This is a genomic window from Pseudomonas syringae (assembly GCF_001698815.1).
GTDB lineage: Bacteria > Pseudomonadota > Gammaproteobacteria > Pseudomonadales > Pseudomonadaceae > Aquipseudomonas > Aquipseudomonas syringae_A.
In genome coordinates this window covers 1-57,671 of record NZ_LGSI01000040.1, presented here as the reverse complement: position 1 = coordinate 57,671, position 57,671 = coordinate 1, and the positions used below count along the sequence as shown (strand labels likewise).

At 59.7% G+C, this 57,671-nt stretch carries 49 protein-coding genes (1 of these 49 running past the window's edge); 18 read left to right on the top strand and 31 right to left on the bottom strand.

Features of this window, described 5'->3' with window-relative positions:
- The 4 genes from fabD to AFK24_RS11655 form a co-directional block, all read right to left on the bottom strand.
- On the bottom strand, positions 1-839 hold the 5' portion of the coding sequence (fabD, locus tag AFK24_RS11670; protein ID WP_065833390.1) for an ACP S-malonyltransferase. 100 nt of this gene lie to the left of the window's left edge; only the first 839 of its 939 coding nucleotides appear in the window; the start codon lies at positions 837-839; the stop codon falls past the left edge of the window.
- Between the two features lie 144 nt (positions 840-983).
- Positions 984-1,991 (bottom strand): phosphate acyltransferase PlsX, encoded by a 1,008-nt coding sequence (plsX, locus tag AFK24_RS11665; RefSeq protein WP_065833389.1) that lies wholly within the window; start codon positions 1,989-1,991, stop codon positions 984-986.
- 4 nt (positions 1,992-1,995) lie between these two features.
- On the bottom strand, positions 1,996-2,178 hold the full coding sequence (rpmF, locus tag AFK24_RS11660) for a 50S ribosomal protein L32 (RefSeq protein WP_002552688.1): 183 nt from the start codon (positions 2,176-2,178) through the stop codon (positions 1,996-1,998).
- 13 nt (positions 2,179-2,191) lie between these two features.
- Positions 2,192-2,719 (bottom strand): YceD family protein, encoded by a 528-nt coding sequence (locus AFK24_RS11655; protein WP_065833388.1) that lies wholly within the window; start codon positions 2,717-2,719, stop codon positions 2,192-2,194.
- 105 nt (positions 2,720-2,824) lie between these two features.
- Here AFK24_RS11655 and AFK24_RS11650 point away from each other — a divergent pair, with 105 nt between their 5' ends.
- On the top strand, positions 2,825-3,403 hold the full coding sequence (locus AFK24_RS11650; RefSeq protein WP_065833387.1) for a Maf family protein: 579 nt from the start codon (positions 2,825-2,827) through the stop codon (positions 3,401-3,403).
- 53 nt (positions 3,404-3,456) lie between these two features.
- On the opposite strand, the gene AFK24_RS11645 is transcribed toward AFK24_RS11650, so the two are convergent.
- Genes AFK24_RS11645 through rluC form a run of 3 tightly spaced genes read right to left on the bottom strand, consistent with a single transcriptional unit; the run spans position 3,457 to position 6,113 of the window.
- Positions 3,457-4,461: a S49 family peptidase gene (locus AFK24_RS11645; protein ID WP_065833386.1), complete on the bottom strand. Its 1,005-nt coding sequence runs from the start codon at positions 4,459-4,461 to the stop codon at positions 3,457-3,459.
- Between the two features lie 7 nt (positions 4,462-4,468).
- Positions 4,469-5,167: an HAD-IA family hydrolase gene (locus tag AFK24_RS11640; protein ID WP_065833385.1), complete on the bottom strand. Its 699-nt coding sequence runs from the start codon at positions 5,165-5,167 to the stop codon at positions 4,469-4,471.
- On the bottom strand, positions 5,157-6,113 hold the full coding sequence (gene rluC, locus AFK24_RS11635; RefSeq protein WP_065833384.1) for a 23S rRNA pseudouridine(955/2504/2580) synthase RluC: 957 nt from the start codon (positions 6,111-6,113) through the stop codon (positions 5,157-5,159). Before rluC ends, AFK24_RS11640 begins: the two co-directional genes overlap by 11 nt.
- Positions 6,114-6,826: 713 nt before the next feature.
- Here rluC and rne point away from each other — a divergent pair.
- Entirely contained in the window at positions 6,827-10,156 is a 3,330-nt protein-coding gene (rne, locus tag AFK24_RS11630; RefSeq protein WP_430962157.1) for a ribonuclease E, read from the top strand.
- Between the two features lie 83 nt (positions 10,157-10,239).
- Here the strand turns inward: rne and AFK24_RS11625 are convergent, their stop codons facing one another.
- From AFK24_RS11625 to AFK24_RS11585, 9 genes are all read right to left on the bottom strand, one after another.
- A complete protein-coding gene (locus tag AFK24_RS11625; RefSeq protein ID WP_065833382.1) occupies positions 10,240-10,833 on the bottom strand; it encodes a nucleotidyltransferase family protein in 594 nt (197 codons plus the stop codon).
- Complete coding sequence (locus AFK24_RS11620; protein ID WP_065833381.1) at positions 10,830-11,819, bottom strand: XdhC family protein; 990 nt, start codon at positions 11,817-11,819, stop codon at positions 10,830-10,832. Before AFK24_RS11620 ends, AFK24_RS11625 begins: the two co-directional genes overlap by 4 nt.
- Before the next feature lie 56 nt (positions 11,820-11,875).
- Positions 11,876-12,895, bottom strand: a complete 1,020-nt coding sequence (gene murB / locus AFK24_RS11615) for a UDP-N-acetylmuramate dehydrogenase (RefSeq protein ID WP_065833380.1) — start codon at positions 12,893-12,895, stop codon at positions 11,876-11,878.
- Positions 12,892-13,656 (bottom strand): 3-deoxy-manno-octulosonate cytidylyltransferase, encoded by a 765-nt coding sequence (gene kdsB, locus AFK24_RS11610; RefSeq protein ID WP_065833379.1) that lies wholly within the window; start codon positions 13,654-13,656, stop codon positions 12,892-12,894. Before kdsB ends, murB begins: the two co-directional genes overlap by 4 nt.
- A complete protein-coding gene (locus AFK24_RS11605; RefSeq protein ID WP_003174668.1) occupies positions 13,653-13,838 on the bottom strand; it encodes a Trm112 family protein in 186 nt (61 codons plus the stop codon). The genes kdsB and AFK24_RS11605 overlap by 4 nt, the downstream gene beginning before the upstream one ends.
- Before the next feature lie 17 nt (positions 13,839-13,855).
- Positions 13,856-14,851 (bottom strand): tetraacyldisaccharide 4'-kinase, encoded by a 996-nt coding sequence (lpxK, locus tag AFK24_RS11600; RefSeq protein ID WP_065833378.1) that lies wholly within the window; start codon positions 14,849-14,851, stop codon positions 13,856-13,858.
- Entirely contained in the window at positions 14,851-15,282 is a 432-nt protein-coding gene (locus AFK24_RS11595; RefSeq protein WP_020290396.1) for an ExbD/TolR family protein, read from the bottom strand. Before AFK24_RS11595 ends, lpxK begins: the two co-directional genes overlap by 1 nt.
- The gene (locus tag AFK24_RS11590) at positions 15,279-15,953 is read right to left on the bottom strand and encodes a MotA/TolQ/ExbB proton channel family protein (RefSeq protein ID WP_170826323.1); all 675 of its coding nucleotides are present in this window, start codon (positions 15,951-15,953) and stop codon (positions 15,279-15,281) included. Before AFK24_RS11590 ends, AFK24_RS11595 begins: the two co-directional genes overlap by 4 nt.
- Positions 15,954-16,020: 67 nt before the next feature.
- On the bottom strand, positions 16,021-18,252 hold the full coding sequence (locus tag AFK24_RS11585; protein WP_065833376.1) for a DNA internalization-related competence protein ComEC/Rec2: 2,232 nt from the start codon (positions 18,250-18,252) through the stop codon (positions 16,021-16,023).
- Between the two features lie 455 nt (positions 18,253-18,707).
- On the opposite strand from AFK24_RS11585, the gene AFK24_RS11580 reads away from it, so the two are divergent.
- On the top strand, positions 18,708-19,403 hold the full coding sequence (locus AFK24_RS11580; protein ID WP_065833375.1) for a hypothetical protein: 696 nt from the start codon (positions 18,708-18,710) through the stop codon (positions 19,401-19,403).
- Positions 19,404-19,463: 60 nt separating this feature from the next.
- Positions 19,464-19,784: a DUF2845 domain-containing protein gene (locus AFK24_RS29895; protein WP_080482132.1), complete on the top strand. Its 321-nt coding sequence runs from the start codon at positions 19,464-19,466 to the stop codon at positions 19,782-19,784.
- 257 nt (positions 19,785-20,041) lie between these two features.
- Here the strand turns inward: AFK24_RS29895 and rluB are convergent, their stop codons facing one another.
- The 6 genes from rluB to AFK24_RS11550 form a co-directional block, all read right to left on the bottom strand.
- Positions 20,042-21,322, bottom strand: coding sequence for a 23S rRNA pseudouridine(2605) synthase RluB (gene rluB / locus AFK24_RS11575; protein ID WP_065833374.1), 1,281 nt, complete (start codon positions 21,320-21,322; stop codon positions 20,042-20,044).
- Positions 21,323-21,507: 185 nt separating this feature from the next.
- Positions 21,508-21,696: a DUF1289 domain-containing protein gene (locus AFK24_RS11570; protein WP_065833373.1), complete on the bottom strand. Its 189-nt coding sequence runs from the start codon at positions 21,694-21,696 to the stop codon at positions 21,508-21,510.
- A gap of 148 nt (positions 21,697-21,844) precedes the next feature.
- Positions 21,845-22,633 carry an SMC-Scp complex subunit ScpB gene (scpB, locus tag AFK24_RS11565; protein ID WP_065833372.1) on the bottom strand — a complete coding sequence of 263 codons (789 nt, stop codon included), beginning with the start codon at positions 22,631-22,633 and terminating at the stop codon, positions 21,845-21,847.
- A 10-nt stretch (positions 22,634-22,643) separates the two neighbouring features.
- Positions 22,644-23,402: a segregation and condensation protein A gene (locus tag AFK24_RS11560; RefSeq protein ID WP_170826322.1), complete on the bottom strand. Its 759-nt coding sequence runs from the start codon at positions 23,400-23,402 to the stop codon at positions 22,644-22,646.
- Positions 23,403-23,461: 59 nt separating this feature from the next.
- Positions 23,462-24,091 (bottom strand): L-threonylcarbamoyladenylate synthase, encoded by a 630-nt coding sequence (locus AFK24_RS11555; RefSeq protein WP_139110496.1) that lies wholly within the window; start codon positions 24,089-24,091, stop codon positions 23,462-23,464.
- Positions 24,092-24,104: 13 nt separating this feature from the next.
- A complete protein-coding gene (locus AFK24_RS11550; protein WP_065833369.1) occupies positions 24,105-24,968 on the bottom strand; it encodes a PHP domain-containing protein in 864 nt (287 codons plus the stop codon).
- A 66-nt stretch (positions 24,969-25,034) separates the two neighbouring features.
- Between AFK24_RS11550 and AFK24_RS11545 the strand changes: the two genes are divergently transcribed.
- The 6 genes from AFK24_RS11545 to AFK24_RS11520 all read left to right on the top strand — a co-directional run bounded on the left by AFK24_RS11545 (position 25,035) and on the right by AFK24_RS11520 (position 29,230).
- Positions 25,035-25,637, top strand: coding sequence for a septation protein A (locus tag AFK24_RS11545; protein ID WP_065833368.1), 603 nt, complete (start codon positions 25,035-25,037; stop codon positions 25,635-25,637).
- Between the two features lies 1 nt (position 25,638).
- Entirely contained in the window at positions 25,639-25,938 is a 300-nt protein-coding gene (locus tag AFK24_RS11540) for a YciI family protein (RefSeq protein WP_065833367.1), read from the top strand.
- Between the two features lie 138 nt (positions 25,939-26,076).
- Positions 26,077-26,490 (top strand): translation initiation factor 2, encoded by a 414-nt coding sequence (locus AFK24_RS11535; RefSeq protein WP_065833366.1) that lies wholly within the window; start codon positions 26,077-26,079, stop codon positions 26,488-26,490.
- 7 nt (positions 26,491-26,497) lie between these two features.
- Positions 26,498-27,175, top strand: coding sequence for a response regulator transcription factor (locus tag AFK24_RS11530; protein ID WP_020290408.1), 678 nt, complete (start codon positions 26,498-26,500; stop codon positions 27,173-27,175).
- 207 nt (positions 27,176-27,382) lie between these two features.
- Positions 27,383-27,829, top strand: coding sequence for a Spy/CpxP family protein refolding chaperone (locus AFK24_RS11525; protein WP_065833365.1), 447 nt, complete (start codon positions 27,383-27,385; stop codon positions 27,827-27,829).
- A 66-nt stretch (positions 27,830-27,895) separates the two neighbouring features.
- Positions 27,896-29,230 carry a sensor histidine kinase gene (locus tag AFK24_RS11520; protein ID WP_065833364.1) on the top strand — a complete coding sequence of 445 codons (1,335 nt, stop codon included), beginning with the start codon at positions 27,896-27,898 and terminating at the stop codon, positions 29,228-29,230.
- Positions 29,231-29,357: 127 nt separating this feature from the next.
- Here the strand turns inward: AFK24_RS11520 and AFK24_RS11515 are convergent, their stop codons facing one another.
- A complete protein-coding gene (locus AFK24_RS11515; protein WP_065833363.1) occupies positions 29,358-29,918 on the bottom strand; it encodes a nitroreductase family protein in 561 nt (186 codons plus the stop codon).
- A gap of 153 nt (positions 29,919-30,071) precedes the next feature.
- On the opposite strand from AFK24_RS11515, the gene AFK24_RS11510 reads away from it, so the two are divergent.
- The gene (locus AFK24_RS11510) at positions 30,072-31,526 is read left to right on the top strand and encodes a TrkH family potassium uptake protein (RefSeq protein ID WP_065833362.1); all 1,455 of its coding nucleotides are present in this window, start codon (positions 30,072-30,074) and stop codon (positions 31,524-31,526) included.
- A gap of 179 nt (positions 31,527-31,705) precedes the next feature.
- A complete protein-coding gene (locus tag AFK24_RS11505) occupies positions 31,706-32,017 on the top strand; it encodes a DUF962 domain-containing protein (protein ID WP_065833361.1) in 312 nt (103 codons plus the stop codon).
- 27 nt (positions 32,018-32,044) lie between these two features.
- On the opposite strand, the gene AFK24_RS11500 is transcribed toward AFK24_RS11505, so the two are convergent.
- The 5 genes from AFK24_RS11500 to recQ form a co-directional block, all read right to left on the bottom strand.
- The gene (locus AFK24_RS11500; protein ID WP_065833360.1) at positions 32,045-32,872 is read right to left on the bottom strand and encodes a UDP-2,3-diacylglucosamine diphosphatase; all 828 of its coding nucleotides are present in this window, start codon (positions 32,870-32,872) and stop codon (positions 32,045-32,047) included.
- Positions 32,873-32,987: 115 nt separating this feature from the next.
- Positions 32,988-33,290, bottom strand: coding sequence for a SelT/SelW/SelH family protein (locus AFK24_RS11495; protein WP_065833359.1), 303 nt, complete (start codon positions 33,288-33,290; stop codon positions 32,988-32,990).
- A gap of 72 nt (positions 33,291-33,362) precedes the next feature.
- A complete protein-coding gene (locus AFK24_RS11490) occupies positions 33,363-35,522 on the bottom strand; it encodes a FimV/HubP family polar landmark protein (RefSeq protein ID WP_065833358.1) in 2,160 nt (719 codons plus the stop codon).
- A gap of 105 nt (positions 35,523-35,627) precedes the next feature.
- Entirely contained in the window at positions 35,628-36,062 is a 435-nt protein-coding gene (locus tag AFK24_RS11485) for a MarR family transcriptional regulator (RefSeq protein ID WP_065833357.1), read from the bottom strand.
- A 117-nt stretch (positions 36,063-36,179) separates the two neighbouring features.
- Positions 36,180-38,306 (bottom strand): DNA helicase RecQ, encoded by a 2,127-nt coding sequence (gene recQ, locus AFK24_RS11480; protein ID WP_020290418.1) that lies wholly within the window; start codon positions 38,304-38,306, stop codon positions 36,180-36,182.
- A 177-nt stretch (positions 38,307-38,483) separates the two neighbouring features.
- On the opposite strand from recQ, the gene AFK24_RS11475 reads away from it, so the two are divergent.
- Positions 38,484-39,071: a YecA family protein gene (locus tag AFK24_RS11475; protein ID WP_020290419.1), complete on the top strand. Its 588-nt coding sequence runs from the start codon at positions 38,484-38,486 to the stop codon at positions 39,069-39,071.
- Positions 39,072-39,081: 10 nt separating this feature from the next.
- Positions 39,082-39,477, top strand: a complete 396-nt coding sequence (locus AFK24_RS11470; RefSeq protein ID WP_065833356.1) for a YbaN family protein — start codon at positions 39,082-39,084, stop codon at positions 39,475-39,477.
- Between the two features lie 172 nt (positions 39,478-39,649).
- Here AFK24_RS11470 and AFK24_RS11465 read toward each other — a convergent pair whose 3' ends face one another.
- Entirely contained in the window at positions 39,650-43,249 is a 3,600-nt protein-coding gene (locus tag AFK24_RS11465) for a retention module-containing protein (protein WP_065833355.1), read from the bottom strand.
- A 418-nt stretch (positions 43,250-43,667) separates the two neighbouring features.
- Here AFK24_RS11465 and AFK24_RS11460 point away from each other — a divergent pair, with 418 nt between their 5' ends.
- From AFK24_RS11460 to AFK24_RS11450, 3 genes are read left to right on the top strand one after another with little or no spacing between them, the layout of a single operon-like run.
- Positions 43,668-45,023, top strand: coding sequence for a TolC family outer membrane protein (locus tag AFK24_RS11460; protein WP_065833354.1), 1,356 nt, complete (start codon positions 43,668-43,670; stop codon positions 45,021-45,023).
- 24 nt (positions 45,024-45,047) lie between these two features.
- A complete protein-coding gene (locus AFK24_RS11455) occupies positions 45,048-47,204 on the top strand; it encodes a type I secretion system permease/ATPase (protein ID WP_065833353.1) in 2,157 nt (718 codons plus the stop codon).
- 12 nt (positions 47,205-47,216) lie between these two features.
- Positions 47,217-48,566 carry an HlyD family type I secretion periplasmic adaptor subunit gene (locus AFK24_RS11450; RefSeq protein ID WP_065833352.1) on the top strand — a complete coding sequence of 450 codons (1,350 nt, stop codon included), beginning with the start codon at positions 47,217-47,219 and terminating at the stop codon, positions 48,564-48,566.
- Positions 48,567-49,043: 477 nt separating this feature from the next.
- Here the strand turns inward: AFK24_RS11450 and pap are convergent, their stop codons facing one another.
- The gene (gene pap / locus AFK24_RS11445) at positions 49,044-50,540 is read right to left on the bottom strand and encodes a polyphosphate:AMP phosphotransferase (RefSeq protein WP_065833351.1); all 1,497 of its coding nucleotides are present in this window, start codon (positions 50,538-50,540) and stop codon (positions 49,044-49,046) included.
- Positions 50,541-50,673: 133 nt separating this feature from the next.
- On the bottom strand, positions 50,674-55,425 hold the full coding sequence (locus AFK24_RS11440) for a dermonecrotic toxin domain-containing protein (RefSeq protein ID WP_065833350.1): 4,752 nt from the start codon (positions 55,423-55,425) through the stop codon (positions 50,674-50,676).
- Between the two features lie 117 nt (positions 55,426-55,542).
- On the opposite strand from AFK24_RS11440, the gene mnmC reads away from it, so the two are divergent.
- Positions 55,543-57,519 carry a bifunctional tRNA (5-methylaminomethyl-2-thiouridine)(34)-methyltransferase MnmD/FAD-dependent 5-carboxymethylaminomethyl-2-thiouridine(34) oxidoreductase MnmC gene (mnmC, locus tag AFK24_RS11435; RefSeq protein WP_065833525.1) on the top strand — a complete coding sequence of 659 codons (1,977 nt, stop codon included), beginning with the start codon at positions 55,543-55,545 and terminating at the stop codon, positions 57,517-57,519.
- Positions 57,520-57,671: the final 152 nt, after the last annotated feature.

The following is a 57,671-nucleotide window of genomic DNA, read 5'->3' as shown; positions in this document are numbered from 1 at the left end:
TTACCCGGCCCGCATTCGACCAGCTCGACAGCTCCATTGGCGGCCAGCGCCTGGATCGACTCGACCCAACGGACCGGCTTGTAGAGCTGCTGCAACAGATCGGACTTCAGCGTATCGAGGTCGGATACAACGGCAGCGCTGACATTCTGCACCAGAGGAATCTGCGGAGCCTGCCAATTGATCGCTTCAACCGACTCGGCAAAGCGCTCGGCAGCCGGACGCATCAATTCGCAATGCGACGGCACGCTCACCGGCAACGGCAGGGCGCGCTTGGCGCCACGCGCCTTGCACAGCTCCATGGCGCGTTGCACCGCAGCGGTCGAACCAGCAATGACAACCTGGCCTGGCGAGTTGAAATTCACCGCACTGACCACATCGCCTTGAGCTGCTTCGGAGCAGGCCGCCAACACGTCAGCGTCTTCCAGGCCAAGAATCGCCGCCATGGCGCCCTGCCCGGCAGGAACCGCTTCCTGCATCAACTGGCCGCGGCGCTCCACAAGTTTCACCGCATCGCCCAGCGACAGACTGCCAGCGGCAACCAGCGCACTGTACTCACCAAGGCTGTGCCCGGCGACGAAAGCAGGTCGAGCACCGCCTTCAGCCAGCCAGAGACGCCACAACGCGATGGAAGCGGTCAGGATGGCGGGCTGGGTTTTGTCGGTTTGATTAAGTTCGGTTTCCGGCCCTTGCTGGGTCAGGACCCAAAGGTCGTAGCCCAGCGCCTGGGACGCTTCTGCGAAAGTTTCCTGGATCAACGGGTATTGCGCAGCCAGCTCGGCAAGCATGCCCAGCGACTGCGAACCTTGACCCGGAAAGACGAATGCGAGGGATGCAAACATTTAACAAGCCTCTGAATTGTTGTCGCCGAAATTGACGCCCGGCCGTTTTGCCGTGCGCGAGAAGTCGAATGTTAAAGACTGATCGTTTGGATGACTGCACGGTCAGCAGCGTCACATTTTCGGGAATTCCGTCCCGACGGCATACTAAAGCAACTCTTCAAGACGTCCATGCAAGCGTTGCGGAAGATTTTCGTGGATCTCGATCAACGCCCGCTGAATCGCACTTTGAAAGCCCTGAACACCCGCCGAACCGTGGCTTTTCACAACAATCCCCTGCAAACCCAGAAAGCTTGCACCGTTATGCCTGGCCGGCGCCAGATCCGCCTGCATGCGCTTCATTAGAGGCAACGCCAAGACTCCAACGGCTTTGGTGAGCAGATTCTGACTGAACAACGCCTGCACCCGGGCCGAAATCATCGTAGCCAGGCCTTCGCTGGACTTGAGCAGGATATTGCCGACAAAACCATCACAGACCACCACGTCAGCTTCACCGCGATACAGACCGTCGCCTTCGATGAAGCCGGAATAATTAAGCCCTGGAGCCGCCTGCAAGAGACTGGCAGCCAGCTTGACCTGCTGATTGCCCTTGATATCTTCGGTGCCCACATTGAGCAACGCCACTTTGGGGCGAGAAACACCCAACGCTTCGGCGGCAACCGAGCCCATCACGGCAAACTGATACAGATTCTCGGCACTGCAATCGACATTCGCCCCCAAGTCCAGCAACTGACAATAGCCGCGCTGGGTCGGGATCGCCGCAACCATCGCCGGACGGTCGATACCCGGCAAGGTCTTGAGCACAAATCGTGACAACGCCATCAGCGCGCCAGTATTACCCGCACTGACACAGGCCTGTGCCTGCCCCCCGGCGACCAAACCTAAAGCCACTCGCATGGACGAGTCAGGCTTGCCGCGCAGCGCCTGGGATGGGCGTTCATCCATAGCGATCACTTCGGTAGCGTTTACAATGTGCAGGCGAGAGCGATCCACACCGGATTGGCGGGCAACGAGGGCTTCAATAAGGGGGGCTTGACCCACAAGGATCAGATGCAGCGAGGGCGTAGCAATCAGGCACGCGAGGCTTGCCTGAACAATGTTGCGGGGACCGAAGTCCCCGCCCATTGCGTCGATCGCGATGATCGGAGCGGACAAGAAATTACTCGTCAGCGCCCTTGTCGATCACTTTACGACCACGGTAAACACCTTCCGGCGAAACGTGGTGACGCAGGTGAATTTCACCAGTTGTCTTTTCTACCGACAGAGTGCTTGCCTCAAGCGCGTCGTGGGAACGACGCATGTCACGGGCAGAGCGGGATTTTTTGTTCTGCTGAACAGCCATAATTGATTAACTCCTAAACGTTTGGGTCACGCTTTAACTGCGCCAATACACTGAACGGGTTGGACCGCGTTACCTCGTCCACGCTCGGTTCGGGCTCATCGAGACCCGCCGGCTGCTGGCATTCTTCCGGATGATGAGCCGGCACAATGGGCAAGGCGAGCAGAAGCTCTTCCTCGATCAAAGCCAGCAGATCCAATGGATCTTCGCCCAGTTCCAGCACGTCATAACCTTTCGGTAACGACTGGGTATTCGCACCCTCCTTCATCACCGCGTAACTGCATTCGCTGTGAATCGGCAGGGTGACCAGCTCAAGACAACGCTGGCAAACCATTTTGACTTCGACGTCGATAGAGCTGTGAATTACCACAGATCTGCGTTCGTCACGCTCAAAAACGAATTTCGCCTGCACCGTACCGAGGTTATCGGAAAGCGGGTCGCAGAGTCTCTCCAAATTGGCCAGCAGCACTTCACCTTGAAGGGTAGTGCCACGATCAGCCAATTTGCGCGGGTCAACGTGAGGTGGAATCGGGTCATTCAACATAGGCGCAGCATTCTAGGGACGACCCCCAGGCATGTCAAAGGAAATTCAGGCCTGTTATCCACTAGCAGACTGATTAGAATCAACTTTCACCTGATGGAGAACCGCATGTTGCCCTTGTTGCTTGCTTCCAGCTCACCTTATCGCCGGGAATTGCTGGCCCGATTGCGCCTGCCGTTCGTCTGCAGCTCGCCTGAAATCGACGAGAGCCATCGTGCCGATGAAAGCGCCATCGAGCTGGTGCAAAGGCTGGCCGAGGAGAAAGCCAGGGCCTTGGCCAACGATTATCCCGACCACCTGATCATCGGTTCGGATCAGGTCGCGGTACTCGACGGCAGGATCCTCGGCAAACCCCACACCTTCGAACGCGCCCTGGAACAGCTGACTGCTGCCAGCGGCCGCAGCGTGAGCTTCCTGACAGGCCTGGCACTGCTGAACAGTGCAACGGGCGAGTGCCAGGTCGACCACGTGGCGTTCACCGTGCATATGCGCATCCTGGACCCGGCTCGTATCGAGCGTTACCTGCGCGCAGAGGAGCCCTACGACTGCGCTGGCAGCTTTAAGGCCGAAGGGTTGGGGGTAAGTCTGTTTCGCGCCACCGAAGGCAGCGACGCCACCAGTCTGATCGGCCTGCCGCTGATTCGACTGGTCGACATGCTCAGCAACGAGGGCGTCATCGTACCCTGAGGCCACAAACAAAAAACCCGACCAACGGTCGGGCTTCTTTATAAGCAGAACGATCAGCGCAACGACGGTCCGTTAAAACCCGCCCACATGGCTATCTGCTGAGCGACGCTGGCGCCGAGCTTCTTCGAGAACCGATCGAAAGGCGACTCCTTGACGGTGTAGTCAACCATCTCCTTCTCGCCGATAACGTCACGCGCAACGTAACTGGCACTGCCCAGCCCATCGATCAAGCCCAACGGCAAAGCCTGCTCACCGGTCCAGACCAGCCCCGAGAACAGCTCAGGATGTTCTTTATCCTTGAGGCGGTCGCCACGGCCAAGCTTGACGCTGGCGATGAACTGCCGATGCGTGGTATCCAGAACGCCCTGCCAGAAAGCCGTTTCATCAGCTTTTTGCGGCTGGAACGGATCAAGAAAGGCCTTGTGCTCGCCCGACGTGTAAGTCCGTCGATCGACGCCCAGCTTGTCCATGATGCCGACGAAACCGAAGCCTGCAGCCGTGACACCAATCGAGCCCACCAGACTGGCCTTGTCGGCATAGATCTGGTCAGCGGCGCTGGCGATGTAATAGGCACCCGAAGCGCCCAGGTCGGTAATGACGGCATACACCTTGATCGCAGGCTTCTCAGCGCGCAGGCGGCGTATTTCGTCGGCGATATAGCCGGACTGCACCGGACTGCCACCCGGGCTGTTGATCCGCAGGATCACCCCCTTGGTCTTGCTGTCCTCGAAGGCCGCACGCAGGCTGCCGACGATGTTATCGGCACTCGCCGGCTCGTTGTCGGCAATCATGCCCTGCACTTCGATCAGCGCAGTATGGTTCTCGCTGCGCGACGCGCCTTTGTCAAAGCTCATCAGTGGCGTGAACAGGAACAACGCAGTAATCAGGTACAAAAAAGTCAGGGATTTGAAGAAGATCCCCCAGCGCCGCGAGCGCCGCTGCTCCTGAACGCCAGCCAGCAGGGTTTTTTCCAGCAACTTCCAGCTCTTGGCGTCAGCCTTGCTGTCTGCGACTTCGTCTGCATCTCTGGAGACTGGCGCTTTCCATTCGTCCGACATTTCTCAATCACCCCAACAACGAAGATTCAGCACTGGGCGCACCCAACCAGGTGCGCAGCTCGGAAAAACTGTCGACGGCCAAACGCGGTTCGTATTCAAGCAACGAGGACAGCGACTGCGCGCCATACCCCACCGCGACCGAATCCATGCCAGCGTTACGCGCCATCAACAGATCAAAAGACGAATCACCGACCATCAGCGCCCGCTCGGGCGCAACGCCGCAATGCTCAAGGATCTCGTTGAGCATCAGCGGATCCGGCTTGCTGGCAGTTTCGTCAGCAGCGCGAGTGATGTCGAAGAAATCCAGCCAGTCGTGCGCCTTGAGCACTCGATCCAGGCCGCGACGGGCCTTGCCGGTGGCCACTGCCAACTGATAACCATCTGCGCGAAAGGCTTCGATCACGTCCCGCACCCCGGCGAACAGTGGCGAAGGGACAGTGTTATCCAGAGCCATATAACTGTCGGCATAGCGTTGGCGGAAGTCGATCAGATCGTTGGCGCTGATGTCCGGATAAAGCGTGCGAATGGCTTCCGGCAAACCCAGGCCAATGATGCCCTTGATAGCAAAATCATCACGCACCTCACGGTCGCTCAGGGCCGCAGCGACCTGCATTGCCTCGACAATGCGACCGATGGAGTCAGCCAGGGTGCCATCCCAATCGAAAATCAACAGCTCATAGCTTGACGGTTTAAAATCAGGGCGCACTCAATCGCTCCACGGTCTTGGCCCACATGTCATCCACGGGAGCCTGTAACTTCAACTCGCCACCATCGGGCAGCGGCACGGTCAACATATAGGCATGCAGAAACAGACGCTTGCCGCCCAGATCACGAATTTCGCGACTGAAATCTTCGTCGCCGTACTTGGTGTCGCCGGCGATGGCGTGCCCGGCATGTAATGTATGCACGCGAATCTGGTGCGTGCGGCCGGTCACCGGTTTGGCCTCGACCATAGTGGCGAAGTCACCGAAGCGACGCAGTACCTTGAAGATCGTCAGTGCTTCCTTGCCTTCGTCATTAACCTCGACCATGCGCTCGCCGGAACGCAAGTTGCTCTTGAGCAATGGCGCATTGACGCGTTTCTGCGAAGTGTCCCAATGCCCGCGAACCAGGGCCATGTAACGTTTGTCGACACCATCGCCGCGCAAGGCTTCGTGCAGGTGCCGCAGCATGCTGCGTTTCTTGGCGATCATCAGCAGACCGGAGGTGTCGCGATCAAGGCGATGCACCAGCTCCAGCTCCTTGGCGTCCGGGCGCATCTGACGGAAGGCTTCGATCACACCGAAGTTCAGGCCGCTGCCGCCATGCACGGCGATACCGGCGGGCTTGTTCAGCACGATCAGCGCCTTGTCTTCGAAGACAATGGCGGCCTCAAGGCGCTGCAACAGGCCCTGCGCCACAGGCACGGGTGCATCCCGCTCAGGCACGCGCACAGGCGGAACACGAATGATGTCGCCCGCCTGTAACTTATACTCGGGCTTGATTCGACCCTTGTTCACTCGCACTTCGCCTTTGCGCAAAATGCGGTAGATCAAGGTCTTAGGCACGCCTTTGAGGAAAGTGACAAGAAAATTATCGATACGTTGACCGGCATATTCCGGCGCAACCTCTACCAGCTGGACGCTGGGGGTTGGAGGGGTGATGTTCGTCATGCCGCAAATCATAACAATTTTTTATGGATTTGAAGCACTTAATGATTGCTGCTATAGTCGCGAACGCCGCCAAAAGCGGCCTGGACAGCGGACAAACGGTCTAACCACCGGCCCTGCCCAACGCAATTCACGAGGACGCGAGGCCGTCCTACGGGGCTTTCGGTGACAACGAACAGCCTGGAGATGTAACAAGCGCAGGTGACATGAGGCCTGAAACAAGCCAGATCGCAGAGTTATCACTCGCCTTCAGAGCTCAAAATTCACGGCCAGTTCACAAAGTGCAGTCATCTACAGACATTTCGTGCGAATACTTCGGAAACAACGCCTTAAGCCATGATGCGCGGCCCTCCTGAAGAAGGTCGCGGTAAATGCCAACACGCTGCGGATTCTGCGCGCGGCAGCACCCGAATTATCAGGGATACGTGTAGGGTGGAGACGCACAACCATCGGACTGTGTAGCACTAGGCTTATTCAAGACGCTTCATCTCGTCCGCTACCGATGGTCGATTCCTCCTCCTGACAAAGCTATTGCTGACAGGGTGGCTTTATGTCACCCCAGCAAGCAGGAAACGTCGTCGCGACCCCGGCCCCTTTGGCCGGTTCCCCGCTAGACACTGGAGTGTTTAAACACTCTTGACGTGCCCTGACACCGACCGTGAGAAGTCGTGTGTGCCGAACGCCGTTTCCGGCAGCCCGGAAACCGACGGTACTACATGAAAAGAATGCTGATTAACGCAACTCAACCCGAAGAGTTGCGTGTTGCACTGGTAGATGGCCAACGCCTCTATGACCTGGACATCGAGTCGGGTGCACGCGAGCAGAAGAAAGCCAACATCTATAAAGGCCGAATCACTCGCATCGAACCAAGCCTGGAGGCTGCCTTTGTCGATTTTGGCTCTGAGCGCCATGGCTTCCTGCCCCTCAAGGAAATCTCCCGCGAGTACTTCAAAAAGGCTCCTGAAGGCCGCGTCAACATCAAGGACGTCCTGAGCGAAGGCCAGGAAGTCATCGTTCAGGTCGAGAAAGAAGAACGTGGCAACAAAGGCGCAGCCTTGACCACCTTCATCAGCCTCGCCGGTCGTTATCTGGTCCTGATGCCGAACAACCCGCGTGCCGGCGGTATTTCCCGTCGCATTGAAGGTGAAGAACGCAATGAACTGCGTGAAGCACTCAACGGCCTGATCGCTCCGGCCGACATGGGTCTGATCGTGCGCACTGCCGGCCTGGGCCGCAGCAGCGAAGAAATGCAGTGGGACCTCGATTACCTGCTGCAACTCTGGACCGCTATCAAGGAAGCATCCCTGGATCGCTCCGCACCTTTCCTGATCTACCAGGAAAGCAACGTGATCATCCGCGCCATCCGCGACTATCTGCGTCAGGACATCGGCGAAGTGCTGATCGACAGCGTCGAAGCCCAGGAAGAAGCCTTGACGTTCATCCGTCAGGTGATGCCGCAGTACGCCAGCAAGATCAAGCTTTACGAAGACAGCGTTCCGCTGTTCAACCGTTTCCAGATCGAAAGCCAGATCGAGACCGCTTTCCAGCGCGTCGTTGAACTGCCTTCCGGCGGCTCTATCGTTATCGACCCGACCGAAGCCCTGGTGTCCATCGACATCAACTCGGCCCGCGCCACCAAAGGCAGCGATATCGAAGAAACCGCGCTGCAGACCAACCTTGAAGCGGCTGAAGAAATCGCCCGTCAATTGCGCCTGCGTGATATCGGCGGCCTGATCGTCATCGACTTCATCGACATGACGCCAGCCAAGAACCAGCGCGCCGTGGAAGAAAAAGTCCGCGAAAGCCTGGAAGCCGACCGCGCCCGCGTTCAGGTCGGCCGCATCTCGCGCTTCGGCCTGCTGGAAATGTCCCGTCAGCGCCTGCGCCCTTCCCTGGGTGAAAGCAGCGGCATCGTCTGCCCGCGTTGCAACGGCACCGGCATCATTCGTGACGTTGAATCGCTGTCGCTGGCAATTCTGCGCCTGATCGAAGAAGAAGCCCTGAAGGACCGTACTGCCGAAGTCCGCGCCCAGGTGCCGATCCCGGTTGCCGCGTTCCTGCTCAACGAAAAACGCAACTCGATCACCAAGATCGAACTGCGCACCCGCGCCCGCATCATCATCCTGCCGAACGATCATCTCGAAACGCCACACTTCGAAGTGCAGCGTCTGCGTGATGACAGCCCGGAAGCGCACACCAATCAGTCCAGCTACGAAATCGCCGCTGCCGCTGCCGAAGTGGAAGAAGTCGCGCCGCCTGCCGCTGCGACCCGCACCCTGGTTCGCCAGGAAGCCGCAGTCAAGACCGCGCCGCCACGTGCCAACGCACCGGTTCCGGTTGAAGCTGCTGCTCCCGCCCCTGCTCCGGTTGTTCATGAACCAAGCCTGTTCAAGGGTCTGGTGAAATCCCTGGTCAGCCTGTTCGCCGCCAAGGAAGAGCCTGCCGCACCGGTCGTCGTTGAAAAACCGGCTGCCGAGCGTCCGGCTCGCAACGAGGAACGCCGCAACGGTCGTCAACAGAGCCGTGGTCGCACCAATCGTCGTGACGAAGAGCGCAAGCCCCGCGAAGAACGCGCCCCGCGTGAAGAGCGTGCAGAACGCGCTCCTCGCGAAGAGCGTGCGCCACGTGAAGAGCGCGCACCGCGCGAGCCGCGTGAAGTTCGCGACGAAACCACTCCTGTTGCCGCAGCCCCACGCGAAGAGCGTCCGGCCCGCGCGCCACGTGAAGAACGCGCACCGCGTGCTCCGCGTGAAGACCGTAAGTCCCGCGAAGACCGTCCGGTCCGCGAACTGCGTGAGCCACTGGATGCTGCCCCGGCAGTCAACCTGGCCCGCGAAGAGCGCCCTGAACGTGCTCCACGTGAAGAACGCCAGCCTCGCCAGCCTCGCGAAGAGCGCCAGCCACGTGCCGAACAGGCCGTAGCAGCGGTCAGTGAAGACGAAGTGTTGCTCAACGAAGAGCTGATCGCCGACGATAATCAGGACGGCGCCGAAGGCGATCGCCCTCGTCGTCGCTCACGTGGTCAGCGTCGTCGCAGCAACCGTCGCGAGCGTCAACGTGATGCCAATGGCAATGTGATCGAAGGCTCCGAAGGCGCTGAAGGTGCCGAAGAAGACGCCGAGCAAGCCAGCAGCGCCGATGTCGCCGCAGGGCTGGCAGTGACAGCCGCTGTCGCCAGCACTGTAATCAGCGCCCCGGCCGAAGCTCAGGCCAATCGTCAGGCAGAACGTGCGACTGCATCCGTCGAAGCGTCGGATTCGTCCTTCGCCCAATCGACCGAGGTGCAAACCCCGTCGATCCAGACGCCAGCGTTTGAAGCACCAGAAGTTGAAGCTGCGAAAACTGAAGTTGCCGAAACCGCAGCTTTTGCAATCGAAGCACCGGCAATCGAAGCTCCAGTCGCCGAGCAGGCGCCTAAAGCCGAGCCAGCGCCGGATGTAGAAGTACAGCCTGCGTTCGAAGCTCCGGTCGAAGCACCAGCAATGGCCGCCCAGACCGAACTGTTCGACGCACCGCACGCCGAGCGCGTCGTACCGTTCAAGCCAACGCCAGAGCCAACCACCCAAGCACCACAGGCAGAAGAAGCAGCTCCATCCCGTGAAGAGGCTTCGGTTACTGAACCGGCGGTCACTGAATCGGCTGAGCTGCCAACACCTGCACCTGTGGTTGCCGAAGCGACTGCGCCTTATGCAGCTCCGGAAATCGTCGCTACGCCACCTGCGGCAGAAGCTGCAGTAGCTGTCGCCGAAGTCGAGGCCGAAGTTGCACCCCAGGCCCCAGCCGCTCCGGTGAGCAGCACTGGCCGCGCGCCAAACGACCCGCGTGAAGTGCGTCGTCGCAAGCGTGAAGCTGAACGTCTGCAAAAAGAAGCTGAAGAAGCTGCCGCCAACGCTCCAGTCGTGACTGAAGCTGCGCCGGTTGCACCTGAGGCCGAGCCGACTCAACCTTCGCCGGTCGTCGACGAAAACCTGCAATCGGTTGAAGAAGTCGTGCAGCAACACCCGAAAGCGCTGGAAGAAAGCAACGAGCCTAAACCGCTCGCCTAAGCTCTTCGCTTACACAGCGCTGAATAAAAAGCCCCACCTGTGAAAGCAGGTGGGGCTTTTTTATGGCCTTTTTTTGCAGCCGTTTATGGCTTGAAGATCAGGGCTTCGGGCGTATCTACGTCCCACAGCACACCGGGATCATCTACTTCGATAAGCTGCACCCGCGACGTCTTGAACAGACGCTTGGCGCCTTGATCTCCGGTCAGGGTCATCAGCGCAGGGCCGAGCTCGCGCCCAAAACCCACCGGATGGCCGCGCACACCTTGATGAAGGGGCACGCTGATGCAATCCTCCCGCAAAGACGCAACCACGTTACTCAAGGTCTCCGGCAGGATAAACGGCATATCGCCCAGCACTACCAACCAGCCGCGACAATCGGGCTCAACAGCGACCGCAGCAGCGATGCTGTCGCCCATGCCGGGTGAATCCAGCAGCACCACTTCACAGCCGTAATACAGGCCAAGCCGGGAGATTTCCGGGCAATCCGTGCGAGTTATCAACAGGCACTTATCCACAACGCCGCTCAGCCCGATCAGAACCTGCTCCAGCACGGGGCGCACAACCCCGTCCAAACCCAGGCAATGCGCCAAGAGCTTATGCTGATCATTCCCGGCCACGGCCCGATAACGACTGCCCTGCCCTGCGGCCAACACAATGGCGCAGACCTCATTGCTCAATGCGCGGTCTCGGCGATCAACGGTTTTTTCTGTTGCAGCGCAATGCCGTTCTTGATGGAGACGATTTCGGCCATCAACGAAAGCGCGATCTCAGCCGGGGTATGACTGCCGATATGTAGGCCGATCGGGCCGTGCAAGCGGGCGATGGCCGTCTCACTCAAACCCAGGAGCGCGAGGTTTCCCCGGCGTTTCTGACTATTGACCCGCGAGCCCAGCGCCCCGACGTAAAATGCCGGAGAGTTCAATGCCGTGAGCAGCGCCATGTCATCCAGGCGTGGATCATGGGTCAGAGCGACCACGGCGGTGCGCTCATCGGTCTCGATGGCCAGCACCGCATCGTCGGGCATTCCCGGCACAAAGCGGGCTTGCTGATCTTCCCAGCCGAAGGAGAACTCCGTGCGCGGATCGCAGATCAGCACGTCGAAATCCAGCAAATGGGCCATTTCCGCGACATAGCGGGACAGTTGCCCGGCGCCAATCAACAGCAAACGCCAGCGCGGGCCGTAAATGGTACGCAAGGTATTGCCATCAAAACTCACCACATCGTCGCGTTGCGCGCTGTGCAGGCTGACTTCGCCGGTGTGCAGATTGAGTTCACGGGCAACGATTTGATGGTCTTCGCAACGCTGCAAGAGTTCTGCGACCCACTGTTCATCGCCGACCCACTCTTGCGTCAGGCGCAGAGTGCCACCGCAAGGCAGGCCGAAACGCGCCGCTTCATCCAGGGTGACGCCATAAGTGATCAATTCGATGCCCTGCCCGCCACGCTGCAAGCGCCCGTCCTGCAGGCGGGCAATCAAGTCGTCCTCGATACAGCCACCGGAAACCGAGCCGATGACCACGCCGTCTTCGCGCAATGCGAGCATCGCGCCGGGTGGACGAGGCGCGCTGCCCCAGGTCTGAACCACGCTATACAACACCACACGTTGCCCTGCGAGACGCCATTCCAGAACGCTGCGCAGGACATTCAAGTCGACGCTATCCATCGGGTTGATCCTCATTGAAGGCATTCAGCCCAGAGACATGAATCTGTAGAAGGGAGTCAGTAAAGATTAGGTTCCATTTCCAGCGGCACATCGAAGCGCTCGACGATGTCGGCCTGGATACGCCGTGCCAGAGCCAACAGTTGTGCGCCAGTGGCCCGACCATAGTTGACCAGCACCAGCGACTGCAAGCGATGCACACCCGCATCCCCTTCACGATAGCCCTTCCATCCGGCTTGTTCGATCAGCCAGCCAGCGGCAAGCTTCACCTGCCCGTCAGCCTGTGGATAACCCACAAGCCCCGGATAACTGACTTTGATGCGCGCCGCCAGTTCAGCGGAAATCAGCGGGTTTTTGAAGAAGCTGCCCGCGTTGCCGAGTTCGGCGGGATCAGGAAGCTTTTCACTGCGGATCGCGCAGATTGCCTGGCTGACATCACGCGGGGTTGGATGCTTGATACCGAGCGTGTCCAGACGCTGCCGCACCGGGCCGTAATCCAGATGCAGGCGCGCGACGCGGCTCAGAACAAAACGTACGCGCAAGATCACCCAGCGTCCGGTGTCATGCTTGAACAGGCTGTCGCGATAACCGAATGCGCATTCTTCCAGGGAGAATTCGCGCAATTCGCCCGTCTGCCGGTCGAGGGCGGTCAGGCTATGAAAAACGTCTTTGATCTCGACACCGTAAGCGCCAATGTTTTGCATCGGTGCAGCGCCGACCGTACCGGGAATCAGGCTCAGGTTTTCCAGGCCGCACAGGCCGAGTTCCAGACATGACTGCACGAACGGGTGCCACGGCTCACCCGCTTCGGCCTCGACGATGGCCTCCAGGCAGTCTTCGCGAACAATGCGAATACCACGGCTGGCCATGCGCAGTACCAAAGCCTTGACGTCGCCGGTCAGCAACAGGTTGCTGCCACCGCCGATGACCATCAGCGGCAGCGTGTGCGCTGCACAATAGGCCAGCGCCGCGCGCACGTCGTCATCGTTATGGGCTTCGGCAAACAGCTGCGCCTGCACATCGACGCCGAAGGTGTTGAACGGTTTGAGAGAAACGGCGGATTGCAGCTGCAACGTCAACCCTCCAGCAAGCGGCGGACTCGTTCGAGGTCTTCAGCGGTGTCCACGCCGGCAGGCGGCGCTTCAACAGCGTCGGCCACGTGAATACGCACGCCATGCCAAAGCGCCCGCAATTGCTCCAGGTTTTCAGTGTCTTCGAGCCAGCAAGGGCCCCACCTGACGAAATCCTGAAGAAACCCTGCGCGATAGGCGTAAATGCCGATGTGACGACGGTACGGAACACCCGCGGGCAATTGATCGCGATTCCTGGCCAGCGCATCACGCGCCCAAGGCAAGGGCGCACGGCTGAAGGTCAGCGCCAGACCGTTGATATCGGCAACGACCTTGACCACGTTCGGATTGAACAGCGCAGCAACGTCGTCGATGGGCTCGGCCAGGGTCGACATAAGTGCTTCCGGATGCGCCGCCAGGTTGTCCGCGACCTGATCGATCACCGCTGGCGGGATCATCGGCTCGTCGCCCTGAACGTTGACCACGATGGCATCGGTGGCCAACCCAAGCTGGGTAGCCACTTCGGCAAGACGGTCGGTGCCGGAATTATGGTCGTCACGGGTCAGCAAAACCTCGGCGCCAAAAACGCGACAGGCTTCAACGATACGCGGGTCATCGGTGGCAACCACGACCCGCGCGGCGCTGCTTTTACGCGCCTGCTCCCAGACATGCTGGATCATCGGCTTGCCGGCGATCTCTTGCAGCGGCTTGCCGGGAAAGCGGCTGGAACCGTAGCGGGCCGGAATGACAACCGTGAAAACCGCGGTCATTTATCCAGACGCTCGTCGGTCGTCAGGGTGCGCGCTTCGCTTTCCAGCATCACCGGAATGCCGTCGCGGATCGGATAGGCCAGGCCTGCGCCCTTGCTGATCAGTTCGGTTTTATCGGCGCTGAGCTTGAGCGGACCTTTGCAGATCGGGCAAGCGAGGATGTCGAGCAATTTGGTGTCCATAAGAAATCCTGAGCGAATCATGGCAAAAGACGTGATAACTGCGAGTCGAACCAACTGACAAAAGCGGCCGAAGGCACTGCATCCACGGCCAGATACCACCAGTCATCCGCCGCGAAGAGCCGGCATTTCACGGCGTCCTTTTCGGTCATGACCACGGGCAGCGAAGGCGTGAACGTCAGCGTCTGCGCGCTGTAGGCGGCATGGTCGGCGAACGCGTGAGCGACAGGCCGCCAGTGTAGCCCTTCGAGGGTATTGAAGAAACGTTGCGGATTGCCGATCCCCGCCACAGCGTGAACGGCTTGCCCCGGCGCGAAGAACTCCACCGGCTGACGCTCGCCGCTGCGCAGATTGACCAGCGCGGCGGGCTTTAGCTGGAAAGCGTAACCATCGTCACGATCAGCGCTGGCGCCGTTGTAGAGCAGCGCATCGACGCTGTTCAGGCGCTCGACGGGTTCGCGCAGAGGACCGGCGGGCAGGCAGCGTCGATTGCCCAGGCCGCGGGCCGCATCGATCAGCACCAGTTCCAGATCCCGGGCCAGGCGGTAATGTTGCAGGCCATCGTCAGACAGAATCAGGTCCAGCGGCTCGCTGTCCAGCAAGGCACGCACCGCGCGGCTGCGATCAGGATCGATCATCAACGGCACGCCGGTGCGCTGCACAATTAAAAGAGGTTCGTCACCCGCCTGCGCCGCGCTTTGTTCGGCGGTCACGCGCCACGGCAGGCTCGGTGGCGTAGCGCCATAACCTCGGCTGACCACGCCAACGCGCAGGCCACGGTTGCGACAATGCTCAATCATCCACAGGATCAGCGGCGTCTTGCCGGTGCCGCCGACCGTGATATTGCCGACGACGATGACCGGAATCGGCGCCTTGTAGATTTCACCCTGCCCGGCCAGGAAGCGCGCACGCTTGCCGTCGACGACACGGCGATACAGGCATTCCAGCGGTCGTAACAGCGCCAGAGCCGGATGCCCGGCATACCAGGCGGCAAGCAAGCGGTCTGAGAGTGCCATCAGTTAGCCGATGTCGCCTCGACGGTGGTCATGCGCAAATGACTGAAACCCAGTTTGCCAGCAGCGTCCATGGCGGTAATCACCGATTGATGGGGGGTTTTGCCATCGGCGCTGATCGTCAGCGGCAAACTGGTATCGCCGGCCGATTCACGCTGCAAGGCGTCAATCAGCGTGGCCAGATCGTTTTTCGGCAGCAATTGGTTGTTCAGGGAAAAAACCCCGTCGGCATTGATGGCGATGTCCAGATGCTTGCGATCGGCGTCGGTGTCCGGCGTACCGGTGACCGCCTGCGGCAGATCGACCCGCAATTGGGTTTCGCGAGTGAAGGTCGTGGTCACGATAAAGAACAGCAGCAGGATGAACACCACATCGATCAACGACACGAGGTTGATGTCGATGTTCTCCCTGACCTTGCGCCGACGAAATTTCACTTCTTGCGGCCCTCACCCCGGGCCTGAGCCTTGAGCTGGATACTCGGATCGTTGACGTCGACGTCACGGTCGCCCTGTACCACTTCCACCAGTTTGATGGCTTCCTGCTCCATCCCGACCACCAGTTCATCGACCCGGCTTTGCAGGAACCGATGAAAGAAAATCGCCGGAATGGCCACGATCAGCCCCGATGCGGTACAGATCAGCGCCTTGGAAATACCGCCCGCCAGCACGGCGGCATTGGCCGTGTTACCGGTGGCATTGAAAGAGCCAAAGATATCGATCATGCCCAGCACGGTACCCAGCAAACCCAGCAACGGCGCCATGGCAGCAATCGAACCCAGGGCACTCAAGTAGCGCTCCAGATCATGAATGACCCGTGCGGCGGCTTCTTCGATGCATTCCTTCATGATCTCGCGACCATGTCTGGAGTTGGCCAGGCCTGCGGCGAGGATTTCACCCAGCGGCGAATCGGCGCGCAGCTCCTTGAGCTTTTCGTTGTCGAGTTTCTTGTCCTGGATCCAGCGCCAGACCTGCCCCAGCAAATGCGGCGGGGTGATGCGGCTGGCACGCAAGGTCCAGAGACGCTCGATGATGATGCCGACCGCGGCGATGGAACTCAGAATGATCGGCAGCATCATCCAGCCACCTGATTTGACCAGTTCCCACACAGTGACGACCCCCAGAAAAAAGTGGCGCCACTCTAACATAGGCTCGCCAGCTGGCCGAAGCCTGTGATCAATATCCGCCAGATGAGTCACGCCAGAAACGCTGGAGGCCCCGCTCGACCTGGGGTTGACCGAAGGTGCCCAATTGCAGGCTGATCGCACCCAGCTCGGCGCTGTCGTAGGTGCGAATGCCATACCAGTGATAGCGCGACATGACCAACGGATGGGGATGACCGAAGCCATTGTTGCGGCCCCGGGAGATCAAAACGCCCTGCGGGTCGACAGCACGCAGAAATGGCTTGGACGATGAGGTGCGACTGCCGTGATGCGGCGCTTGCAGCCAATGGGCGCGCACATCGAAGTCGCTGCGCAGCGCCGCTTCTTCGGCATCGGCGTCGATATCACCGGTCAGCAACAGCCGCTCGCCATTGGCTTCGACCATCAGCACGCAAGACGCCTGGTTGCCTTCGTTCGCCAGCTCCCAGCGCCAGGTCTTGAACGTCACACCATCCCATTCCCAGGATTCGTCGACCTGACACAACTGCGCGTTGAGTTGCGGCGCGAGCCGTTCCAGCTCGCCACCCAGAACCCGGGCAACCGGCAAGCCTTGCTGGATCGCCAAGGCGCCACCGGCATGATCGGCGTCGGCATGGCTGAGCAGCATCAGGTCCAGCTTGCGCACCCCGACTTTGCGCATGACTGGCAGCACGATCCGCTCGCCGATATCGAACTCGCCAAAGCGCGGCCCCGCATCGAACAACAGGGTGTGCTGCCGCGTACGCAGCAGGATCGCCAGGCCTTGGCCGACATCCAGTTGCAACACCTGCACTTGCCCGTGGGGCACGGATTTCAACGGCGGGAACACGCACAACAACACCAGTGGCCAGCCCAGGGGCCGTAACGGCACACCGCTGGGCAGCAATAACAGCAGCGCGCCCAACAGGCTCAGCGCCCAGACCCAGAACGGCATCGCGCCGGGGATCCAGACCGGTACCATGCCCGCCACCCAGCCAAGAAACCAGAACAACCCATTCAGCGCACCACCGGCCAGCCACAACAAGCTTTCGCCGAGGACCGGAACCGGCAGCAACAAAGTGCCCAGCAGCGCGGGCGGCAACGCAACGAAGCTGACCCAGGGCACGGCAATTAAATTGGCCAAAGGCCCGCTCAGACTGATGGGCAGATTCAACGCCAGCAAGACCGGCAACAAACCCAGGGCAATCAGCCACTGCGCCCGTGTCCAGCTGCGTATCCAGCTCCAGGCGCCCAATCGCCCACTGAAAATCAGCAGCAGAATCCCCACTGCAAGGAACGACAGCCAGAATCCCGGCTGCAAACTGGCCAGTGGTTCAAAGATCAACACAGCATTGAGCGACAACAGCAACGGCCAGATCACGCCCAGATGCCGAAAGCGCAGACGCCAGAGCAGCACCATGCCGACCATCACGCAGGCCCGACGCACCGGCACTTCGAATCCGGCGAGCAAGCCGTAGCCCAGCGCAGCGGTAAACGCCAGGCCACAGGCCCACGGCAACCAGGGCAGAGCCCGAGGCCATAAACCCCAGCGCGCCAGCCCGGCGATCAACGCGTAGATCACACCCGCCAACAAGCCAATGTGCTGGCCGGAAATCACCAATAAATGCACAGTCCCGGTGTTTTTCAGGATTTGCCAGTCCGTCGTGCTCAAGCCCGAACCATCGCCGAGCACCAGCGCTGCCAACTCACCCTCGCGCCCTTGCGCGTCAACCGCCAGCAATCGCTGCCGTAGCGCGTCACGCCAGCCAAAACTCGCAGCGGAGAGCAGTTGTCCATCGACAACGGTGCCGGTTGCCCCGATTCGCTGCGCCAGCAACCAGGCCTCGTAATCAAATGCATGAGGGTTGACCAGCCCGCCGGGCTGCTTGAGCTTGACGGCCAGACGCCAGCGTTCGCCACTGCGCACGCCCGGTCCGTCATACCAGGAAACACGGATGTGTTCAGGCAATAGAGCGCGACGGGACTTGGCACCTTCAAGCTCGAAACGCACCACGCCTTCGGCAAGACTGGGCAAGCCGACCACCTTGCCTTGCAGCCAGAGCGTCTGGCCATCGAGCCGTGGCGGCAGCCGATCATTCAGCGCCGATTGCGCCGACGCGCAGGCCCAAGTCAGGCCGAACAGAAAAAACGCCAGTGGATACGTGCGAAACGGCAGCAACATCAAGGCCACGACCGGCATCACCAGCAACAGCCAGGTCGGCGGCAGTTGCGGCAGAAAACGTAATAGCAGCATCCCTAAAGCCAGCGCGAACATCCCTGTGCGCATACACGTCCATCCCGGTTACTGCAAAAGTCCCCTAATGCTTTAGCTCAGGCAGGCCCAAGGCGTCGGGATCAATTGTCACAAGGTCTGAAGCGGACTTTTGTTACAGATCGAGCAGGAGGCGGTTTCATACTCAACCTTGGCTGGAAAGACGAGCGGTGCCGGCCAAGTCGCGAGCGCTTTTCGATCACCACGCTGATTTTGTTAAAAACTCTATGGATAAAACTAGCCGATACGTTTGCCGTTGATGAAGGAATCCGAGTTGGGGAACAGGAATCTGAATATATGTAGGATATTAAATCATTCAAGCCTCAGAATAAAAATCAATTATGAACCAAAGAAACTTAATAAATTTCATGAATACATTCTGCCAACAACGCCAACCCTATACAGCCTGTTGCACTTCGCAACCACAAATGCTAGGGTTAGTTGAATTTGTTGAAAATCAGGATGCTGCAATGAATTTTTCAGCTTCTTTTAACGACGCGCAGCTAACTTCGAATAACCTCCAACAGACATTAGCTGCAACAAAAAGCCATACTGGCTTAAGCCTAAATACAGCTCAGCTAGTAGACTTGGCGACTCCAACGTCTTTTTTATCCTCCGACAAAATCGTGTCTGCGGACTTTAATGGCGCACAATTATCAGCAAGCACCCTAGCGCAAGCTGTAAATGCAGCAAGTACAAATACTTCAATCAGCATCAATACTGCGCAAGCAATTCCCATTGCAGCCCTTGTACAAGCTTTAAGTTCCAATAAAAAAGCCTCAGTGAATTTTAATGAGGAGCAGTTATCGGCTTCAGTCTTTCAACAGGCTGTTAACACTGCAAACGCAAACGCATCCATAAGCATTAATACGGCGCAAGCTTTTGACATAACATCACTCAAGGCGGCTCTTTCGTCGGGAAAAATGGTAGCAGCTGAATTTAACGGAACTCAGCTTACTGCAGACAACCTGCAGCAAGCCGTCGCTGTGGCGGGCACAAATGCAACAATCAGCATCACGACTGCACATTCAGCTAATATTTCAGTGCTTAACACAATATTGGCTTCGGGAAAAAAGTTTCGGCTGGATTTAACGGAAGCCAGCTCGTTAGCAATCATATTGAACAAGCAGTCAGTTCAGCCACTGAAAACGCTTCAGTTAGCGTAGATACAGCTCAAGCCGTACCTATTCAAGTTCTTTTAACGCTCATTAATAAAGCCAACTAATATGAAAAAACTTCGGCCCTTTAAATACTGCAGCTTGGGCGTCGCTGTGGGTGTGACTCTGTTAAGCATCCATAACTTGGCATCTGCCGACATGCGGTGTGGGACAGGGCTGATTTCTGAGGGCGATTCTACTTACGAAGTACAGGAAAAGTGCGGTCCGCCTTCTCATCGGGAAGTCATACCTGCGGAGCCTGGCTTCAACAAGTCGCGAAAAAACCATGCAGTGACCGTAGAAAACTGGGTGTACGGGCCTCAAAACGGTGCCTATTATCGACTAAAATTTCTGGACGGTAAGCTCGTGAGTATTGATTTTTCGCGTTGATTTGGGCTGGAGTTTTTGTGTACAAGCTATTGGTCCCAACGGAGTAACTTCTATAAATACTTAACTAGTTAGAACACGCGAGGCCGCAGACCTCGTGCTCGATCAGGGCTACAGCCATATTGAAGCCTGCCGCTCGGTCGGGCATTACTCCGCGCCTTCCCGGATAAATCCGGTCCCACAGGTTCTCCTACAGGCTCCTCACAGCAGAAAAAAAAAACGCCAATCTCTCGATTGGCGTTTCTTGTTACATCACCGTATTACTGCGGCTTGCGGCGACCGAAGCCTGGGCGTTGGCCGGAGCCCGACGGCGGGCCACGGCGCTTGCCGGATGGCGCGTCGTCGACCAGCGTGATGCCTGGACGCTTGTGCGCAGGTTTGGCTGGACGCTTGTTGACGTCGTTCGGACGCTCGGCCACTGGCGTGCCACGGCTGTTGTCGGTACGACCGTTGGCCGGGCGCGGAGTACGCGGCGACGGCTTGCTCGGATCGTTACGCGAACCGGCAGGACGTTGGCCACGGCCGGATTCTGAACGTGGACCGGACGGACGCTGGGTCGAATCGCCACGCGGACGGTCGCGTTCGCTGCCGGTCACTTGTGGCTGACGCGGCGCACGATCTGCAGTCGGAGCCGCTGCACCCGCAGCCGGACGCAAGGTGCGAACAACCCGCTCGCCTTTGCCCAATGGACGCGACGACTGGCGCTGCAAGCGCTCCATCTTGTCCTTGGTCTTGGCGTTCATCTGCGGCTGGGCAACCGGCTCAAGGCCGACTTCAGCGCTGAGCACGTCGACTTCGTACTGGCTCATTTCGCGCCAGCGGCCCATCGGCAGGTCGGAGTTGAGGAACACCGGTCCGTAACGCACGCGCTTCAGACGGCTGACCACCAGACCCTGGGATTCCCACAGACGACGGACTTCGCGGTTGCGACCTTCCATCACCACGCAGTGATACCAATGGTTGAAGCCTTCGCCGCCCGGCGCCTGCTTGATGTCGGTGAAACGCGCAGGACCGTCTTCAAGGACTACACCGGCTTTCAGACGCGCCAGCATGTCATCATCGACTTCGCCACGTACGCGCACTGCGTATTCGCGGTCCATTTCGAAGGACGGGTGCATCAGGCGGTTGGCCAGCTCACCGTCGGTGGTGAACATCAGCAAACCGGTGGTGTTGATGTCCAGGCGACCGATGTTGACCCAACGGCCTTCTTTTGGACGCGGCAGGCGATCGAACACCGTCGGGCGACCTTCAGGGTCGTCGCGGGTGCAGATTTCACCGTCCGGCTTGTTGTACATGATGACGCGGCGAACCGTTTCGGCGGCCTCTTCGCGCTTGATCACGCGACCATCTACGGTGATGGCGTCATGCATGTCGACGCGTTGACCGAGGGTCGCGTCCTTGCCATTGACCTTGATCCGGCCCTGGCTGATCCAGGCTTCGACGTCACGTCGCGAACCTACACCAATGCGCGCAAGAACCTTCTGCAGTTTTTCACCTGCGGGTCCGATTTCCTGGCTGTCCTGCTTGTCTTTGATACTCATCTGGGCACCTCCCGGTGTGTCGATTCAGGGGACGCCGAGGACCGGCGTGACCTGCTGCCTCCGGCTGTGGATAGCCGCGAAGCGAAAATTCTAAAAGCCTGTGGCGAGTATGAATCGCCAAAAGGTCGCGAATCATACGCTCAAGGCGCACGTTGCGCATCACAGGCTAGTCGAAATATTGCCGCTCACTTCTTTTTCCGCCGACCGGCGCCTTTCAGTTTAGCCAGACGCAGTGCGGATTCAGCCAACACCGCACGCCGCTCGCCCTTGTCCATCTTCTTCCAGCTTTTGATTTCTTTCTTGCTGCGGCCGCACCCGAGGCAAATGTCATCGTCGAATTTGCAGAGGCTGATGCAGGGGTTTTTGCTGCTCATGGAGTGCCGCCGAAATAAAGGTTAATGGCGAGATCGCATTCCGTAGGACCGGCTTCAGCCGGGAGGCGGCCTGGGAATTCCCAACAGCTGCGTCGTCAGATCTGTCGCTCTCCCGGCTGAAGCCGGTCCTACGGATGCCAGCGATTTGTCAGGCACCCGGATTCTTGTCGTCTTCAGGGTCATCTGCCAATTCAGACTCTGTATCAGGCTCATTGATCAATAAATCGTCGAAATCGATTTTCAGCCCCTGCTCCATGGAATCGAGTTCCACCAGCAAGCTGCGGAAGCTGGTTTCATCCCGTGGCGGCTCGGGTTCGGCGTCCGGGTCGAGGCTGGCGTCGGCCAGCGCCTGCAAGTGCGCCGGCACCGGGGCGTCTTCGAAGTCTAGGATCGGATCAGGCTCCAGCTCACGCAGGTCGGCCAGCGGCGGCAAATCGTCGAGGTTTTTCAGGTTGAAGTGATCGAGAAAGCCCTTGGTGGTGGCGAACATCGCAGGCTTGCCCGGTACATCGCGATAACCCACGACCCGGATCCACTCGCGTTCCAGCAAGGTCTTGACGATATGACTGTTGACCGCAACGCCCCGCACGTCTTCGATTTCGCCACGGGTAATCGGCTGGCGATAGGCAATCAGCGCCATGGTTTCCAGCATGGCCCGGGAATAGCGCTGCGGGCGTTCTTCCCACAGTCGACCGACCCAGGGCGAAAACTTCTCGCGGATCTGCAAGCGGTAGCCCGAGGCAACTTCCTTGAGCTCGAACGCCCGACCATCGCAGGACTTGCGCAGCAATTCCAGGGCTTTCTTGAACACCGGTGGTTCGGGGCGTTCGCCTTCTTCAAAGAGTTCGAAAAGGCGTTCCAGCGATTGCGGTTTGCCCGAGGCCAATAGAAAAGCTTCCAGCAGCGGTGCCAGCTCGCGGGGTTCGTTGAGGTTCATTGCTCTGCTCTTATTCGGCTCGCGCCCGGACATGGATCGCCGCAAAGGGCTCGTTCTGCACCAATTCCACCAAGGATTCCTTGACCAGCTCAAGCACCGCCATGAAGGTCACGACCACGCCAAGCCGCCCTTCTTCGGCAGTGAACAGCTCGGCAAACGGCACGAAACCGCCGCCTTTGAGACGCTCCAGCACGTCACTCATGCGCTCGCGGGTGGAGAGCGCTTCACGGCTGACCTGATGGCTTTCAAACATATCGCCCCGGCGCAGTACTTCGGCCATGGACATCAATAGCTCGTCCAGACTGACATCCGGCAACAGCTTGCGAGCCCTGGCTTCCGGCGCATCCAGCCGGGGCACGCTGACATCGCGGCCCACTCGGGTCAGGCGGTCGATGCCTTCGGCGGCAGCCTTGAAGCGTTCGTACTCTTGCAGACGACGAATCAGCTCGGCGCGGGGGTCGTCTTCTTCCTCCTCAATAGCCGCCGAACGCGGCAGGAGCATGCGCGACTTGATCTCGGCGAGCATGGCGGCCATCACCAGATACTCGGCGGCCAGTTCCAGGCGTACGGTTTTCATCAGCTCGACGTAACCCATGTACTGCTTGGTAATCTCGGCCACCGGGATGTCGAGGATGTCGATGTTCTGTTTGCGGATCAGGTAGAGCAGCAGATCCAGCGGGCCTTCGAAGGCTTCGAGAAAGACTTCAAGGGCATCCGGCGGAATATACAGGTCCACCGGCATCTGCATGACCGCCTGGCCATAGACCATGGCGAATGGCAGTTCCTGCTGGGCGCCGGCCTGGCTGTCTACCGTTTCCGCCAGGGTCATTACGCTTCCACACCGAACGGGGTTGGATCGCCGCAGCCGACGCGGATCACCTGAGGCTCGCCGTCGGCCAGATTGATGACCGTTGATGCGGAAATCCCGCCGATGCCACCATCAATGATCAGGTCCACCTGGCGTTCCAGGAGCTGACGCATTTCGTAGGGATCGCTCATGGGCACACTGTCCCCCGGCATGATCAGGCTGACGCTCATCAGCGGTTCGCCCAGTTCTTCAAGCAGCGCCTGCGCAATGGGATGACCCGGCACGCGCAGACCGATGGTCCGGCGCTTGGGATGTAGCACCAGTCGCGGCACTTCCCGGGTAGCGTTGAGAATGAAGGTGTATGGCCCCGGCGTATGCGCCTTGAGCGCACGAAACGCGCCGGTATCAACTTTGGCGAACAGCCCCAGCTGCGACAGATCGCAGCACATCAGGGTGAAGTTGTGCTTGTCGTCCAGTTGGCGCAGGCGGCGGATTCGCTCGATGGCGCTCTTGTCGCCGATCTGACAACCCAATGCATAGGAGGAATCAGTGGGATAGACCACCAGCCCGCCGGCCTTGATGATTTCTGCGGCCTGTTTGATCAGGCGCGGCTGCGGGTTTTCCGGGTGGACCTGGAAAAATTGACTCACGGTATCTTCCTGTTCAGACGGCGGCAGTAGGCTGGTCATGTTTGAATCGACACCAAAGTGGCGGCAGATCTTCGGGCAACGGTCGATAAATACCGATCTCGGACCAGGCGCCAGGAGCGTGGAAGTCACTGCCGGCGCTTACCAGCAGACCGAATTCACGAGCCAGGATGGCCAATGTCCCGACCTGCTCGGCAGGTTGCAGACCATTGACCACTTCTATGGCATGGCCGCCAGCCTGAAGAAACTCGGCGACCAGTTTACGACGTTTGCTGCGAGTGAAATCGTAGTGCGCGGGGTGCGCAAGGCTGACCCAGGCTCCAGAAGCGCGCAACATCGCGACAGTATCCTCCAGAGTAGGCCAGTGCAGCTTGACGTCACCCAGCTTTCCGGCACCCAGCCATTTACGAAACGCTTCCGCGCGATCCTTGACGAAACCTTCACGCACCATGAAGTCGGCGAAGTGCGGACGGGCTGGCGCATTACCGCTGTCGCCGAGTTCCTGCTGGATCGCTCGGGCACCTTCCAGCGCTCCGGGCATACCTTTGATCGCCAATTTACGACTTATTTCTTCGGCACGCAGCCAGCGTCCAGTGTGCAAACGGGCAATTGCCTCGACCAGAAGCGGCGCATTGACGTCGAAACCATAGCCCAGAATGTGGATGGTCGCACCGCCCCAGGTGCAGGATAATTCGACCCCGTTGACCAGCTGCATACCCAGCGCATGCGCCGCAGTCCGGGCTTCTTCGAGGCCTTCGAGGGTGTCGTGATCGGTCAGGGACAAGACGCGCACGCCGTTTTCATAAGCACGCGCAACCAGATCCGCAGGCGCCATGGCGCCATCGGAAGCAGTGCTGTGGCAGTGCAGGTCAACATTCATAGGTGGCGCTTTCGCTGTCATTGATGTTTGTTATTATGCCGCCACATCCTGCTTCTGGCTGCCATTGTGAAACAATTCATCGACTTCATCCCGCTGTTGCTGTTTTTCATCGTTTATAAAATCGAGCCTCGCGCCGTCGACATCCTGGGTCACAGCGTCATGGTAGGTGGCATATTCAGTGCGACCGCCATGTTGATCATCAGTTCTGTGGTGGTCTACGGCATTCTGTTCGTCAAGCAAGGCAAGCTGGAAAAAAGCCAATGGCTGACGCTGGTCGCCTGTCTGGTGTTCGGTAGCCTGACGCTAGCGTTTCACAGCGAGACCTTCCTGAAATGGAAAGCTCCAGTGGTGAACTGGTTGTTCGCCCTGGCATTTGCCGGTAGCCACTTCATCGGCGACCGCCCGTTGATCCAGCGCATCATGGGCCATGCCCTGACCTTGCCGCAGGCCATCTGGACCAAGCTGAACATCGCCTGGATTATCTTCTTCCTGTTCTGCGGCGCGGCCAACCTGTACGTGGCGTTTACCTATCAGGAATTCTGGGTCGACTTCAAAGTCTTCGGCAGCTTGGGCATGACGCTATTGTTCCTGGTCGGCCAGGGCCTGTTCCTTGCCCGCCACATGCATGATCCCGAAACACCTCCACCTTCAACAAAAACCGAGGACTGACATGCTCTACGCAATCGTTGCCACAGACGTTGAAAACTCCCTGGAAAAACGCCTGAGCGTTCGTCCCGCCCATTTAGAGCGCTTGAACGCGCTCAAGGATGAAGGCCGTCTGATCCTGGCCGGCCCGAACCCGGCGGTGGACAGCAATGATCCAGGCGCGGCCGGTTTCACTGGTAGCCTGATCGTTGCCGAGTTCGACTCACTCAGTGCGGCCAAGGCCTGGGCCGAAGCCGACCCGTACGTCAAAGCTGGCGTCTACGAACATGTCGTGGTCAAGCCGTTCAAACTTGTCCTGCCTTAAATAGCCGTCAACCGTCGCGATTGTTGCTCGACCGGAGCAACAATCGCACAATCCCCGCTCGTCATTAATCATTCTTATCCCCCTGCCGACAACCTTCTGAATGTTCTATAAAAACACTGCTTGAAAACAGGGGTTCAGATGCGTTCAGGTCCGCGATGTCTGTTAGTGATGGTATTGGTCATGGGCGCGACACTCGCCCAGGCCGAGGAAACAAGTGGTTTCGCCGCGCACGTTCAGCCGGAGCCGGTTGCGCAGAGCCAGCTCAATGAGCTGCAACTGCGCCTGCGCGACAGCGAGCGGCAGCGCGAAGAGCTGATCAAACAACTGCAAAACACCAGCGCCGAACGCGAAAGCGCGCAACTGAGTCGTCTTCGCCAGGAGAACCAAAAGCTCAAGTTGCAGCTCAAAGAGTCACAATCCGTCGAGCCCCAACGCATCCTGACGGAGCAACAACAATGGTTCGTCGCGGGGGGCGGCGTTGCGATGATCGCCCTTTTGTGCGGTATTTTTGCCAGCGGTTGGCGTAGACAGCGCCGACAGTGGCTAAATTGAGTGAGACATGAGCGAGCTGCTACTTATAGATGATGACCAGGAGCTGTGTGAGCTTCTGAGCAGTTGGTTAAGCCAGGAAGGCTTTGTGGTGCGCGCCTGTCACGACGGCAACAGCGCCCGGCGAGCCCTTGCCGAATCGGCACCGGCTGCGGTTGTCCTGGATGTGATGCTGCCCGATGGCAGCGGCCTGGAACTGCTCAAGCAATTGCGCAACGACCACCCGGACCTGCCGGTGCTGATGCTCTCGGCACGCGGCGAACCCCTGGACCGGATTCTCGGCCTCGAACTGGGTGCCGACGATTATCTGGCCAAACCCTGCGATCCTCGCGAGCTGACTGCCCGTCTGCGCGCAGTGCTGCGGCGCAGTCATCCGACCGCGGTGTCGACCCAGCTGGAATTGGGCGACCTGTGCTTCAGCCCGATGCGCGGCGTGGTCATCATCGACGAGAAGGAGTTGACGCTCACCGTTTCGGAAAGCCGCCTGCTCGAAGCGCTGCTGCGCCAACCCGGCGAACCACTGGACAAGCAGGAACTGGCGCAACTGGCACTGGGCCGCAAACTGACGCTGTATGACCGCAGTCTGGACATGCACGTCAGCAACCTGCGCAAGAAAATCGGCCCCCACCCGGACGGCCGCCCGCGCATCATGGCGCTGCGTAGTCGCGGGTATTATTACGCCGTCTAGCGATGGGGTCGTAGGAGCGGATTTATCCGCGAGGTGCCAGGGCAGGCGCGCAACCACGGCAAGAAAGACCGCCGCCTCCCGGCTAAAGCCGGTCCTACGCAAAACCTCTTTACCGAAGCTTTACGCTAGCCTGACCGCCCTTGACCTTGATCTCCCTAAACTGGGCTCAACCGGCAACGAGCCGGATTCGAGACAAGGAGATACACCATGCGCAAGACTCTAATCGCTTTGATGTTTGCTGCTGCTCTGCCTACCGTCGCCATGGCGATGCCACCGGCTGATGGCCCTGATCGGGATGGTGTTGGCCACGAAGGTCCACGCATGGGCATGATGCATCATGATCGCGGTCCTTTCGACAAGCTGGACCTGAGCAAGGAACAGCGTCAGCAGATCGGCAAATTGATGGGCGCACAGATGCACGACCGCAAGGAAGTCGCTGAGAAGTACCTGGCCAAACTGCCTGCCGCAGACCAGAAAGCCATGAAGGACGAACTGGACGCAAAACGGACCAAGACCCAAGCCGACATCCGCGCATTGCTCAAGCCGGATCAGCAGAAGGAATTCGACGAAATGCAGAAAGAGCGTGCGCAACACAGGGCTGATCGCGCAGAGTTCGAAGCCTGGAAAGCGCAAAAGGCTCAAAAAGCCCAGTAATCCATCGATCCACCTGAACCCGACACTCCCCAAGCGTGTCGGGTTTTCTCTATTTGGGGGTTTCACGTGCGTTCATTGTTCTGGCGAATCCTGGCCAGTTTCTGGCTGGCTATTGCCCTGGTTGCAGGCCTGTCGATTCTGCTGGGCCACATGCTCAATCAGGACGCGTGGATCCTCAGTCGTCATCCAGGCCTGCACAAATTGCCGCAGACCTGGACCAAGCTGTACGAAAGTCAGGGCGAAGACGCCGCGCAGGACTACCTGCAAAACCTCAAGCGTAAGTACCACATTGACGTTCAGGTCCTCAATGAGAGCGGCGACCCGGTTGTACGCGGGACTTTCTCGCCCCGCGCAGCCGCCCTCGAAGCGCGCCAGGGTGACGACTCGCGCCAGCTGCCATGGCGGCGCCTGACGTCGGAATACACCAGTGAGAAAACCGGCGAAAACTATCTGCTGATCTATCGCATTCCCCATCCGGAACTGGACGCCTGGCATCGAGACAGCCTGATGTGGCCGCTCAGCGCGCTGGGCATCGCGCTGGTGGTGCTGACGTTGTTCAGTTTGCTGGTCACGCTGTCGATCACCCGCCCGCTCAGCCGCCTGCGCGGTGCGGTCCATGATCTGGGGCAGACCACCTATCAGCAGAACAGCCTGGCGCAGCTGGCCAATCGTCGCGATGAATTCGGCGTCTTGGCGAACGACTTCAACCGCATGGGCGCACGCCTGCAAAGCCTCATCAGCAGCCAGCGTCAGCTATTGCGCGATGTGTCCCATGAACTGCGCTCGCCACTGGCACGACTACGCATCGCCCTGGCCTTGGCCGAACGCGCGGAACCGGCCGAACGCGACAAGCTGTGGCCACGTCTGAACCGTGAATGTGATCGCCTGGAAGCGTTGATCAGCGAAATTCTTGCGTTGGCGCGTCTGGATGCGGATTTTGGCAGTGCCGAACCGGTGGATTTGAACCACTTGTTGTTACGCCTGAAAAACGACGCGAAGCTCGACGGTGGCGATCAACAGATTCAGGTAAGCGTGCAGGAGGATCTGCAACTGCAAGGCTGGCCGGACATGCTGGAGCGGGCGCTGGACAACCTGCTGCGCAACGCCTTGCGCTTCAACCCGACCGGCGAGCCCATCGAAATGCAGGCCTTGCGTGTCGGTGATCGATTGCAGCTGAGCGTGCGCGACCACGGGCCGGGCGTGGCCGATGAACATCTGACGCAACTGGGTGAACCCTTCTATCGGGCGCCCGGCCAGACTGCGCCGGGGCACGGCCTTGGGCTGGCCATCGCCAAACGCGCCGCCCAGCGCCACGGTGGCGATCTGGTGCTGGCAAACCATCCGCAAGGTGGGTTTGTTGCCACGCTGGATTTGCCGGTGGAGTTGGTGGTAGCCGCCTAAATAGCTGTTCCTGCGAAATACCTGTGGGAGCGAGCTTGCTCGCGAAGAGGCCAGTGTGCCCGACAGATCTTTGCGGCCCGACCTTTCGTCTTCGCAAGCAAGCTAGCTCCCACAGAGGCAGGAAGCTTCACCCCTGCCACTCGCTGACAAAATCCACCAGATCCACTTTGCCCGCAACGCGCGGCGGGTTTTGCGGGGTGCCCAGGTACAGGAACGCGATGACTTGCTCATCGGCGGCCAGGCCAAGCCCCTTGGCGACAGTCGGCGAATAGGAAAGCTCGCCGGTGCGCCAGACCGCGCCGACGCCCAATGCATAAGCGGCCAGCAACACGCTGTGGGCTGCGCAACCTGCGGTGATCAGTTGCTCCTGCTTCGGCACCTTGAAGTGATCCGTCAAGCGCGCGATCACCACCACGACCAGAGGTGCGCGCAACGGGCCGAGGCGCGCCTTGTCCAGCGCCTGGGGCGTGGCGTCTGCGCCACTTTTGCGCAGAGCTTCGGCCAACAGATCGCCCATGCGTTCACGGGCCGGACCTTCGACGGTCAGAAAACGAAACGGCCGCAACTGACCATGATCGGGGGCGCGCATCGCCGCGCTGAAAAGGATTTCTCGCTGCGCGGCATCCGGCGCGGGGTCGAGCAACCGCGGAACGGAAACACGGTTGAGCAAAACGTCGAGCGCCTCCATGGGCTACCTCCTTGAAAAATGAATGAGCATTCTAGACTCAGATAACGAACCCTGGCGGCGATTACTTACAGCCATTGACTGAAGCGTCCCGGTTTACTTGCCGTGGGCCGCAGGTAGAATGGCGCCTCTCCCCACTTTAGTCAGAGCGACTGCATGGCGTTGCCGACCCTTCGTATCATCGGTTTCATAATCGGCATCTTCCTGATCACTCTGGCTATCGCCATGATCGTGCCCATGGCGACGCTGGTCATCTTCGACCGCATCGAAGACCTGCGCTCCTTCCTCTGGGCCAGCCTTCTGACGTTCATCGCCGGCCTTGCCCTGGTGATTCCCGGTCGCCCGGAGCATGTGCACCTGCGTCCGAGGGACATGTACCTGCTCACGGTTTCCAGCTGGATCGTGGTGTGTATCTTTGCCGCTCTGCCGTTTCTGCTGACGCAACATATCAGCTACACCGACTCGTTTTTCGAAAGCATGTCCGGGATCACCGCCACCGGTTCTACGGTACTCAGCGGCCTGGACACCATGTCGCCGGGGATTCTGATCTGGCGCTCGATGCTGCACTGGCTCGGCGGGATCGGCTTCATCGGCATGGCTGTGGCGATTCTGCCGCTGCTGCGCATCGGTGGCATGCGGCTGTTCCAGACCGAATCGTCGGACCGCTCGGAAAAGGTCATGCCGCGCTCGCACATGGTTGCCAAGTTCATCGTGCTGGCCTATGTCGGCTTCACCGCGCTGGGCAGCATTGCCTTCTGGCTGGCGGGCATGAGCCTGTTCGATGCGATCAATCACGCGATGTCGGCGATTTCCACGGGTGGGTTCTCTACCTCGGACCTGTCCCTGGCCAAATGGCACCAGCCAGCGGTGCATTGGGTGGCCATCGTCGTAATGATCCTCGGCAGCCTGCCCTTCACACTGTATGTCGCAACACTGCGCGGCAACCGTGGCGCGCTGTTCCGGGATGAGCAGGTTCGCGGGTTGTTGGGGCTGCTATTGACCACCTGGCTGGTCATGGGCACCTGGTACTGGGCGACCACCGACCTGCCTTGGTACGACGCGTTGCGCCATGTGGCGTTGAATGTCACATCCGTGGTGACCACGACGGGGTTTGCCCTTGGGGATTACAGCCTGTGGGGCAATTTCGCACTGATGTTCTTCTTCTATCTGGGTTTCATCGGCGGCTGTTCAGGCTCGACAGCGGGCGGCGTGAAGATCTTCCGCTTCCAGGTCGCCTACATCCTGCTCAAGGCCAACCTGCACCAGTTGATCCATCCACGGGCGGTGATCAAGCAAAAGTACAACGGGCATCGTCTCGACGACGAAATCGTGCGCTCGATTCTGACTTTCTCGTTCTTCTTTACCATCACCATCTGCCTGATTGCGCTGGCGCTCTCGTTGCTGGGGCTGGACTGGATGACAGCGCTGACCGGTGCCGCGAGTACAGTGTCCGGGGTCGGGCCGGGACTGGGCGAAACCATCGGTCCTGCGGGTAACTTTGCCAGCCTGCCGGATGCCGCAAAATGGATTCTGTCCCTGGGCATGCTGCTCGGCAGGCTGGAGATCATCACGGTGCTGGTGCTGTGCATCCCGGCATTCTGGCGCCATTGAGGTCCGGTTCGAAGGCTATTGCCGTGGCGCGGGAAAAGGCGTTTATTGTCACTGTTAACCGACAGGAGAAGATTCATCGCCTGCACGGGCGGCTTCCCGGACAAGTCCGGTCCTACCGGGTTCCGAAACAGGTAGGAGGGGACTTGTCCCCGATCCCAACAAAATCAGGACCGTCAGTCATGGAAAACACGAAACAGTTCACCCGTTTTGCCGATTTCTATCCGTACTATTTGCTTGAGCACCGCGACAGTACTTGCCGTCGCCTGCACTTCATCGGCACCAGCCTGGTGATTTTCCTGCTGGCGTTCGCCGTGGGCGGCGGTCATTGGGGCTTATTGTGGCTGGTGCCTGTCGCCGGTTACGGATTCGCCTGGGCAGGTCACTTTTTCTTCGAGAAGAACCGCCCGGCCACCTTCCAGCATCCCTTCTACAGTCTGCTGGGAGATTTCGTCATGTACCGGGACATGGTGCTCGGCAAGGTGCCCTTCTAATCGAAGACGCCGTTTTAATCGAAAGCTTTAAACAACGGGTTCGCTGGCCGGAACCTGTTGGTCGGTCGGCAGCACCTTTGCCGGCAGGTGTGCATCGGCCAGGCGGAACAATTCGATCGAGCCGTCCAGATGCTCGATCAACGCCGAACACGATTCAACCCAATCCCCGCAGTTCATGTATTCCACACCACCCACCTGGCGAATTTCCGCGTGATGGATATGCCCGCAGACTACACCGTCCAGCCCGCGCCTGACGCACTCGTGGGCGATGGCTTCTTCGAAATCGCTGATGAAGCTGACGGCAGTCTTGACCTTGTGCTTGAGGTACGCCGACAGAGACCAGTAGCCATAACCGTATTTCGCCCGCCAGTGATTGAGCCAGCGGTTGAGGGTCAGGGTGAATTCATAGGCGGAATCGCCAAGAAATGCCAACCAGCGGTGATAGCGGGTGATGACGTCGAACTGATCACCATGAATCACCAGCAACCGGCGACCATCGGCAGTGACATGCTCGGCTTCATCCACCAACTGTATATTGCCCAGGATCAGCTTCGAGTAGCGGCGCAGGAATTCGTCGTGGTTGCCGGTGACGTAAATGACTTCGGTGCCGCGCTTGCTCATGGTCAACAGGCGGCGGATCACATTGGTGTGCGCCTGAGGCCAATACATGCCGCTGCGCAGCTTCCAGCCATCGATGATATCGCCCACCAGATAGACTTTGTCGGCCTGATAGCGCTTGAGAAACGCCGACAAATGTTCGGCCTGGCAATCGCGCGTGCCCAGATGCACGTCGGAAATCCACAAGGTGCGGACGCGTTGCTTACGGCTGGGTTTAGCAAGCTGAGCGCTGCTCATGGTTAACCTCCGGCAGGGTTTTCAGGATCATGCGCCGGCTGGGTTAATCGATTGTGACTGCATCGTGGCAGTGTTGTGACAGCGCAAGCCCCTCATTACCCGAGGGTCTTGCGGCTCATGAAATGACCGGGCTGCCCGGCTTGTCGTTGTGACCGAGATCGCGTTGCGGGTCGATCTGGTCACGTACCCGCTGCTTGAGAATCTTCGCTTCCGGAAAGCCGCCGTCAGCCTTGCGTTCCCAGATCTGCACCTCATCGCAGGTAATCCGGAATACCCCGCCAGTACCCGGTTTCAAAGACACCTTACCGAGATCGTCGGAGAACGTGCTGAGTAACTCCTGAGCAAGCCAGGCAGCACGCAGCAGCCATTGGCATTGGGTGCAGTAGGTAATGACAACTTCAGGTTTGACGGCTGACATGAAGCAAACTCCCGAACGTCGTTAGGTTTTCGCGAAGCTGAAATCAGCCACTGCGTTGCCGCAGCCCCGATTTCAACTGATGCTGGTCAACAACTCCCGGGCCATTTGTTGATGCTCCTCGTCGGCATCTTCCATGACTTCCAGCAACAGTTCCCTGGCGGATTCGAAGTCGCCGTCGTCGATCAGCACCTGCGCCTGGTTGATCTTGCTCAACGGGGCTTCGTCCATGTCGAGCAAATCAAACTCCGACGAGTCGTCCATGAAGCCATCCAGGAAGGCATCATCCAGCGAATCGTTGTTGGACTGCACGATAGGTTCAGGATCGGAAAAATCACTGAGGAACTGATCGTCCTGTATTTCGAATACTTCCGGCAATTCGGTGAGGTTGGACGAGAACGCCAGATCCTCCTGAATGACCGGTTCCTCGACCTCGGGTTTGCCGCGCAAGGGTTTCGGGCTGTCGAACGGATCCACCAGATCCCATTCGGCATCCATGGACAAGTCGTCAAGGTTCAGCTGGAATTCGTCGCCAGACTCCGGATTCAGCGCCGCAGCGGCGGTTTCGTCCAGTTGCGCGAGCTCAGGTTCAGCCAGCTGGGTAGCTGCCAAAGCTGCCGGTACGACCAGCGGTGCAGCAGACGTTTCCACGGGTTTGAGCTGTGGATAACGTTTACGCAGGTCGGCCAGGGTTTGCGGATCGACGCCGTGCTCCAGCGCGTTTTGCTCTTCACTGGCGAAACCTGGCGCATCGCCCTGCTCCGCCAATAGCTCAAGGATCTTGAGGCGAATATCGGTGCGCTGTGGATCTCGCTGCAGAGCGCCGCGCAAAATCCCCAGGGCTTCGGCAAATCGACCATAAGCAATGTAGATGCTCACACCATCCAGCGCATCGGGAGCCGCGTTGGCCTTGGGCGCAGCGGCAATCGGCCGAGGGGCGTTCATGGACGTTTCCGGCTGGACAACTCGCGAGGCCATTACTGGAGCTTCATAAACCGAAGCTTCTGCGGCTTGCGCGGGTTTGATCAGCGGTGAGTCTGCCGGGATTGCGCCCGCCAAATGTTGCTGCTTTCGACGATTGCGGCGTACCGAATAAGCCAGGGCCAGCAACAACAGCAGCACCAGGATCGCCCCCGGCAGCAACAGCGACGACAGCAATGAATCCTCGCGCGGCTCGACCACCACAGGCGGCGTAGCGCTTGCGGGTAAAGGCACGATGACCGGGGCGCTTGGCACCGGCGCCGGGGTTTTCTCGGAGAGCTGGGTCTGCAGACCGACGATCTGCCGATCCTTGCCCGTCATTTGCTCTTGCAGGACCGCAATCTGGCCTTTCAAGTCATCCAGATTTTTGTTCAATTGTTGATTTTCAACGGCAGCGGTAGCCAGTTGTTCAGCGCTGCGTTGCACATCGGCAGGCATTGCGGCGGCCTTGGGTGACGCGGCGGAAACGGGTGTCGGCGCTGCATTGCGAGCGCTGGGCACCACAGCAGCGTCAGGCAGTAACAGGTTTTGCCCGACCTTCAGGACGCTGCCCTTACCGCTGGCGAACGCTTGCGGGTTCAATGCCTGGATGCCATCGGCCATTCGGGCGGCCGAAGCATTGGCACCATTGCCCTGCACGCGGCGGGCAATCGAGTCCAGCGTATCGCCGCTGGCAACTGCATAACGCTTGTCCTGAGACGTCGCGGGCGGCGCGATGGGCATACGTGATTCAGCCGTTGCCTGCACCGAAGCGTCCCTGTTCCGGCCACTTGTCGCTGCCATACCTGCCGGCGAGGTCGCCGGGTCTAGCAGCACGGTGTACTCGTGCAGCAGGTTGCCGTTTGGACGGACGACTTGCACGAGGAAATTCAGATAGGGTTCGGTGACCGGCTTGGTCGAAACCACGCGTATCACGCCGCGATTACCCTTGATGATCGGGGTAAAGCGCAGATCGTTATAGAAGAAAACCCGCTCGACACCGGCCTTGGCGAAATCGTCCACCGAGCCCAGCCTTGCAACGATGTCCTCGGCGCTCAACCCGCCGGTTTCGACCAGTTCAATGTCGGCATTCAACGGCTGATTCAGCGCGGAATGAAGGGTGATGTCGCCCATTCCCAATGCCGACGCGATGGAAGCATGCAGCATCGAGACCGATGAAATGGCCGCCAGCAAGGCTGTTCGGCGCAGTGTCTTGCCCATGTGACTGGAGTGGCGACGATAGCCCAGCGCAGCAGCCTGAAAACTCTTCAGCATACAGACCCTTATGGAAACCAAAGCAGGCTTCTCGGCATGTTCAATATAAAGCGCAGACTTCATCGCCTGAGAGCACAAGTATGAGTGAGAAGCCGCTCGCCTGCCTCAGGATCTTTCGAGGTTAGCCCGAATTTGCGCATGAACACGCATGCAAGTGCGCAGATCTTCCTCGTCGATACCCTCGAACACTTCGATACGCAGCGCCGTGGCGATGGCTTCGATTTTTTCAATCAGAGGCAGGGCGGTGTCGCAGAGGACGATTTTCTTCGCGCGTCGATCTTCCAGGACCGCCTGACGTTGCACCAGCCCCTGGGTTTCCAGGCTGTCGAGCAAACGCGCCAGGGTCGGGCCTTCAACCGCAACGCTTTGTGCCAGCTCGCGCTGGGTCGGTGGTTCCGTGAAGCGGGCCAGATGCAGTAACACCAGCCAACGGGCCTGGGACAGCCCCATGTCAGCCAATCGTCGATCAAGCTCGGCTCGCCACCCGCGGGTGATTTGCGCAAGTTGCATACCGAAACGATGTTCATCAGTCATTGGCATAGAAAACTCATGGTCGAAACTAATTATTAGTCAGCTAACCATGGACCCCGGACCGTGGCAAGTTTCCTGCTGTGGCCTTTGGTCGCAGCACTGTCAACGCCTGGACTGCAGCGAATGTCAGACTTCGAATTCGGACTGCAACGCAGCGCGCACACAATACAGCACACCTTCGGGAACGCGCCCGCTGAATTGCTCGGCAATGGCCGCTACCGGCGGCAGTTCGCCTTCGCCATCAAGGAAAGCGTCCTGGACTTCACCCAGCAGGTCTTCCGGCAGATCAAGGGCCTGTTCAAGCGACAACTGCTGCTTACCGATGGCCTCGGCCAGCATGGTGTAGACGTTTTTCTCCGAACATTGCAGCTGACCGGCAATCTGCATCGGGGTCATCCCGGCGCGGGCCAGACTGATCAGTTCATGACGCACATCGGCAACGACTTTCGGCGCCTCGGCGGTGCCGCTCAGCACCTCAAGGAACGCCTGACCATAGCGCTCCAGCTTGCGCGCGCCAACGCCGCTGACCTGGGCCATGTCGGACAAGGTGTCGGGTTTGCTGCGCAGCATTTCCAGCAAGGTGGAATCCGGGAAAATCACATAAGGCGGCACGCCGTGCTCTTCGGCCAGCTTGCGACGCAGGGCGCGCAAGGCTTCCCACTGTTCGCGCTCTTCGCCACGCACCAGTTGGCTGGCCGGACTGGAGCCGCCTTTGGCGGTGGTTTGCGGTTTCAGGTCGCGGCGCAATTCAAGACTGACTTCGCCGCGCAATAAAGGCCGGCACGTATCACTCAAGCGCAAGCCGCCGTAGCCTTCCAGATCGATATCCGCCAGGCCGCGCGCCACCAATTGGCGGAACAGCGAACGCCATTCGCCTTCGGAGCGGTCTTTGCCGACCCCGAACACGGCAAGGTGCTGATGGCCGAAGCTTTGCACCTTATCGTTGGATTTGCCCAGCAGGACGTCGACCAGATGACCGACGCCATAGCGCTGCCCGGTGCGATAGATCGCTGAAAGCGCCTGTCGTGCGGGTTCGGTGGCGTCCCAGGTTTGCACGCCATCGACGCAGTTATCGCAATGCCCGCAAGGTTCGGGCATGTCTTCGTCGAAATAGGCCAGCAGCGTCTGACGACGGCAACGGGTTTCTTCGCACAAAGCCAGCATGGCATCGAGCTTGTGTTGCTCCAGACGCTTGTGCCGTTCATCGCCTTCGGAGTTTTGCAGCATCTGCTTGAGCATCACCACGTCTTGCAGGCCGTAGGTCATCCAGGCATCGGCCGGCAAACCGTCACGACCGGCGCGGCCGGTTTCCTGGTAATACGCTTCCAGGGATTTGGGCAAATCCATGTGCGCGACAAAGCGCACGTTGGGTTTATCGATGCCCATGCCGAAGGCGATGGTCGCAACCATGATCAAGCCTTCCTCATTGAGGAAGCGTTTCTGGTTGGCAGAGCGGGTTTCCGAGGGCAAGCCAGCGTGATACGGCAGCGCCGGGTATTTGTTGTCGCAAAGAAACGCGGCAACCTCGTCGACTTTCTTGCGCGACAGGCAATAGACGATGCCCGCATCGCTGCGGCGCTCGGAGAGAAACGCCAGCAACTGCTTGCGCTGCTGCTCCTTGGGCACGATGCGATAAAAAATATTCGGCCGGTCGAAACTGGACAGAAAGCGCTCGGCATTCTGCAAATGCAGGCGCGTGACGATCTCTTCACGGGTCCGTTTGTCGGCCGTGGCCGTCAGGGCAATGCGCGGCACGTCGGGGAACAGCTCGGCCAACTGGCCCAGTTTCAGGTATTCCGGACGGAAATCATGACCCCATTGGGATACGCAGTGGGCTTCATCGATGGCGAACAGGCCGATCTGCAGATTTTGCAGAAACGCCAACATGCGCGGCTGGACCAGACGTTCCGGGGCCAGATAGAGCATTTTGACCTCGCCCAGACGAATCCGGTTGGCCAGATCACGTTGCTGTTCGGCGCTGAGGGTGGAGTTCAACGCTGCGGCGGACACACCCAATTCCTCAAGCGTCGCCACCTGATCGTCCATCAAGGCGATCAACGGTGATACCACCACCGTCAGGCCGTCGCGCAACAGTCCCGGAACCTGGAAGCATAAGGACTTGCCGCCGCCGGTGGGCATCAGCACCAAGGCGTCGCCGCCATTGGCCACGCGTTCAATAATGGCACCCTGGCGACCACGAAAACTGTCGTAGCCAAAGATGTCTTTAAGTACGCGTTGTGCCTGTTCGAGCATAAAAACCCCAGATTGTCCTGCTGCACTGCAAAGCGCGGCAGTATACCCGACCGCTTAAAGGCAAAGGACAGCAGCGACACGAGTGGTCGAAAATTAACCTCAAACCGCCTCGCCGCTGGCGCCCACGGCTCTCAGAGCCTAGAATTCAGCATCGTTTATTTCCAAGGTAGTCTTTCAATGTCCTTCGCTGAGCAACTAAACCGCCTGCAAGCCTTCCTCGATGCCGATGAGCTGCATGACGAGGCGCTGGACTACGTGGCCGCTCACGGCTACATGACCGCCCTGTCCATCTGTGCCGAAACCGTTCCCGAGCGTGAATGGATCGATGCTTTGTTCTCCGAGCCGCCGCATTACGAAAGTGATGCCCAGCGCGAAGAAATCGAAGCCACGTTGATCCAGCTGCAGGCGCACATCGCCCGCCAGTTGGCATCCGACGAAGAATTCGAGCTGCCATGCGATCTCGATCTGGGCGACGAGCCTGACGATTCCGATCTGCGCGGCTGGTGCATCGGCTTCATGGAAGGCGTGTTCCTGCGTGAAAACGCCTGGTTCGAAAGTGCCGAAGAAGAAGTCAGCGAAATGCTGTTGCCGATCATGGTCGGTTCGGGCCTGTTCGACGAGCAGCCTGAGTTCGCGGATATCGCCCAGGATGCCAATCTGATGGACGACATGATCGTGCAGATCCCGGAAGCCCTGACCGCGCTGTACCTGCTGTGCCAGGCTCCGGACGAGAAACCGGCGATCCTCAAGCCCCGCCACCACTGAGTCAGCGCCTATGGCGCAAGATTCACCCCGCACGAGTCGTAACCGGCTCGTGCGTTATGCCCTTCAAGCCGTTGGCTGGGTGAGCGTGACGCTGGGTGTGATCGGCATTTTCCTGCCAATCCTGCCCACCACGCCGTTTCTGCTGCTGGCCGCCGCGTGCTTCGCCCGAAGCTCGCCGCGCTTTTATCACTGGCTGGTCAATCACAAACGACTCGGCCCGTGGATTCGCGATTATCTCGAAGGCAACGGCATTCCGCTCAGAGGCAAGGTCTACGCCATCGGCTTGATGTGGATCAGCATCGGTTTTTCCTGCTACCTGATCCCCCTGCCCTGGGCACGCGGCTTCATGCTGACCAGCGCGGTGCTGGTGACGATTTATATCCTGCGGCAGAAGACCCGGGAATAAAAAACAGTGATCTGCAGTATTTCGGTAAGGCCGGTTTTTCGCCAAATCCCGTTGGAGCGAGCGGGCGGCGTTCCGACTTGCCCGCGAATGGGTCTATCGGCCAACGTTTTAGCTGACTGAATCAACGCCTTCGCGGGCAAGCCTCGCTCCTGCAACTGCGCTGGCGCACGCGTTAAACCGTATCCGTCTTCATCGAATGATCCCCCAGCATGCCGGTAATGATCGACGCGGTATCTGCGCCGCCAGCAACCATGCCGCCGGAGCCCGGCGTCACGCCGTAGTGGGTTGCCAGATCGACGCCCGCCAGATCAATGGTCTGAGTCGGCGCCGCACCTGATCCTGGGCCCACTTCGATGCTCGACACCAGATCCGCGCCGCTGCCAGTCACCTTGAAATGCAGGTAGTCCTCCAGTGAATCCCCGGTAGCGTTTATACCCTGCAGCAATTGCGAGAGGTCCAGCGTGTCGGTGCCGATGGAGAAGTCCGTGACCTGATCATGGCCACTTTCGCCCGCCAGCCATTGAAAGGTGTCGGCACCCAGCCCGCCGGTCAGCGTGTCGTCACCGGCAGCGCCGATTAACACGTCGTTACCCTGCCCGCCGTTGATCACGTTGGCTTCCCAGTCGCCGGTCAAATGATCGTCATAGTTCGACCCGATGAGGTTCTGGATGTTGATCAACCTGTCGGTGCCTGCGCCCCCCGTGTCTTGCGGCTCTGTCGAGGCGCTGGTGACGGTGACGCCGGAAGTCGCCAATGCATAGCTGGCCGTGTTGTTGCCCGCGCCGCCATCCATGACATCGTTGCCCGGCCCACTGAACAGCACGTCGTTACCGTTATCGCCGTACAGGTCGTTATTACCGGCACCGCCGTAGAGCACATCGTTACCATCGCCGCCCGACACGCTGTCATCCCCCGCGCCACCGATCAGTACGTCATCACCCTGGGTGCCCTGCAGGGTGCAGCCTTCCTGATAATCAATGCTTACGGCCGCCGAGTCGCTGCCGCCGTGCGCATCGTTGACGGTGTAAAGGCTTTCATAAGTGGGCGTGGTATCAACGGCGCTGTAGTCGATGGACAGGTTCAGCGTGTAGTGCTCACCGGTGTCGCTGACACCGGGATCGGGTTGGTTGACCAGCAGGATTCGGTAAACGCCGTCTTCAGTGGCCGTGAATGTGCCCTCGGCATCCAGCGACTGAAACGCTCCCTGGTCCAGCTGCCAAAGCACGCCAATCGAATCGTTGGCGTTGTGCACGGCGACCGATACGGTTTCCCCCGCTTTCAACTCGACGCTGTACTGATCGTGAGCATTGGCCGGGGCACCGCTGAACGCGCCGAGGTATCCGGTCAGGACGACCATGGCGGTAATCGCGCTGTTGCTGAAAAAATCGCTGCGCTCCAGGGTTTTCAGCTGGTTGCTGACCTTGTCGCGGGTGCCATCGAAATCGATGGTCTTCAGGTGACTGGCGGAGAAATCTTCACCCCGTGCCTGCCAGCCGGTGTTGAACACCGTCGGCGTGGCGCTCAAAGGATCGCCGTTGGCCGAGACGTCATTGACCAGCAGCAGCGCCGCCGGCACTTCGATGTTCGATGACAGCACGTTAGTGATGATGTGGTCGGCAACGGCTGTCGGGTCTTCATCCGCAACGGGGCCGCCGGGAACATGAATCAGCAGATTGGCACCGGACAGATCGCCGTCGTTATCGCTGATCACGTAGCTGATCTGTTCCGTCAGCGCCGCACTGCCCACCTCGCTTGCCGGGGTGTAAGTGAACGCGCCGCTAAGCACATTGACCACCAGCGTCCCGCCGTGATCGCTGACGACGGTGAGGTTGCCGGTCGTGGCGTTGAAACTGCCGTGATCCGTCCCTTGTACGGTGACAGCGCCGGTTTTCGGATCGTAGGAATAGACGGTCTGGTCGACGGTGATGGACTGGATAAACCCACCGTCGGCACCGAATGTGCCACCGCTCAGCAGGCTGCCGCTGGTGCCACCTTGCACAGTACCGGTGAGCACCGCGCTCAACTGGCCGAGATCGGTAACGATCACCGCACTGCCACTGCCCTGGGCATTGTTGTTATGGGCGATAGGGTCAAGATAAGTCCCGCTGATATCGGTGCCTAGGCCAATGGCGTAGGCATCAATGCCATGGCTGTCAAGAAAGCTCACCCACGCGTCATGCTCACCGGGGTCAATGCCGTCGCCCTGTTGCGGGTTGGGCTGACTATTGGGGTTGGTATGGGTTGGCGACAAGGTTGGATTGCCGTCCGAGAAGAAGTAGGCAAGGTTCTGGGCTCCGGCCAGGCTGCCCTCGGTGACAAACGCGGCTTGCGCACCCGCCAACGCCGCATCGTAGTTGGTGCCATTGCCTGCATCCAACGCGTTGATCAGGCTCTTCGCCGTGGCGACATCAACCCAGACATCACTCAACACTCCGGCCTGGCTGTTGAACGAGACGATCTGCACTTTCACGTCGCCCATGGCAGCGTAGTTGTCCAGCAACTCACTGATGGCCTGCTTGGCCAGCTCCAGGCGAGACAAGCCGTTCACCCCGGACGGGTCTTTCATGCTCTCGGAATTGTCGATAATCAGCAGCAGGTTGGTGCAGACCGGCTCGGTGGTGACGGCAACTTCAATGTTCGCGGCCTGCGGCAGGTCATCGACGATGGTGATGTCCAGCGTGCTGGTCGCCGAGTCGTTATCAACGTCGGTGGCAATCACGGTAATCTGCTCGCCGGTGGTGTTGGCGCCCTCTCCGTCGGGATGTGGCGTCGAGCCGTTCAGGGTGTAGCTATAACGCACCTCTCCCGTGTCCGGGTCATAACCGGTGACGCTGAAGGTATTGCCCAGGCCGGTGGTGACGGGTTGCGAAAAATCAGCGACCACACCGCCGCTGACCACGACAATGCCGCCCACGGTCAGGTTCTGCAGCCCATCCACGGCCGTCACCTTGAAACTGCCGGTCTGCGTCAGAGCATCGCCATCACTGGCCGAGCCCGACGGCAGGTTCGCTTCATTGAGGGTCAGAGCGCCGCCGGATAGCTCGACGCCGTGATTGGCTGGCGGCTCTACCGGGGGTTCAACCGGTGGTTCACCGGGCGGGGTAACCGGCGGCTCTGTTGGCGGTTCAACCGGCGGCTCGGTCGGGGGCGTCACTACGGGCGGTTCGATGGGCGGTTCTACCGGCGGTTGCTCAGGAGGTTGAGCAGGCGGCTCGATGATCGGCGGCACGACAACCGGCGGCGCATCGGGCGAAGCGTTGCGAAAGCCCTCGATCCGCCCTTCGGGAAACTCCGGCACGTCGGTGAATCCGGCCGTCGGGAAGCCGATCACCGGGGTCACCACGCCACCGGCTTCCGTCAGCAGCACAATCGAATGGCCACCACCCAATGCGCCGGGAGCACCGCCGGGATTGTCGGGACCGGTAGCCGGCGCGTCGCTGACCTGCGTCGGATCGGCACCGGCGGCAATCGCTTGCTGCAACTGCTGGACTTCGGTGAGCTGGGCGATGGTCGGCGTTATCGGGTCCGCTGTGTCGACATGGGTGGCGTGATTGGCAAGGATTTGCGCCGTGAGCGGCAGCTTGCTGTCGCGCCCGAGCGTCAGTTCGCCACCGGCTGCCAGATGCACGGCCACCGCGCCATTAGCGCCGGTCTGCAGTTGCTCTCCCGCAAACAGCCGATCACCTGGCTGCAAGGCGCGTCGCGTGCCGTCCCCCGAGACTGCAAAAACTTCCCCTACCACTTGTCGCACCGTACCGATGAGCCTGGCCATATTCCCTCCATTAATCACAACAATCAGGTCCGCAAACCTTACAAATTCGCTTGAAAATGCTTCTGGCGCGTTACGCAGACCCGCTGAATTTTCAGATACGACAAAATACTGACACTCAGAAAATCGAGATATTTGCTTTAAAAATCAGCCAATTCCAGCCAGTCAAAATATCGCCATAAAGCCAACTAAAGCTATTCAGACGCCTTAACCACCTGTATTTATTCGATCAAGCCAACCAACAATCGCTGCTGTTTGAAAAAACGCATAAGTTTTTTTTGGCATAAGGGTTATGAAAAAAACGTCTTGGTAACGCCCAAAGTTGTTCTTAGCTGTGATGTTACAAACCTGATACGGTTTCCATCGCTGAAAACGCCATTTTTATGGCGAACTGAACATTACTACTTAGGGAGAAGTACTCATGCGCGATTTGACCCCGCTCTACAGTGCAGTCGTGTTGGCGGTGGCCTGTGCCCAAGCGCAAGCCATGTCCTTGACCGATGCGATTCAAAGCACCATCGACAATCACCCGGAAATCCACGCCAGCAAGAACAATCGACTGTCCGCAGACGAGGATGTGAACGTCGCCAAGGGCGGGTACTTGCCCACCGTGGATCTGATCGCCGCTTATGGCCGGCAGCGCGTAGACAGTCCAACGACTCGCGCGCTCTACGGCCACGACGACAACTCCCTGAACTACACCCAGTCGGAGCTGCGCCTGCGCCAGTTGTTGTTCGATGGTTTCAATACCCCTAATGAAGTCGGGCGCACCAAGGCGGTGGTCAACTCCCGCGCCTATTACGTGCAAGGCACTTCGGAAAGCCTCGCCTTGCGGGCTATCGAGGTCTATCTGGAAGTCCTCAAGCGCCGGGAGCTGCTGACCCTGGCCAAGAACAACCTGCAAGCCCACTTGCGCATCAACGATCAGATCGGCTTGCGCAGCGAACGTGGCGTAGGCAGCACCGCCGACCGCGACCAGTCACGGGCCCGTCGGGCATTGGCCGAAAACAATTTCTATACCGCGCAAGTCGACCTCGCCGACGCCGAAGCGAACTTCTTCAGTGCCGTGGGACGCATGCCGGACGAGCTGGAATCCCCACCGTCGATCAAGGGTGAAGTGCCGCTGAGCCTGAGCGATGCGCAGAAAAGCATGCTGGCCAACAACCCGTACCTGAAGTCGGCCCAGGCCGATGTGCAGGCCGCCGAGAAACAGTACGAAATCGCCAAGTCGCCGTTCTACCCGCGCTTCGACGCCGAACTGGCAGTCGGCGCCAACGACAATCTGCAAGGCGAGGAAGGCCACGACAACGAATGGCGAGCCGCCGTGGTGATGAATTACAACCTGTTCAACGGCAACCGCGACAAGGCGCGCCTGCGTTCGGATTCCTACAAGACCGGCCAGGCCATGGATATCCGCAATAACGCCCTGCGCATGCTCAACGAGAACATGTCCCTGGCCTGGAACGCCATGAACAACGCCCGCCAACAAACCCCGGTAGCCCGTGAATACGCTGAGACCACCACTCGGGTGCGCGCTGCTTATCAGGATCAGTTCGGCCTCGGGCAACGCACCTTGCTTGACCTGCTGGACAGTGAGAACGAGCTGTACAACGCCAGCCGTCGTTATACCGAAGTGCGCTACACCGAAGAGTTCGCCATGTACCGGGTGCTGGCTACCGAAGGCGAATTACTGCGCAAGCAGCGTGTAGTGCTGCCCGCCGAAGCGCTGGCGCTGACGGAAGTCAAAAGCGAAGCCCGCCTGCCCGAACTGAAATAGTGCATCCGCCCAGGGAGTACGCCCGTGACAAGCATGGAATTGCCTCTACCTCTCGACCCTCGTTCAAGCTTTGACGATCCGTTGCTCGACGGTTTGTTGATCCTTTGCAAGCTGCACGACCGCACGGCCAGTCGTTCCAGCCTCAGCGCCGGCCTGCCGCTGGCGCAACAGCGTCTGAGCGCGGATTTACTCCCGCGCGCCGCTGCCCGCGCCGGTTTGCAAGCCCGCTGGTTGCGCCGCGAGCTGAACGCCATCGATACCTTGAGCCTGCCGGTCCTGTTGTTGCTCGAAGGGCAGAGTTGCGCGGTATTGCGCTGCTGGGGCGAAGACGGCCGTGCGTTGATCCTGCCTTGCGAAAGCGATGGCGGTGAACAATGGGTCACTCGTGACGAACTAAGCCAACGCTACAGTGGCCAGGCGCTGTTCGCCCGCCCGCGCCATGAGCTGGAAGACCTGCGCGCGCCGCTGGTGCCACGGGTCAAAGCCTGGTTTCGCGACACTCTGAAATTGTCCCGCTGGCTGTACAGCGATGCGATTCTCGCCAGCCTGTTGATTAACGTACTGGGCTTGATGGTGCCGCTGTTTGTCATGCAAACCTATGACCGCGTGGTGCCCAATCAGGCATTGTCGACGCTGTGGGTGCTGGCCATCGGCTTGCTGGTCGGCACGCTGTTCGAGCTGGCGTTGCGTTTGATCCGCGCGCATTTGCTGGATCAGGCGGGCCGCAAAACCGACGTAATTCTTTCCGCAACACTGTTCGAACGCATCACCGGCATGGCCATGAAGGCGCGTCCGGCCACGGTCGGCGGCTTCGCCCAAAGCATTCACGACTTTCAAGGTCTGCGGGAGTTTCTCACCGCCGTCACCTTGACCAGCATGATCGACCTGCCCTTCGCCGCCTTGATGCTGGCAGTGATCGGTCTGCTCGGCGGCTGGCTGGTGGTGATTCCACTGCTGGCCTTTCCATTGACGATTCTGTTCGCCTGGCTGATCCAGATTCGCCTGCGCGATACCGTGCAAAAAAGCCTGAGCCTGGGTGCCGAACGCCAGGCTTTGCTGATCGAAACCCTCGGCGGTCTGGAAACCCTCAAGGCCTGCGGCGCCGAAAGCCAGCGCCAGCATCAGTGGGAAACCACCCACGGCGCGCTCACCCAACTGGACAGCCACGCCCGCAATCTCGCTGCGCTGGCCAGCAATGGCACGCTGTTCGTGCAGCAGTTTTCCGGCATGGCGACCATCGTCGCCGGGGTGTACAGCATCGTCGCCGGCAATCTCAGCGTCGGTGCGCTGGTGGCGACTTATATGCTCGGCAGCCGGGTCCTAGCGCCGCTGGGGCAGATCGCCGGTTTGATCACCCGCTACCAGCAAGCGCAGCTGACCATGAAAAGCACCGACGCGTTGATGTCCTTGCCCCAGGAACGTGATGCTGCCCAGCGATCCCTGGAGCGCACGCCGCTGTTGGGCGCCATCAGTTTCAGCCAGGTGAGTTTCCGTTATGGCAAGCAAGGGGCGGAAGCGCTGTCAGGCATCAACTTCAAGGTCCGGTCTGGCGAACGTATCGGCATCATCGGCCGCAGCGGTTCGGGGAAAAGCACCCTGGCGCGGCTGATGATGGGCTTCTATGAGCCAGACGAAGGCCAGTTGCTGCTCGACAATCTGGACCTGCGCCAACTGGACATCGCTGACCTGCGCCAACAGATCGGCTATGTCGCCCACGATCTGCCGCTGCTGGCCGGTAGCCTGCGGGACAACCTGACGCTGGGCGCGCGCTACATCAGCGATACACGAATGCTGGAAGTCGCACGCATCACCGGCGTCGATGAGCTGGCTCTGCGTCACCCGCAAGGTTTCGACCGGCCGGTGGGCGAGCGCGGCCAGCTGCTTTCCGGTGGTCAGCGGCAGGCCGTGTTGCTGGCCCGCGCCCTGCTGCTTGACCCGCCAATCATGCTGCTCGACGAACCCACCAGCCACATGGACAACGGCAGCGAAGACGTCCTGCGCCAGCATCTGTATGAACTGATGCCCGGCAAAACCCTGCTATTGGTCACTCACCGCATGTCGATGCTGACCCTGGTCGACCGGCTGGTGGTCATGGACAGCGGCAGGATCGTCGCCGATGGCCCCAAGGACGCGGTCATCGAAGCATTGCGCAAAGGCCAGATCGGCTCAGCCTCGGTTTAAGGAGCAACACTTATGGCAACCACTCAAACTCCGCGTTATTTCAACCCGCGCCTGCGCGACGACCTTGAATTCATCCCTTACCGGGCCGGCGCCTTGAACCAGGATGCATCGCGGACTTCACGGGCGACCGTCTGGGTCATTGGCGCCCTGATCGTCACCGCGCTGGTCTGGGCAAAGTTCGCCGTCCTCGAAGAAGTGACCATGGGCGAAGGCAAGGCGATTCCGTCGAGCAAGATTCAGGTCATCCAGAACCTGGAAGGCGGCATCGTCACCGAGATTTTTGTCCGCGAAGGGCAGATGGTCAACAAGGGCGAAACCCTGCTGCGCCTGGATGACACGCGCTTTCGCTCGAACAAGGGTGAAAGCGAGGTGGACCGCTACACCTTGACCGCCCAGGTTGAACGCCTGTCCGCCGAGGCTGAGGGACGACCTTTCAAGCTTTCCGATGAAGTCATCGCCAAGGCGCCGCAGGTGGCGGCGGACGAATTGGCGCTGTATCAATCCCGGCAACGCCGCCTGGCCAGCGAGCAACGCACGCTCAACGAACAGCTGCGGCAGAAAACCCAGGAACTGGCGGAGTTTCGTTCCAAGCAGGATCAATACCGCAACAGCCTCGGTCTGGTTCAGCAGGAGTTGAACATGTCCACGCCGCTGGTGGGGTCTGGTGCGGTTTCGCCGGTGGAAATCCTGCGCCTGAAACGCAGCGCCGTTGAAATTCGCGGCTCCATGAACGCCACGACCCTGGCGATTCCACGCGCTGAATCGGCGATCAACGAGATCAAGAGCAAGGTTCAGGAATCGGAATTCGCGTTCCGTTCCGATGCGTCGAAGGAGCTCAATGAAAAACGCTCGGACTTGTCCAAGATCAGCGCCAACAGCATCGCCATCGACGATCGCGTGACCCGCACCACGGTGGTCTCTCCAGTGCACGGGATCGTCAAGATGCTCAAGGTCAACACCATCGGCGGCGTGGTCCAGCCGGGCAGCGATCTGGTGGAAATCGTGCCGCTGGAAGACAACCTGCTGATTGAAGCCAAGGTCCGCCCGCAAGATGTGGCGTTCCTGCACCCCGGCCAGAAAGCCATGGTCAAGTTCAGCGCCTACGACTACACCATTTATGGCGGCCTGCCCGCCAAACTGGAACTGATCGGCGCCGACACCATCACCGACGACAAGGGCAACAGCTTCTACCTGATCCAGGTGCGCACCGATCGCAATCACCTGGGCAACGACGCCAAACCCCTGCTGATCATCCCCGGCATGATCGCCACCGTGGACATCATCACCGGCGAAAAAAGCGTGATGGACTACCTGCTAAAACCGGTGCTGAAAGCCCGCACCGAGGCACTGCGGGAGCGGTGATGGCTCGATCTCCACGACGGAATCGTTGGAGCGAGCCTTGCCCGCGAAGAACGATAACGCGGCGTGTCTGGTCCACCGAGGCACCTGATTCGCGGGCAAGCCTCGCTCCAACGGGGCCGATGCTTGGAACGATATGGAAGCGCCGCCCTTGTAGGAGCGAATTTATTCGCGAAAGATTCTCAGGCGCCGCGGAGATCTTGCCCGAGCCGCTTTTCCCGGACTGATCCGGTCACACGAGCATCAAGGCGTTCCGTTGGAGCGAGGCTTGCCCGCGAAGAAGGATCACGCGGCGTGTCTGGTCCACCGAGGCGCCCGATTCGCGGGCAAGCCTCGCTCCAACGAATTCAGCGCGCTTGTGGGTGCGAATTTGTGGGAGCGAGCTTGCTCGCGAAGGGGTTTTCAGACGCCGCAGATGGGGCGCCCGAGCCGACGCCCTCCCGGATGAATCCGGTCCTACGGGATCGCAGCCTGCTCTGGTTATTTCTTCTTGTCCCGCGCAAACGCCGCTTCCAGCGCTTCGTTGAGGGTGCGCAAAACCTTGACCCGGGCCCAGCGTTTGTCGTTGGCTTCGATCAGCGTCCAGGGGGCGATTTCGGTGCTGGTGCGGTCGACCATGTCACAGACGGCGTCGCGGTATTGCGGCCATTTCTTGCGATTGCGCCAGTCGTCGTCGGTGATCTTGTAACGTTTGAAGGGGATTTTCTCCCTGGCCTGGAAACGCTCAAGCTGGGTTTTCTCGTCAATGGCCAGCCAGAATTTGACCACGACAATTCCGGCGTCGGTGAGCTGCTCTTCGAAGTCGTTGATTTCTCCGTAAGCCCGCAGCCAGTCCGCTTCGCTGCAAAAGCCCTCGACCCGCTCGACCAACACCCGGCCATACCAGGAGCGGTCAAAAATGGTGAACTTTGACTTTGCCGGGATCTGCCGCCAGAAACGCCATAGATACGGCTGCGCCAGTTCGTCCTCGGTCGGAGCCGCAATGGGCACGATGTTGTATTGGCGCGGATCAAGCGCGGCGGCGACCCGGCGAATCGCGCCGCCCTTGCCCGCTGCGTCGTTTCCCTCGAATACGGCCACCAGCGCATGTTTGCGCATGCGTTTGTCACGGATGTTGCCGGACAAGCGCGCCTGCTCGGTGATCAACTGTTCTTCGTAGTCGTCCTTGCCCAGGTTCAAGGTCATATCGAGGTTGCTCAACAGCGTGACGTCGCCATGACCTGGGGGTATTGGCGCTACGGTGACCACGTTTGACTCGGCTTGCGGCGTTTTCAACGCGGCCTGCAAACCTTCGAGCAACAAGCGGCCGACCGTCAGGCTGCGGTAATAAGGGTCGACGCCCTCGATCACATGCCAAGGCGCGTAGTCGCGGCTGGTGCGACGCAGCACCCGCTCACCGAAGCGCACGAATTTGTCGTAGGTTTTTGATTGCTGCCAGTCCAGCGGGCTGATGCGCCAGCTGTGCAGCGGATCGTCCTTGAGCTGCTTGAGGCGCGACTTCATCTGTTTCTTGGACAGATGAAACCAGAACTTGAAAATCACCGCACCTTCATCGCAAAGCATTTTTTCCAGACGTTCAGAGCCATTGATCGCCTGATCGAGCACCGCGTCCTTGAACAGGCCATGCACCCGGCCCTGAAGCATCTGGCTGTACCAGTTGCCGAAGAAAATCCCCATGCGACCCTTGGCAGGCAATTGCCGCCAATACCGCCAGGCCGTGGGATGCGCCAGTTCTTCATCGGTTTGCTGATCAAAGGTACGCACTTCGATAAAACGCGGGTCCATCCATTCATTCAACAGCTTGACCGTTTCACCCTTCCCCGCGCCTTCGATGCCATTGATCAGCACGATAATCTGGCGACCTGCCTGCTCGTGGAGTTCAAACTGAGCGTCCAGCAACGCTTCACGCAAGGCGGGTACTTCGGCGTCATAGGTTTCTTTGGCGATGACGTGACCGATTTCAGCGGATTCGAACATGAGTGGCTCTCTTCAGATGTCTGCGGCTAATGTAGACCAGCTGAATGTCCTGGCGATCCTCGTGGATCAATTAAAAGGCCCGCCGGTTTCAATGGCGGGCCTTTTATGCAGCAAAGGCCGGGCGGCGCAGCGCTTACCAGTCTTGACGCAGAGTGTCGGTCAATTGCTCCAGCAAGGCTTTTTCCGCAGCGGCCAGCCTGGCCATCAATTCCCGGCCCTGACGGTCGAATTCATCGTTATCCACAGGCGGGTTGGCGTTCAGCTCTGCCAGGTCCCGGTCAGCGGCAACCAGCGCGGCAGGATCGTTCGCCGCATGGGCGTCATTCAGACGCTCGTAAATGGCGCCATGGCGACGAAGGTTTTCTACCATATCGACCGGCGGATGCTCCAGCAATGCATCCTGCTCCGCCCGAACCGATGCCGTAACGCGCTCCAGATCCGCTTGATACTCACCACGCAGGCGCTCGGTCCAGCGTCGATCCGCCAAGGCGTATTCGAGAAACGCCGGTCCGGCTTCGCGCTGCCTGATGACACGCCCGGCCTCGAGAATGCTCCGGTGTTCCACGGCAGCGATTCGATCCCAGACCATACTGACAGGTTGCCCCGGCAGGTTCAGTTCATTGGCCAGACCGATGCGGTAGGCCATGCGGACTTCGGCGTGATCGATACGCGCACCAAGCGCTTCCCGGGCAGCGATCTCGACATCGGCGATGACCTGAGCTTCATTCAGGCGAAACAGGCTGCGAATCACGCCCAACAACACTTCGGTCTGTTGGCCCTCAGGGACGTCCTGCAATGCAGCCTCGGCGTACACCGCGACCTGAATATCGCTGAAGATCAACCGCGCGCCGTCCTGACAGGTCTGGTCAGCACCGAACAGCCGATCATTGGCCATGATTTCCAGCTCAGCCCGCAGCCCGGCATTCTCCGCTGCGGCCTCAAGTACCCGCATGACATCACTGGCCAGTTCTTCATGGACCCGAGTGAAGTCCCGGCTTTCCCTTAGCCTTTGCAGCAGCACCAGCAAATTCGGCGCGTCACCGGCCTGCTCTACAACGTTCCAGGCCGCGCAGATTCTGGAGTTGAGTTCCGTGCGCCCCTCCACGATCCAGATGTCCACCGAAGCCGTCGGTGCTGAATGAGAGGATTGGCTAACGGAGTGGCTGTGCGAGGGGCTGTCATCGTCCGACGAATAGTCATCGGTGTCCGCTTCCGAGGTCGGCGGTGTGCGCGCCAGGTCGCGAATACTGTCAGGGTAATCGTATTCCAGTTCATAGATATTGCTGTTGCGCTGGTTCAACCAGCATTCAAGCAGCTCATCATGATCGAAGGGGTTGTCAGTGCCATAAACCGTCATCTGAAACATGGGGCCCTGCTCGTTATCGATCAGGAACTGGGGCAAATGCACGATCTGGTTCCCGCTGACATCCAGCACATTCAGCGCAAGATCGTTAGTCCACTCCGGCCACTGGGTCAATTGCATGTTCGCCATGTACAGCCTTCTGACCTGCAGGCGACTGGTATCCGTCAGCTCGCCCAGCGTATTGCCTGACAGGTCCAGCATGCCAAGTTCAGGCAGATTCATGAACTGGTTCATGGCTGCCTGATCGATGATCAGCCCCGTGTCCTCGAAGGACAGGCCAGTCAATCGGGATAACACGCCCAGCCCTTCGGGAACGCGGCTGAGTCCGGGACCGAGGATTTCCAGGCGCGTCAGCTGTCGAAAACGCTGCAGGAACCGGCTCATCTGATCGCCAGTCGTGGTGATGTTATCGAGGGTGATTCTTCTGATTACGCTGAAATGCTCGGGCAATTCCGGCAAATCTTCCAGCAGGGAGAAATCAACCGCTGCCAGCACCAGCCCACGATCACTGAGCGGCGAGTGCAGGTGACTGGAGCGCCAGCCATGGCTGATGGCCTCGGCGATGGAACGTCGTGCGGCCATCTGCGTTGCCTCGCCGACCTCGACCCAGCCTTCCAGCGTGGAACGAAGCTCGTCAAATGCCTGCTGATTTTCCAGGGTGGTGTTCAGCAAGGCTTGCACATCGTTGCCGTTGCTCACCAGGCTGCGGAACAGGTAACCCTCAATATCAGGTGCTTCCGGGTACAACCTGCGCAACGTAGCGACTAACTCGCGTCTGGTAACGGCGTATCCATCCAATCGCTGAGCCTCCGGGTTCAGCTGCCCCCTGCCACTCAATTTGTAGCCAATTCGTCCGTCGGCCAGTCGTTCAGGCCAGCGCACACGGGGCTTGAGCGCCCACTGACGGAGGGTTTTCGAAACGCGACGGCGATCGTTGAATGCGGCATCGATAATGCGCATGCGCAACGCCGGAGCATCTGCCCTGGCGTCCGGCAAACCGATGGCCTGTCGCGACGCCTCGGGCAACGCGTGCAACACGGCAGAAAAGAAATTGTCCTGTTCACCGATGGCGGGGCCCGGTTCAGTGCCCGGACCGTCAACTGCCTGAAACGCCAGGCCTCGCTTGATCAGCACCCGGCGCTGCAGCGCGTTAGGTTTGCCAAGGCTCTCGATCACTTCACCGCTCCAGGCGCCATCACGAACCTCAAGACGCAGATCGTTCGGCCAGCCCGGCAAATCGCCCAGCAACGCCAAAGACACCTTGAGCGTGTCGGGGTTATCCGCCTTGGACGCCAGGCAAAAACCTTCCAGCGCACGATCAATGCGGATCTGCCGAACATAACCACGGGCCTTGCCTGCGATTTCCAAAGGCACGCGCCGGGTGGCGGTCATGCCAGCGATCTGTTCAGCAGAGGCGCGGGACAGCAGTTCCCGGGCGTCCGTTACCGGCAGTGAAGGAAAGTCGCGTTTGATCAGGTTGACCAGCGGATCGCTGCTCACCTCCCGGCGCTGGTACAGCCGGTCAAACAGCCACGCAGAGCGACCCTCGGCGAAGCGGGCAATGTGCGCCGCCAGATTCTCCGGCGTGCGGGGCGTCGAGCGACCAAAGACGCGGTTTTGCCCACCCTCGCCCAACCCTTCGATTACTGCTTGCAGGAGCTGGCCTTCGGCGATCCGGGTTTGCCGCACCTGCAACGGTTCAAGGCTCGGCACCCGGTTGGGATGAGCCGACGGCAAGGCTCCCGAGCCAAATTCAGCGATTTTCAGGCCTTGGGCATCAAGCACATGAATAGGCCGCCCGACAGGCCAGCCTGGCAATGCCACCAATAACTCCATCTGCAATTGCGCATCGGCCGAGGTAAAGCCGGCGACGTCATTGATCTGCCGGTGGAACCTGTGGATTTCCTGGTCCAGCGCTGAACGTTGCACAACATCGGCCGCGCCCGGCAACGCTGGGTCGGCCAGATGAGTATCCTGGGCGAAGGGCGTCAGATCCGGGGACGCTAAACGCATCTCGCCGCCAGGCAGTCTGGTCGGGACCATCTTGTCGATAAAAGGCGAACGCTTGAGCGGCGGCATCTCTGGCGCTTGGCCTGCCTTGACCAGCGCACCAAACGCGGCCATGAACGCGAGGTTTTCCGCGACGCTGCCCAAATGTTCAAGGGCCTCATCCATGTCAGAGTGAGTCCAGGCGTCGACCCCCTGAAACGTCTCTGTCAGCAATTGCGCACCGGCTACCACCATCATCGCCTCGCCCAGCAATGGCACGAACAGCGCGGCAAGGTTCACCACGTTCAGGCCCAGCGAGATGTATCCGGACAATCGAGCCCGACGCGATGCTTCATCTTCGTCGCCGGTGGGCACTGCCAGCACTCGGGCATCGTCCTTGATGCGCAGCATTTTCTGGAAGTGAAAATGGCCGAACAGGTCGTAAGGAATGTCATCGAGTTCAATCTCCAGATCGAAGTCCGCGTCTACCTCGCGCACATGGATCAAGCGCGGAATAACCGCGTGGTCCTCGGGATCGAAACGCAAGCGGGCCGGGGCGATGCGATTGGCCACCTTGGCGTAAAAAGCTGCCTTGCTGCGTTGCGCGATAAAGCGGTTCAGGAACGCCTTGCAATAGGTCGGCGTGAACTGGTGGTTCAACAGCTGCTTGAGTTGCTCGAAAGAACTGAACTCTTTCATGCCCTGCCCCGGTTCGCCAGGGACGTAGATCACACAGGCTTTTTCACCCTTGAGGGTGAACACCATAATGTCGCGCACGCTGAAGTCGCAGATTTTCAGGCAGCCGTAATCCAGCGTGCGGCTCCGCGAACGCTCCGGCAGGGCCAGCAGATGGGTGTAGAACGTTTCGGAAATATCCTTGCGCATATAGGCGATGTGCGCCTGAACCTTCAGCGCATTGTGTTCGTTGCGGCCGATCAGATCGGTGATCTGCGCGGCGCTCACAGCCGGTTCGCCGCTGGACGACCCGAACACAGTGTCCAGGTGCCGCTGATATTGGCCACCCAGATCCAGCTCGCGACAAACCCGCATGAACCTGCCCGGATCGATATTCATGGGATGACGCGGGTACTCGTCGTAACTGCCGTAACGTTGGTCCGTGACATGCCTGATTTCGACGATCCGCACGCGTCCCGATTTATGCGGCTCATCGACCTCTTCCTGGTGGAAATTCTGCAGCGCAGCATGCAACAGGGTTTGCAGGCAAACGTCAGGGGACGCGAGTTGCAACTGACCAAAAGCACCGCGCTGGTAAATGTCCTTGAAGACGTAGGTGTTGTCGACGTCCAGACCTGGGCCGAACTCATTGTCCAGTGCCTTGATCAGCAGCGGCCTGGCAAACTCGTCCAGCGCGTTGATCCGCGCCAGCGTTTCGCCCCACTGTTGGCGCAGTTGCTGGCCTCGGACCATGTCGCCATTCAATGCTTGCCGGTGTTGCGCCGTGGTCTCTACGTACCACGCAGGCAGCGTATCGCTGATCAGTTGCTGGTGGGGCTGGGCGGATATCGCGGTCATGCTCACTGTCCTTATCAAGAAGAAAAGAAGCGAGAGCTGATCAGCTATTGCGCGGCGCCAAGGTATAAATAGTTAATAGCCGTTAAGATGCTGCCCCCGCGCACAGGCCCGACCGACATGACCGTTACCCGCCACGCCCAAATCGACTGGGATGAACAAGGCAATCCCCATTCACGGGAATTTTCCGATGTGTATTTCTCCACCGAATCCGGCTTGGCGGAGACACGGCATGTGTTTCTGGTGCAGAACGATCTGCGCAATCGATTTACTGCGTTGCCCGAACACGACCGTTTGGTCATTGGCGAAACCGGATTCGGCACGGGGCTGAATTTTCTCTGCGCCTGGCAGTTGTTCGAGGAATGCGCCACGGCCAGCGCCCGCCTGCATTTCATCAGCGTCGAGAAATTCCCCCTGAGCCTTGCCGACCTGCAACGCTCACTGGCGCTCTGGCCGGAACTGGCAGGATTTGCCGAGCAGTTGCTCGCGCAATACGTGGCGGTGCATGAAGGCTTCCAGCGGTTTGTGTTCGACGGCGGACGCGTGACACTGACGTTGCTGATCGGCGACGCGCTGGAAATGCTGCCGCAGCTGGACGGGCAGATAGACGCGTGGTTTCTCGACGGTTTTGCCCCAGCAAAAAACCCGGAAATGTGGACGCCGGAACTGTTCGCCGAACTGGCACGGCTGGCGGCTCCGGATTCAACCCTCGGGACGTTCACCAGCACCGGCTGGGTACGCCGTGCCTTGAACGCTGCAGGTTTCAAGATGAAACGCGTGCCGGGCATCGGGCATAAATGGGAAGTGTTGCGCGGCGTATTTGTCGGCTGGCCCGCAGAGGCCCCGGCTATTGCTGCCGCGAAACCCTGGTTCGCCCGGCCGGTGAACCACACAGGTGAACGCAAGGCGCTGGTGATCGGCGCCGGAATGGCCGGTTGCACGACCGCCGCCAGCCTTGCCGCGCGGGGTTGGCAGGTCAGCTTGCTGGAGCGGCATGCCGAGGTGGCCCAGGAAGCGTCGGGCATGCCGCAGGGCGTGCTGTATCTGAAGCTTTCCGCGCACGGCACGGCACTGTCGCAATTGATCCTCAGCGGTTTCGGCTACACGCGCCGCGCCATCGAGCGTCTGCAACGCGGCGTCGACTGGGATGGCTGCGGCGTGCTGCAACTGGCGTTCAACGACAAGGAAGCCCAGCGCCAGGCGCAGTTGGCCGAGGCGTTCAGCCCCGAACTGTTGCTGCTTGTGGATAAGTCCGACGCACAAGCCCGTAGCGGTATCACGCTCAACAGCGGCGGGCTGTTTTTCCCGGAGGGCGGCTGGGTTCATCCGCCAGCGCTGTGCCGTGCCCACGCGACGCACCCGAACATTCAGCTGCAACTGCATCGAGAAATCGTCGAACTGCGCCGAGACGGCGATCAATGGCAAGCCTGGGATGGCGAGGTGCTGCTGGACAGCGCGCCGGTGGTGATTCTGGCAGGGGCGGCCGATATCAAGCGCTTCCCGGCCAGCGCTGATTTGCCACTCAAACGCATTCGCGGGCAAATCACCCGTTTGCCGCAGACCGAGGCCAGCCAGGCGTTGCGCACGGTGGTTTGCGCCGAAGGTTACGTTGCCCCGCCGCGTCTGGGCGAACACACGCTGGGCGCCAGTTTTGACTTCAAGAATGAAGACCTGAGCACCACCACTGCCGATCACTTGGGCAACCTGCACTATATGCAGGAGATATCCGATGATCTGGTCGAGCGACTTGCCGCAAACAGCCTGACGCCAGAAGACTTGCAAGGCCGCGCGGCCTTTCGCTGCACCAGCCCGGATTACCTGCCCATCGTCGGACCACTGGCAGACAAGGACGCGTTTACCCAGACTTACACGGCGCTGAGCAAAGACGCTCGTCAAGTGCCGGATGCGCCCTGCCCTTGGCTGGATGGCTTGTACATCAACAGCGGCCACGGCTCACGAGGCCTGATCACCGCGCCGTTGTGCGCCGAGCTGCTCGCCGCCTGGCTCAGCGACGAACCCCTGCCGCTGCCCCGCAGCGTCGCCGAAGCCTGCCACCCGAATCGGTTCATGTTGCGGGAGTTAATTCGGGGGACGTGAAAAGTGCCACGGGTTGGAGGGGACTTGTCCCCGAAGGCGTTAGCACAAGCGGCGTTAATTTCAGCTTCTCTCGCTGTCCGACCAACCGCCTTCGGGGACAAGTCCCCTCCGGATCCGGCAAAGCCGCTATCCTGCCCCTTCAATCCCGTCCT

Bases quoted from the DNA above. Each gene is read 5' to 3' on its own strand.
- mnmC (WP_065833525.1), top strand. From the start codon at position 55,543: ATGACCGTTACCCGCCACGCCCAAATCGACTGGGATGAACAAGGCAAT.
- AFK24_RS11500 (WP_065833360.1), bottom strand. From the start codon at position 32,872: ATGAGCAGCGCTCAGCTTGCTAAACCCAGCCGTAAGCAACGCGTCCGC.
- AFK24_RS11560 (WP_170826322.1), bottom strand. From the start codon at position 23,402: ATGGTCTATGGCCAGGCGGTCATGCAGATGCCGGTGGACCTGTATATT.
- AFK24_RS11525 (WP_065833365.1), top strand. From the start codon at position 27,383: ATGCGCAAGACTCTAATCGCTTTGATGTTTGCTGCTGCTCTGCCTACC.
- pap (WP_065833351.1), bottom strand. From the start codon at position 50,540: ATGTTCGAATCCGCTGAAATCGGTCACGTCATCGCCAAAGAAACCTAT.
- AFK24_RS11535 (WP_065833366.1), top strand. From the start codon at position 26,077: ATGCGTTCAGGTCCGCGATGTCTGTTAGTGATGGTATTGGTCATGGGC.
- lpxK (WP_065833378.1), bottom strand. From the start codon at position 14,851: ATGGCACTCTCAGACCGCTTGCTTGCCGCCTGGTATGCCGGGCATCCG.
- scpB (WP_065833372.1), bottom strand. From the start codon at position 22,633: ATGAACCTCAACGAACCCCGCGAGCTGGCACCGCTGCTGGAAGCTTTT.
- AFK24_RS11460 (WP_065833354.1), top strand. From the start codon at position 43,668: ATGCGCGATTTGACCCCGCTCTACAGTGCAGTCGTGTTGGCGGTGGCC.
- recQ (WP_020290418.1), bottom strand. From the start codon at position 38,306: ATGCTCGAACAGGCACAACGCGTACTTAAAGACATCTTTGGCTACGAC.
- AFK24_RS11465 (WP_065833355.1), bottom strand. From the start codon at position 43,249: ATGGCCAGGCTCATCGGTACGGTGCGACAAGTGGTAGGGGAAGTTTTT.
- AFK24_RS11490 (WP_065833358.1), bottom strand. From the start codon at position 35,522: ATGCTGAAGAGTTTTCAGGCTGCTGCGCTGGGCTATCGTCGCCACTCC.
- rluC (WP_065833384.1), bottom strand. From the start codon at position 6,113: ATGACGAACATCACCCCTCCAACCCCCAGCGTCCAGCTGGTAGAGGTT.
- AFK24_RS11530 (WP_020290408.1), top strand. From the start codon at position 26,498: ATGAGCGAGCTGCTACTTATAGATGATGACCAGGAGCTGTGTGAGCTT.
- AFK24_RS11470 (WP_065833356.1), top strand. From the start codon at position 39,082: ATGGCGCAAGATTCACCCCGCACGAGTCGTAACCGGCTCGTGCGTTAT.
- AFK24_RS11585 (WP_065833376.1), bottom strand. From the start codon at position 18,252: ATGCGCACAGGGATGTTCGCGCTGGCTTTAGGGATGCTGCTATTACGT.
- AFK24_RS11645 (WP_065833386.1), bottom strand. From the start codon at position 4,461: ATGTCGGACGAATGGAAAGCGCCAGTCTCCAGAGATGCAGACGAAGTC.
- AFK24_RS11450 (WP_065833352.1), top strand. From the start codon at position 47,217: ATGGCAACCACTCAAACTCCGCGTTATTTCAACCCGCGCCTGCGCGAC.
- kdsB (WP_065833379.1), bottom strand. From the start codon at position 13,656: ATGACCGCGGTTTTCACGGTTGTCATTCCGGCCCGCTACGGTTCCAGC.
- AFK24_RS11515 (WP_065833363.1), bottom strand. From the start codon at position 29,918: ATGGAGGCGCTCGACGTTTTGCTCAACCGTGTTTCCGTTCCGCGGTTG.
- rne (WP_430962157.1), top strand. From the start codon at position 6,827: ATGAAAAGAATGCTGATTAACGCAACTCAACCCGAAGAGTTGCGTGTT.
- AFK24_RS11570 (WP_065833373.1), bottom strand. From the start codon at position 21,696: ATGAGCAGCAAAAACCCCTGCATCAGCCTCTGCAAATTCGACGATGAC.
- AFK24_RS11580 (WP_065833375.1), top strand. From the start codon at position 18,708: ATGAATTTTTCAGCTTCTTTTAACGACGCGCAGCTAACTTCGAATAAC.
- rluB (WP_065833374.1), bottom strand. From the start codon at position 21,322: ATGAGTATCAAAGACAAGCAGGACAGCCAGGAAATCGGACCCGCAGGT.
- AFK24_RS11495 (WP_065833359.1), bottom strand. From the start codon at position 33,290: ATGTCAGCCGTCAAACCTGAAGTTGTCATTACCTACTGCACCCAATGC.
- AFK24_RS29895 (WP_080482132.1), top strand. From the start codon at position 19,464: ATGAAAAAACTTCGGCCCTTTAAATACTGCAGCTTGGGCGTCGCTGTG.
- AFK24_RS11475 (WP_020290419.1), top strand. From the start codon at position 38,484: ATGTCCTTCGCTGAGCAACTAAACCGCCTGCAAGCCTTCCTCGATGCC.
- AFK24_RS11605 (WP_003174668.1), bottom strand. From the start codon at position 13,838: ATGGACACCAAATTGCTCGACATCCTCGCTTGCCCGATCTGCAAAGGT.
- AFK24_RS11550 (WP_065833369.1), bottom strand. From the start codon at position 24,968: ATGAATGTTGACCTGCACTGCCACAGCACTGCTTCCGATGGCGCCATG.
- AFK24_RS11620 (WP_065833381.1), bottom strand. From the start codon at position 11,819: ATGGATAGCGTCGACTTGAATGTCCTGCGCAGCGTTCTGGAATGGCGT.
- AFK24_RS11440 (WP_065833350.1), bottom strand. From the start codon at position 55,425: ATGACCGCGATATCCGCCCAGCCCCACCAGCAACTGATCAGCGATACG.
- rpmF (WP_002552688.1), bottom strand. From the start codon at position 2,178: ATGGCTGTTCAGCAGAACAAAAAATCCCGCTCTGCCCGTGACATGCGT.
- AFK24_RS11650 (WP_065833387.1), top strand. From the start codon at position 2,825: ATGTTGCCCTTGTTGCTTGCTTCCAGCTCACCTTATCGCCGGGAATTG.
- AFK24_RS11485 (WP_065833357.1), bottom strand. From the start codon at position 36,062: ATGCCAATGACTGATGAACATCGTTTCGGTATGCAACTTGCGCAAATC.
- AFK24_RS11540 (WP_065833367.1), top strand. From the start codon at position 25,639: ATGCTCTACGCAATCGTTGCCACAGACGTTGAAAACTCCCTGGAAAAA.
- AFK24_RS11510 (WP_065833362.1), top strand. From the start codon at position 30,072: ATGGCGTTGCCGACCCTTCGTATCATCGGTTTCATAATCGGCATCTTC.
- AFK24_RS11505 (WP_065833361.1), top strand. From the start codon at position 31,706: ATGGAAAACACGAAACAGTTCACCCGTTTTGCCGATTTCTATCCGTAC.
- AFK24_RS11655 (WP_065833388.1), bottom strand. From the start codon at position 2,719: ATGTTGAATGACCCGATTCCACCTCACGTTGACCCGCGCAAATTGGCT.